The sequence below is a fragment of the Bradyrhizobium sp. JHI2711 genome (assembly GCF_056156565.1).
On record NZ_JBPZPT010000007.1, the window covers coordinates 57,672 to 115,342 of the forward strand.

The 57,671-nt window shown below is 57.3% G+C and carries 50 protein-coding genes; 23 read left to right on the forward strand and 27 right to left on the reverse strand.

Annotated features, from left to right (window positions below; translation table 11 throughout):
* Nucleotides 1-734: 734 nt before the first annotated feature.
* From ACTEK7_RS34085 to ACTEK7_RS34105, 5 genes are all read right to left on the reverse strand, one after another.
* Complete coding sequence (locus ACTEK7_RS34085) at nt 735-2,867, reverse strand: hypothetical protein (RefSeq protein ID WP_225148621.1); 2,133 nt, start codon at nt 2,865-2,867, stop codon at nt 735-737.
* 88 nt (nt 2,868-2,955) lie between these two features.
* A complete protein-coding gene (locus ACTEK7_RS34090) occupies nt 2,956-3,450 on the reverse strand; it encodes a hypothetical protein (RefSeq protein WP_225130057.1) in 495 nt (164 codons plus the stop codon).
* A 245-nt stretch (nt 3,451-3,695) separates the two neighbouring features.
* Nucleotides 3,696-3,959: a class I SAM-dependent methyltransferase gene (locus ACTEK7_RS34095; RefSeq protein ID WP_225130056.1), complete on the reverse strand. Its 264-nt coding sequence runs from the start codon at nt 3,957-3,959 to the stop codon at nt 3,696-3,698.
* A 57-nt stretch (nt 3,960-4,016) separates the two neighbouring features.
* Nucleotides 4,017-4,214: a hypothetical protein gene (locus ACTEK7_RS34100; protein ID WP_225130054.1), complete on the reverse strand. Its 198-nt coding sequence runs from the start codon at nt 4,212-4,214 to the stop codon at nt 4,017-4,019.
* Between the two features lie 416 nt (nt 4,215-4,630).
* A complete protein-coding gene (locus tag ACTEK7_RS34105; RefSeq protein WP_225130127.1) occupies nt 4,631-4,783 on the reverse strand; it encodes a Fic family protein in 153 nt (50 codons plus the stop codon).
* A gap of 249 nt (nt 4,784-5,032) precedes the next feature.
* Here ACTEK7_RS34105 and ACTEK7_RS34110 point away from each other — a divergent pair, with 249 nt between their 5' ends.
* A complete protein-coding gene (locus ACTEK7_RS34110) occupies nt 5,033-5,338 on the forward strand; it encodes a hypothetical protein (RefSeq protein ID WP_225130052.1) in 306 nt (101 codons plus the stop codon).
* Nucleotides 5,339-5,421: 83 nt separating this feature from the next.
* On the opposite strand, the gene ACTEK7_RS34115 is transcribed toward ACTEK7_RS34110, so the two are convergent.
* From ACTEK7_RS34115 to ACTEK7_RS34125, 3 genes are all read right to left on the reverse strand, one after another.
* A complete protein-coding gene (locus ACTEK7_RS34115) occupies nt 5,422-5,844 on the reverse strand; it encodes a hypothetical protein (protein ID WP_225130050.1) in 423 nt (140 codons plus the stop codon).
* Nucleotides 5,845-5,858: 14 nt separating this feature from the next.
* On the reverse strand, nt 5,859-6,080 hold the full coding sequence (locus ACTEK7_RS34120; protein WP_225130048.1) for a hypothetical protein: 222 nt from the start codon (nt 6,078-6,080) through the stop codon (nt 5,859-5,861).
* Nucleotides 6,081-6,142: 62 nt separating this feature from the next.
* The gene (locus ACTEK7_RS34125) at nt 6,143-6,388 is read right to left on the reverse strand and encodes a hypothetical protein (protein WP_225130046.1); all 246 of its coding nucleotides are present in this window, start codon (nt 6,386-6,388) and stop codon (nt 6,143-6,145) included.
* A 486-nt stretch (nt 6,389-6,874) separates the two neighbouring features.
* Between ACTEK7_RS34125 and ACTEK7_RS34130 the strand changes: the two genes are divergently transcribed.
* Nucleotides 6,875-7,351 carry a DUF3833 family protein gene (locus ACTEK7_RS34130; protein WP_225130044.1) on the forward strand — a complete coding sequence of 159 codons (477 nt, stop codon included), beginning with the start codon at nt 6,875-6,877 and terminating at the stop codon, nt 7,349-7,351.
* 97 nt (nt 7,352-7,448) lie between these two features.
* Nucleotides 7,449-7,751 carry a hypothetical protein gene (locus ACTEK7_RS34135; protein ID WP_225130043.1) on the forward strand — a complete coding sequence of 101 codons (303 nt, stop codon included), beginning with the start codon at nt 7,449-7,451 and terminating at the stop codon, nt 7,749-7,751.
* A gap of 1,577 nt (nt 7,752-9,328) precedes the next feature.
* Here the strand turns inward: ACTEK7_RS34135 and ACTEK7_RS34140 are convergent.
* The 6 genes from ACTEK7_RS34140 to ACTEK7_RS34165 form a co-directional block, all read right to left on the reverse strand.
* The gene (locus tag ACTEK7_RS34140; RefSeq protein WP_225130041.1) at nt 9,329-10,120 is read right to left on the reverse strand and encodes a hypothetical protein; all 792 of its coding nucleotides are present in this window, start codon (nt 10,118-10,120) and stop codon (nt 9,329-9,331) included.
* A 5-nt stretch (nt 10,121-10,125) separates the two neighbouring features.
* Entirely contained in the window at nt 10,126-11,214 is a 1,089-nt protein-coding gene (locus ACTEK7_RS34145) for an ABC transporter substrate-binding protein (protein WP_225130039.1), read from the reverse strand.
* A gap of 709 nt (nt 11,215-11,923) precedes the next feature.
* Nucleotides 11,924-12,922, reverse strand: a complete 999-nt coding sequence (locus ACTEK7_RS34150; RefSeq protein ID WP_225148622.1) for a hypothetical protein — start codon at nt 12,920-12,922, stop codon at nt 11,924-11,926.
* Nucleotides 12,923-13,159: 237 nt separating this feature from the next.
* Nucleotides 13,160-13,396, reverse strand: a complete 237-nt coding sequence (locus ACTEK7_RS34155) for a hypothetical protein (RefSeq protein ID WP_225130035.1) — start codon at nt 13,394-13,396, stop codon at nt 13,160-13,162.
* 79 nt (nt 13,397-13,475) lie between these two features.
* Nucleotides 13,476-14,483: a M12 family metallopeptidase gene (locus tag ACTEK7_RS34160; RefSeq protein ID WP_225130033.1), complete on the reverse strand. Its 1,008-nt coding sequence runs from the start codon at nt 14,481-14,483 to the stop codon at nt 13,476-13,478.
* The gene (locus ACTEK7_RS34165) at nt 14,473-16,434 is read right to left on the reverse strand and encodes a gluzincin family metallopeptidase (protein WP_225130031.1); all 1,962 of its coding nucleotides are present in this window, start codon (nt 16,432-16,434) and stop codon (nt 14,473-14,475) included. Before ACTEK7_RS34165 ends, ACTEK7_RS34160 begins: the two co-directional genes overlap by 11 nt.
* A 750-nt stretch (nt 16,435-17,184) precedes the next feature.
* Between ACTEK7_RS34165 and ACTEK7_RS34170 the strand changes: the two genes are divergently transcribed.
* The 5 genes from ACTEK7_RS34170 (at nt 17,185) to ACTEK7_RS34190 (ending at nt 24,128) form a co-directional block, all read left to right on the forward strand.
* Nucleotides 17,185-17,475: a hypothetical protein gene (locus ACTEK7_RS34170; protein ID WP_225130029.1), complete on the forward strand. Its 291-nt coding sequence runs from the start codon at nt 17,185-17,187 to the stop codon at nt 17,473-17,475.
* A gap of 36 nt (nt 17,476-17,511) precedes the next feature.
* Complete coding sequence (locus ACTEK7_RS34175) at nt 17,512-17,985, forward strand: helicase HerA domain-containing protein (RefSeq protein WP_225148625.1); 474 nt, start codon at nt 17,512-17,514, stop codon at nt 17,983-17,985.
* Nucleotides 17,986-18,533: 548 nt separating this feature from the next.
* On the forward strand, nt 18,534-20,600 hold the full coding sequence (locus ACTEK7_RS34180) for a tellurite resistance TerB family protein (RefSeq protein ID WP_225130027.1): 2,067 nt from the start codon (nt 18,534-18,536) through the stop codon (nt 20,598-20,600).
* The gene (locus tag ACTEK7_RS34185; protein ID WP_225130025.1) at nt 20,597-21,919 is read left to right on the forward strand and encodes an ATP-binding protein; all 1,323 of its coding nucleotides are present in this window, start codon (nt 20,597-20,599) and stop codon (nt 21,917-21,919) included. Before ACTEK7_RS34180 ends, ACTEK7_RS34185 begins: the two co-directional genes overlap by 4 nt.
* Nucleotides 21,888-24,128 carry a DEAD/DEAH box helicase gene (locus ACTEK7_RS34190; RefSeq protein WP_225130023.1) on the forward strand — a complete coding sequence of 747 codons (2,241 nt, stop codon included), beginning with the start codon at nt 21,888-21,890 and terminating at the stop codon, nt 24,126-24,128. Before ACTEK7_RS34185 ends, ACTEK7_RS34190 begins: the two co-directional genes overlap by 32 nt.
* A gap of 479 nt (nt 24,129-24,607) precedes the next feature.
* On the opposite strand, the gene ACTEK7_RS34195 is transcribed toward ACTEK7_RS34190, so the two are convergent.
* Nucleotides 24,608-24,853 (reverse strand): hypothetical protein, encoded by a 246-nt coding sequence (locus ACTEK7_RS34195; protein WP_225130133.1) that lies wholly within the window; start codon nt 24,851-24,853, stop codon nt 24,608-24,610.
* On the opposite strand from ACTEK7_RS34195, the gene ACTEK7_RS34200 reads away from it, so the two are divergent.
* Nucleotides 24,809-24,940, forward strand: coding sequence for a LuxR C-terminal-related transcriptional regulator (locus ACTEK7_RS34200; protein WP_463671683.1), 132 nt, complete (start codon nt 24,809-24,811; stop codon nt 24,938-24,940). The two genes, ACTEK7_RS34195 and ACTEK7_RS34200, sit on opposite strands and share 45 nt — an antisense overlap.
* A gap of 279 nt (nt 24,941-25,219) precedes the next feature.
* Here ACTEK7_RS34200 and ACTEK7_RS34205 read toward each other — a convergent pair whose 3' ends face one another.
* From ACTEK7_RS34205 to ACTEK7_RS34215, 3 genes are read right to left on the reverse strand one after another with little or no spacing between them, the layout of a single operon-like run.
* Nucleotides 25,220-26,596 (reverse strand): hypothetical protein, encoded by a 1,377-nt coding sequence (locus tag ACTEK7_RS34205; RefSeq protein ID WP_225130021.1) that lies wholly within the window; start codon nt 26,594-26,596, stop codon nt 25,220-25,222.
* On the reverse strand, nt 26,593-27,978 hold the full coding sequence (locus ACTEK7_RS34210; protein ID WP_225130019.1) for a caspase family protein: 1,386 nt from the start codon (nt 27,976-27,978) through the stop codon (nt 26,593-26,595). The genes ACTEK7_RS34205 and ACTEK7_RS34210 overlap by 4 nt, the downstream gene beginning before the upstream one ends.
* 13 nt (nt 27,979-27,991) lie before the next feature.
* Nucleotides 27,992-29,314: a hypothetical protein gene (locus ACTEK7_RS34215; RefSeq protein ID WP_225130017.1), complete on the reverse strand. Its 1,323-nt coding sequence runs from the start codon at nt 29,312-29,314 to the stop codon at nt 27,992-27,994.
* Between the two features lie 523 nt (nt 29,315-29,837).
* Here ACTEK7_RS34215 and ACTEK7_RS34220 point away from each other — a divergent pair.
* The 7 genes from ACTEK7_RS34220 to ACTEK7_RS34250 all read left to right on the forward strand — a co-directional run bounded on the left by ACTEK7_RS34220 (nt 29,838) and on the right by ACTEK7_RS34250 (nt 37,179).
* A complete protein-coding gene (locus tag ACTEK7_RS34220; RefSeq protein ID WP_225141984.1) occupies nt 29,838-31,655 on the forward strand; it encodes a phospholipase D-like domain-containing protein in 1,818 nt (605 codons plus the stop codon).
* Nucleotides 31,656-31,726: 71 nt separating this feature from the next.
* Complete coding sequence (locus tag ACTEK7_RS34225) at nt 31,727-31,915, forward strand: hypothetical protein (RefSeq protein ID WP_225130013.1); 189 nt, start codon at nt 31,727-31,729, stop codon at nt 31,913-31,915.
* 43 nt (nt 31,916-31,958) lie between these two features.
* Complete coding sequence (locus ACTEK7_RS34230) at nt 31,959-32,951, forward strand: DUF3616 domain-containing protein (protein WP_225130011.1); 993 nt, start codon at nt 31,959-31,961, stop codon at nt 32,949-32,951.
* 18 nt (nt 32,952-32,969) lie between these two features.
* The gene (locus ACTEK7_RS34235; protein WP_225130010.1) at nt 32,970-33,782 is read left to right on the forward strand and encodes a S1/P1 nuclease; all 813 of its coding nucleotides are present in this window, start codon (nt 32,970-32,972) and stop codon (nt 33,780-33,782) included.
* Nucleotides 33,783-34,586: 804 nt separating this feature from the next.
* On the forward strand, nt 34,587-35,870 hold the full coding sequence (locus tag ACTEK7_RS34240; protein ID WP_225130008.1) for a carbon-nitrogen hydrolase family protein: 1,284 nt from the start codon (nt 34,587-34,589) through the stop codon (nt 35,868-35,870).
* Between the two features lie 81 nt (nt 35,871-35,951).
* Nucleotides 35,952-36,665 (forward strand): hypothetical protein, encoded by a 714-nt coding sequence (locus tag ACTEK7_RS34245; protein WP_225130006.1) that lies wholly within the window; start codon nt 35,952-35,954, stop codon nt 36,663-36,665.
* Nucleotides 36,666-36,696: 31 nt separating this feature from the next.
* The gene (locus tag ACTEK7_RS34250; RefSeq protein ID WP_225130004.1) at nt 36,697-37,179 is read left to right on the forward strand and encodes a hypothetical protein; all 483 of its coding nucleotides are present in this window, start codon (nt 36,697-36,699) and stop codon (nt 37,177-37,179) included.
* A 340-nt stretch (nt 37,180-37,519) separates the two neighbouring features.
* On the opposite strand, the gene ACTEK7_RS34255 is transcribed toward ACTEK7_RS34250, so the two are convergent.
* Complete coding sequence (locus tag ACTEK7_RS34255) at nt 37,520-38,365, reverse strand: DUF3616 domain-containing protein (RefSeq protein WP_225130002.1); 846 nt, start codon at nt 38,363-38,365, stop codon at nt 37,520-37,522.
* A gap of 337 nt (nt 38,366-38,702) precedes the next feature.
* Here ACTEK7_RS34255 and ACTEK7_RS34260 point away from each other — a divergent pair, with 337 nt between their 5' ends.
* From ACTEK7_RS34260 to ACTEK7_RS34270, 3 genes are all read left to right on the forward strand, one after another.
* Nucleotides 38,703-38,969 (forward strand): DUF4160 domain-containing protein, encoded by a 267-nt coding sequence (locus tag ACTEK7_RS34260; protein WP_225130000.1) that lies wholly within the window; start codon nt 38,703-38,705, stop codon nt 38,967-38,969.
* On the forward strand, nt 38,966-39,493 hold the full coding sequence (locus ACTEK7_RS34265) for a hypothetical protein (RefSeq protein WP_225129998.1): 528 nt from the start codon (nt 38,966-38,968) through the stop codon (nt 39,491-39,493). The genes ACTEK7_RS34260 and ACTEK7_RS34265 overlap by 4 nt, the downstream gene beginning before the upstream one ends.
* Before the next feature lie 668 nt (nt 39,494-40,161).
* Nucleotides 40,162-40,569: a hypothetical protein gene (locus ACTEK7_RS34270; protein ID WP_225129996.1), complete on the forward strand. Its 408-nt coding sequence runs from the start codon at nt 40,162-40,164 to the stop codon at nt 40,567-40,569.
* Between the two features lie 890 nt (nt 40,570-41,459).
* On the opposite strand, the gene ACTEK7_RS34275 is transcribed toward ACTEK7_RS34270, so the two are convergent.
* From ACTEK7_RS34275 to ACTEK7_RS34305, 7 genes are all read right to left on the reverse strand, one after another.
* The gene (locus tag ACTEK7_RS34275) at nt 41,460-41,804 is read right to left on the reverse strand and encodes a hypothetical protein (protein WP_225129995.1); all 345 of its coding nucleotides are present in this window, start codon (nt 41,802-41,804) and stop codon (nt 41,460-41,462) included.
* Nucleotides 41,788-42,267, reverse strand: coding sequence for a DUF5681 domain-containing protein (locus ACTEK7_RS34280; RefSeq protein ID WP_225129993.1), 480 nt, complete (start codon nt 42,265-42,267; stop codon nt 41,788-41,790). The genes ACTEK7_RS34275 and ACTEK7_RS34280 overlap by 17 nt, the downstream gene beginning before the upstream one ends.
* 141 nt (nt 42,268-42,408) lie before the next feature.
* On the reverse strand, nt 42,409-42,708 hold the full coding sequence (locus ACTEK7_RS34285) for a hypothetical protein (RefSeq protein WP_225129992.1): 300 nt from the start codon (nt 42,706-42,708) through the stop codon (nt 42,409-42,411).
* A gap of 19 nt (nt 42,709-42,727) precedes the next feature.
* A complete protein-coding gene (locus ACTEK7_RS34290; protein ID WP_225129990.1) occupies nt 42,728-42,955 on the reverse strand; it encodes a hypothetical protein in 228 nt (75 codons plus the stop codon).
* 304 nt (nt 42,956-43,259) lie between these two features.
* Nucleotides 43,260-43,511 (reverse strand): hypothetical protein, encoded by a 252-nt coding sequence (locus tag ACTEK7_RS34295; protein WP_225129988.1) that lies wholly within the window; start codon nt 43,509-43,511, stop codon nt 43,260-43,262.
* Nucleotides 43,512-43,731: 220 nt separating this feature from the next.
* A complete protein-coding gene (locus tag ACTEK7_RS34300; protein WP_225129986.1) occupies nt 43,732-44,283 on the reverse strand; it encodes a hypothetical protein in 552 nt (183 codons plus the stop codon).
* A gap of 243 nt (nt 44,284-44,526) precedes the next feature.
* The gene (locus tag ACTEK7_RS34305) at nt 44,527-44,898 is read right to left on the reverse strand and encodes a hypothetical protein (protein WP_225129984.1); all 372 of its coding nucleotides are present in this window, start codon (nt 44,896-44,898) and stop codon (nt 44,527-44,529) included.
* Nucleotides 44,899-45,228: 330 nt separating this feature from the next.
* Between ACTEK7_RS34305 and ACTEK7_RS34310 the strand changes: the two genes are divergently transcribed.
* From ACTEK7_RS34310 to ACTEK7_RS34325, 4 genes are all read left to right on the forward strand, one after another.
* A complete protein-coding gene (locus tag ACTEK7_RS34310) occupies nt 45,229-48,426 on the forward strand; it encodes a hypothetical protein (protein ID WP_225148623.1) in 3,198 nt (1,065 codons plus the stop codon).
* 91 nt (nt 48,427-48,517) lie between these two features.
* Complete coding sequence (locus tag ACTEK7_RS34315) at nt 48,518-49,888, forward strand: hypothetical protein (RefSeq protein ID WP_225129980.1); 1,371 nt, start codon at nt 48,518-48,520, stop codon at nt 49,886-49,888.
* A gap of 68 nt (nt 49,889-49,956) precedes the next feature.
* On the forward strand, nt 49,957-52,203 hold the full coding sequence (locus tag ACTEK7_RS34320; protein ID WP_225129978.1) for a di-heme-cytochrome C peroxidase: 2,247 nt from the start codon (nt 49,957-49,959) through the stop codon (nt 52,201-52,203).
* A gap of 2,937 nt (nt 52,204-55,140) precedes the next feature.
* Nucleotides 55,141-56,028: a TauD/TfdA dioxygenase family protein gene (locus ACTEK7_RS34325; protein ID WP_225129976.1), complete on the forward strand. Its 888-nt coding sequence runs from the start codon at nt 55,141-55,143 to the stop codon at nt 56,026-56,028.
* Nucleotides 56,029-56,948: 920 nt separating this feature from the next.
* Here ACTEK7_RS34325 and ACTEK7_RS34330 read toward each other — a convergent pair.
* Nucleotides 56,949-57,230, reverse strand: coding sequence for a helix-turn-helix domain-containing protein (locus tag ACTEK7_RS34330; RefSeq protein WP_225129974.1), 282 nt, complete (start codon nt 57,228-57,230; stop codon nt 56,949-56,951).
* Nucleotides 57,231-57,671 lie beyond the last annotated feature (441 nt).

Here is a 57,671-nt window from a genome sequence, read left to right on the forward strand (position 1 = left end):
GGCTCCATTGGAGATCGAGACGTTTCGGGGACAGGCGCGCGCCTTACTCGCGCCGGAAAACGGCTCGGCTCCAGTTGTTCCCGGCGTAAAGCTGCATATTTGCGCGTATCAAAGGTTGTTAGCACGCATCGGCTGCGCTTGGATACGCTTCCACATTCGAAAGGGGCGGGCGAAATATGAAGTTGATTGCAATAGTTGCCGGTCTGTTGCTGCTCGGCGTGATCGGACAAGCAAACGCACGCGGAGGACATGGAGGGCGCGTCAGCTACGGCGGCGGACATCACACGACCAGTCATGGCGGCAGCTATTTGGGCGGATCCGGCTCATCACACCGTGGCGGGACTTATCTCAATTCGAGAACTGGCAACCGTTACGGCACTCATCGATAACGAGCTCCGCGCGTGGTCGCCGATGCAAAGCCGATTGGTGTTGTTGCCCAGCGTCGATGAGGTCACGGCCATGTTGCCCCAGTCCCGGGCCACGGCGTTGGCACCCGGAGCAGCGAGGCGGACACGACAACGCGCATGCCTGCAGCTTACGGAAGGGGCGGGCGCTTCGTCCCTCGTCTGTTCAACAAAGTGGCAGGAGTGTTGCGCGCAAGTGCTTCAGTATACGCCGGGAGCCGTACATTCTTGTCAGGGCGCCGCCACTCGACGAATGCGATCGCGGTCTATCCTCAATACTCGCGAGCCCGATCGCAGGCCGCTCTTGAGGTGAAAAGAACGCTGAAACAGCTACCGGAAACAGGGCAGCGTTATCGGAGTTCGCGTGACCGAGACGAGCACATTGTTCACGTAATGCTCTGTCACAAGCTCTGCGCGAATGCTGCAAGAAGTCGCTCCCATCGCCGCCATGAATCCGCTTCGAGCCCGCGCTGGAGAAGCCTTGCGACTTTCAGCAATGAAGCGAGCGGCTGCACCGGGAGTGCCGAGCGCGTCGGACCGGGCGTTTTGCAAGGCTGCCACTAGCTCATTCAGATCTTTGCCCTTGATCTTGGTATCGCCGACCATTGACGGAACCATGTCACGAAGACCTTTATCAGCAATCTCGCCAGCGAGTAGTCCGGGAAGCGCCTTGCGGAGAGACTGCTGAAAGGAAGCGGTGGTGCGCCCGGCGAGCTCCTCGCACCGGAGCATCGCTGAGATGTAGCTGAGGCGGGTTCTCTCCGCCGAGTCGAGCCAGACCTGCTCGCAATTGTAAAGCAGGGTCATTCGATCGACAGGTCCGAGCTTCTCGATTGCTTCACGAATTTCGCCAAGCACCTCTGCGGCTGGCTTGCGCAACTCGTCGGGAAGACGACCGGTCGCCTGCCCCCAGACGGCTGCGAGACCGGCCCACCGAGGCTCGAACTGCTGGATCGATAACGCCTGCATGTCGTTCGGAATCTTGGATTGAGCGTCAGCTATGCTTTTCTCCATGGCATCGATCTTGGCGACGACCGCTTCAGTGCGCGCGCGGAGCTTGCTCCCAAACCCCTTGGCTACAGCGGCGGCCACGTAGTCCGTGAATCCTGATACCGCTGCTGCGAGCTTGCTCGCGCCGGTCGCAAGCCGTGCGCTCTGCTTCTCGATGCCTCGTTCGATAGCGGTCTTTACTGATTCATTGAGGAAGGCTTCCACAAAGCCGGCCAGGAAACCTAGCGGCAGGCCGAGGTCCTCGTTGTTCTTCAGAACATCCATCACGGCGTCGACGCTTCCCTCGTAGGCGGCGCCAATTGCGCGTGATCCCGTGGAGGCGAGAAGTTCTTCCGGAACAGTTCGCTTTTCTGCCGAGGACGCCTTCAGCTCCTTTTCAATCGCTTCGGCCGTTTCGAGCGACCATTGCGGACGCGTTGCCTGCACATCCGGGAATGTTACGGCGACCGAAGTCGGTTTGAGGGGAAGAGCCTGGTCAAATGGCTGGATCCGCCCACGATACGCGTACGCGACCGACTGGAGAGCGAGCGGTGTAGCGGTGGGAGCATCCAGTTTCGCGGGCGCAACACGGCGCTCGCTCAGCGGCTGGGATGCCGGTTTCTCTTGCAGCTTCTCCAGAGGCGGAAGAGGCCTGACGATCGGCGGTTCGTCGACATTCAACGGGGACAAAGCGACCGAAGCGCTCGCCGGCGGAGGTCCTGGCGGAAGCACGGGTGATGGTGTTGGTCCGTTCGGGGCGCCGTGGGGCCCGTCCAGCAGAGAGGGATATTGTCCTGGCAGATCGCCAAGCGCCTTTCGGAGCTTGTCGGCCAGGAGAACGATGTGTGGCCATTGCTGGTCATCATCATCCCTCTTTTTCGTCTCGTAGGTCTTCACGAGACGAGGCATCAGCTCCGCGAGAAGGACGGCTTTCGTTTCCAGAAGGGCCTTTGCATATCGTTCATCAATCCGTTCGATGTGGTGCTCGATCGTCGCTATTCGTTCGGCGAGCAAGCCATCAGGACCTGCAACGATGCCGCCGAAGAAGGTAAGAGAGGTCAGCAGCGTCAGCCAGACGTAGGCGAAGCTTACCGATCGAAGATAGCCGCTGAAGACGCTAATTACGGTCCGATGGCTGGCCCAGAAGGGTGCCACAAACAGAAAAATCAAGGCCAGATAAATAGAGAATTCCAGCGCCGGAGAGGGTTTCAGAAAGGTGGCCACAGTCCGCAAACGGGCCAGTTCCGTCTCCAATTCCCGGATGGTCCGGCTGGCTCCTTCGAGGTCGTCGGTGAGGGAGAGCCATATCTGAAGGCCGGAAAAGATAATGCCGGCGATAGCGAACGGCAGGAAGAAACGATTGAGGTTGCGCAATACTGCGCGCCAGAGTGAGCCTTCCCTGGTCTTCGCGGCAACGTACCTTGTCAGGAGAAACCCGAACACGCCGCCTGCGGCTATCAAATAAGTAATCATGCTTGTCTCCTTAATGGGCCTCGAAGGCACCCACCGGATCGAGCAGTAAAATGAATTGGGAAAACCTAGGGTCGTATCGATGCTAACGTCAATGCCCAAGATGGGGAACTTTTGGTCTAGCTGCGGGCGGCCGGCGACCGATCGTGAAATGGTCGATGGGCTGTCGATGTAGCTCCTTGGGTTGATCTGCCGCGGCTCTCCCGCGCGCCGCCGGGCCACGGTGGTCTCGCGGCGGTCCGCCCTTGGCATCGCTCAACGAGCGGCCCGATCGGCCGCGTACGCTCTGAGCGGCTGGTCTTGCCGGCACGCTGACCTTGACGCTGCAGAACTTCTCCTGAAACTCCGCCACCTTCGAGAGGAAGGCGTCTATCTGTCCCGGTGCCAGGTTGTTGAGTCGCACCTTGTTGCTGCTCTGGTCGCCGTATCGAGTGTGTACGGAGACAGTATTGGCCCCGCTGCGGGCCAGGTAGACGATGCCGAAGTTGCCCGACATCGTCGGTGCCACCTCCAGCCGGTTGAGCTTGCTGAGGTCGGCGGTGGTGGTCTGGGCATCGCGCTTGCCGGCGTCCACCGTGAACCGCAACTGGCAGTGCTCTGGCTCCTGCAGCTCGTACCGTTTCGGCCCGCAAGAGACGCGAGGATATTGGTTTGCAGAATCTGTCGATGAGCGGTTGCAGCATCTTCGCGGATTTCTGCGTCGGATGCAGACGATTGCCGGTGCAGACCTAGTCGATGACATCGGCCGGCGGATTTTCCGGCAGGGGCACGTCACCCTTGGCAAGGAAAGGCCTGTTCGTGATGCTATTTCACGAACCCGGAGGACGAGGCCTACCGCTTCGGAAAGATGAGATGGCCGACAGGCCAGGAATCCTGCAGCTGCCAGCAGTCAAGGAAGACATCGGCTCGGCCCCAGCCGTAGAAGGTCAGGCACAGGCCGGGGTTCTTCACGACGCGCTGCATCTCGCGAAATGCCGGTCGGATCCACGACGTGTTGTCGTCATTGCGGATGGTCTGCCCGCTACTCGATTGTATCGGCAGACATACGGGGTCGGTCAGGATGAAGTCCACCGACCCGGTTGCCATCTGCCGCATGACCTGGATGCAGTGGCCCTAGATAACGCGGTTGCGAAGGGAGCTTGCCGGCGGTGCTCACTGGCGCACCTCCTGAACCAGCGGCCGGGCTTTCCAGCCGAGATCAAAGCCGTTCGCTACACCGAAATTGTCGGCCCGGTAGATCGCCTCGGCCTTGCGGATCGCATTGGCGGAGCTGCCGGCCTCGACGATGACCGTCCACTCTTCGTAGTCAAACGCCTTGACGACGAACCGGCGGAAGGTAGCGGCGCTCATCGCGCCGCCTCGTTCTTGGCATGGGCCTTGGCGGTGCGCACCACCAGGCGCCCGTTAAGCGGCAGGGCCGCCGTGAGCGAGATGTTGTAGCCGTCGCCGTCCTCGTGCGCCCAGGCGGCGCCGACCTTGGTCGTGAATCACCTTCGCCTTCGACCACGTAGACTGTGTGGGTCGGACGGCTTTGACTTCTGAAATGGCTCAAAAAATCAGGATGCTGCTGTCCTGAAAAGGCGGAGCTCGCGCGCATGCGCGAACGCGTCGCAGCCTTTTCGGCCGTGAGTTCGGATCTCCTAAAAAGAGATCGAGCGACGAACGAAGGAAGTCGCGTCTTGAGCAGCTGTCGATAGGGGCCTAGTAGGTGACCAGGTCGCTGATAACCACGGCGAGAGGTCCTTCGTCCCCCTTAAAACTAGCAATCATCGCATCCAGAAAGTATCCGGCTCAAGATCTTCGAGGTCGATGGGATGACCGGCATGATCGGCCAGAAGGAGGAAGAACGAAAGCTGCGTGCGACCATTGCCTTCGCGGAACGCGTGAATGACGTTGAGTTCGGAGAGGAAGTGGGCCAGCGGCCCCGCCCCGGCGGTGCACTTGAAGGGAGGAGGGTGAAGAGCCGGGGCCGCGTTCCGCTAAAGCGCGGACGGGCAGTGTGCCCAAGCTGCGCGCGGCTCGCATTAAAGCAGGTAAATGGAGGTTCGCTGCGCTGCAGAGCTCGAAGCTCACTCCGAGCGGCATTTAATTTTCTTGGTATTCGACACCCGGAGAAATGTATTATCCGTATTTGATTCGCTGATGATTATTTTCACAAGAGCATGTTCATGGCCCAGCGAGCAGTATCCCGTGAGGATGTCCAAAGCTTATTCGCCTTCTATGCATTTGTTGCCCGACACCACAACAAGCATGACGGCGCATCTCGGTGGCTGAAATTATTCACGTCGAGCCAAAACCTTTCCGATGAACGTCTGAACCAGTGGTCAGAGCGTGTTGATGCAGTCGGTCCGGAAATGGTCGGTCGCGTGCTCGATCCGCGCGCTCGCGCGGTCGTGGACGGTGATGCAAATTATGACCATGCGAGCGCGTTTCTCCACGCGCGACTCAAGGCATTGGATGAACCCCAGCACTAAACTCCGCCGGCCAGCTTCAGCAGCGAACCAACTTAGCAGGACGCCTGCGCCGCCACTCGCAAGCGCAATGATGCGACCGCCAGTCAGCCGAGCAGTCGGGCTTGCCTAAAATGAAAACGACTTGGAGTGAACCCCTTCGCCACGGCGCGCACGTGGGCTTCGCATGTCTCCAACGCAATCTTCTGGGCGAGCATCACGTCTCCTATCGGCAGAGAGCCCACCGGCATGAAACACAATCCCTCTTGCGGATGATCGCGCTCGTCCACCACGCAAACATTACCGGAAGTTCCGGCGTAGACCCTGTATTGGCTCCCACTCTCGTTTCCGATCACCTCGAAGTAACCTTTGCGGGCTAGCTGCTCGCGTTGCGCCTGCGAAAGCCACTCCCGCAAGCGCCGGAGCGAGCGGCCTTCCGGCGTGCTCTCGGCGCCGTGCTTGATGAAAAGGGCTCGTGTCGCTCTCATGCGAGAACGGCTGCCCATGGCCAACGATCGGAAGGCCAACATGGCTGGGGCTCCCACTAACCTCCAACGAGCCTCGGAAAAAAGATGGTCTCTTCCGCATTCCGGTCGAATGATTTGATTTGTGATAGCTGGTCCGTTCCGGTACGGACCGCAGCGGTGAAGCCAACCTTCGTCAGCTCATTGAAGCGCTGTTCGGCCCTGACCAATTCCTGTGCGTCGTGAAGATTGAAGAGATGACGGCTGTCGCCGGTGCGGTCCATGACGATCTGGATTGCCATAATTGCTCTCCTCGAGTTGCGGGTTTTATGGGCTGAACGCACGGATATTCAGAAGACGAACTTCAATCAGAACTTACCCGTGTTCTGCTGATGGTAGACGGCGGTACGCCCGGATCGGGAGGTGGCGCTTGCTTGCGATCGGCGGCATCGCCGAGGCTCAAAGTGAACTCGTGAACCGGCGCTGCTCGCCCCTTAGGTTGATACCGCTCCACCAGTTTCAGGAGGCGCCTTTTAACAAATGGGTCAGCCTGCTCTGCGAGTTCACGCAGTAACTTAGCGCGCTGTTCATTGAATTCGTGATCCAACATGTCTATCCCCTACACAACGCGCATGCGGTCATGCTCTGTAAGAAGACACTCAAAGCGGCTCATCACGTGAGCCAAACAATTTCGCGATCAAAAGGTCTGGATGCAGAAGATAGCGCCTGAGCGGATCAGTTGGCTACAAATTCGATCTCAGATTTGAAATAAACTGAAATCTAGTTGCCGAATGCCACTAACCAAAAGCTTCCAGGGCATCCTTTCTGTGACCGAGATGCAACGGGGCTCCACCTTCGGCTCGGAACTTTGCACGCCGGGCTGTTCACCCGCAGAGCTTAAATTATCACAGATGCCGCCGGAGCTGGGGTCAGCCGCCCTGGTTTTTAGCCCCGGTGGCCTCGGAATGTCCGAGCGGCCCTTTCCTTATTCGCGGGCCGCAATAACTTGAAGTACGGCGCTGCAAGGCGCGGCTAATCGGAACCCAATGGGTAACAAGGGACTTAGTACGGAGATTCCCTTGATTGGGTGCTACCGATGGCGATCGAGGATTTCAGAGAAACAAGGCCGATCTTTCTCCCGGAGCAATTCTTTGTGGGGCGGATCGAAGGCTGGGCGGTGCTGGAAAGCCTCGTTGGCGGATTGCTAAAGCGCGCGACGATTGCGGCGCACGGCGAATTCGAGACAGATACCCAAATCGTGATCTTCACCGAGACGTACACATTCGATGATGGCCATTGCGACACGATGCACTGGACCATACGAAAAGGTAACGAAGGCAAATACACCGGATTGGAAAACCGGCTGGAAGGTGAGGCTCTTGGAGAGCAAGCCGGCTGCGCCTTTCATTGGAAGTACACTCGCGACACGCCGCAACCAGGCGGTAAATCGATCAAATTGAATTTCGATGATTGGTTCTACGCAATAGATGATCGCGCCTGCATCGTGCGTGGGAGCGCCGGACGTGCGGGCATCCCGTTTGCGACGGCACACATTACCTATCGGAAGCTGTGATCCCAATGCCCGCGGATGTCGAGCGCTCTGGCGCAGCATTAAGATGAGATTGTAGGCGCAGGAACCGATCCTTCGACAAGGCGCGCCAAGCTCTTGCATGCCAAAGCCACCTGCAACCACCTCATCCGTTCGGCCGGACAGGTCGCTGCGATCGCCTTCTTCATTGCCAGCACGGCTTCAGCTTGATGGTCATGTTCTCGGTCTGGATGACGCGCACTCCTACTCCGCCGCCGAGCACGAAGGGTTCCGCAACGCTGTTCTCTCACTTTACGATTACATCTTCAGCGCGCTGTTGTCCGCCGAGATGACGAGCCGCCAAAATACGCTCTTTCACTTCACGATTGAGCTGTTGCTGACTATTCCATCTGCAACACTCGATACCCTGATTACTGGACAATGAGGTGTCGGTAGAGCGATCTGGCGCGAGCTTCCTAGAAAGCGGAAGTGCCGAGTTCTTTCATCGCACTGAACGGCTCTACGAGCTCGCGACAGCTATGTCCGCCGAAGCGCTCTCCGTCTACGACTGGCTTTGGGGATACGGCTAGTCCTGACAATCGTTCTCGCCTGAGCGGCTCGTAGGCGACGGCGGAGAGTCTGCAGTTCTCGAAATAGTGCGACCAGTCCCTCGACCCGCTCGCCCAGAATAGTCGAATAGTGAACCCGACCTCGATTACTCATTACTGGAAACCATAATTGTTAAAGGCAACAGGCGGTCGACAACGGAAAAAATATGCAATCCAAGGTAGGAAAATACAACCCATAAACTGCGGCGGTTAAAAAGGGCCACGCAAAAGCCCCGATACCAATGTCACAGCGCACTCCTTTCGCTTGTCTTTCGGGTCAGTTTCGTTCTGAAAGTTCGCCCAGTTCGGCAAAGCTAAGCCTGGTATCGCGGCATTCACGTGCGCCCGGTCTCTCGAGCTGGTAGTCCCATTCTGCCCTTTACTCGCGCAACGGCTGCCTAGCCCGGCGCGCTCCTTCTCGCGAAGGCAGCCCCTTCGCGCTCTACGACTTCTCTTTAGTCGTGCCGAGCGCACCGGCAGTTAAGAGTTAGTTTAGCTTCCGGCACGATCATTGGCGACCGCAGGGAGCCAAGCATGCAATTGCACCATGCGAATACCTTGGAAAGGATCACGATCGCCCCAGATCACGGCAGTGGCGAGCTCACGTGGCCCATCACTCGCGATCAATCGGATTTCTCGACCCCCAATCGAGCTCTTGGCGCTATTGGCGCCGGGCCGGCCTCCAAAACTGACTATTTGTCTCGTCGCGGCGGCCGCATTGGGGGCGGGCTTTGCGTTGGGTTGGGCTGGCGCTTGGTACGGTCCTGCAGCTATCTCGGCTCTCGACCCGACTGCTCAGGTAGAAACGGCTTCGCGCCGCATGCCAGACACAAGGGCAGGCGGTAAAGCCGAAGGCGTCCGAAAGATTGCATCGGGTTCGCGAACAGCGCCTGCTTTGGGGCAGCCCTCCACATTCATCGCGAGCGTTGCTCCGAAGCCTGGGACCAAAGCGCCAAATGCGGCGCAATCGGCGGATGCTCTCGAAGTGGACATGTCTGTGACGGGCTCGATCCAGCCTGCGGGGCCGCTCCTGTCGGTTCCCGAGACAAGACCAACGACCCTGGCAGGTTGGGCAGTGCTGGACGTTCGCGGCGGAACAGCGGTGCTCGAAGGGCCCGATGGGATTCGAATGGCAGCACGAGGTGATGTGGTCCCCGGCGTCGGGCGAATCGAATCTATCGTGCGCTGGGGCAACCGCTGGATAGTTGCAACGGCTCGTGGATTGATCTCGACGCCCTAGGCGTGAACGCTGGCGACGCAATCAATTTTCATCGTCAATGCTCAGTTGAGCACGTTTGAGTTTCATATAACGATGAAACCGTACAAATATACGTAAGAACACAGGCCGCTTGGTCGTCTTGAGAGACCTTGACGGCTCGTGCGAAAATGCTGCCAGCCGGCTGCCGAAGTCAGGCTATTTATCCGCCGTGCAGAGCTGGTACTTGTCTTGTTGTTCATGCTTTTCCACGTTCATTCGCGCCATGTATTTGTCTTTGACCTCCTCCGAAGGACAAAGACACGGCGGCTTGCTGCCGTAGTGGATCTTCCAACACTCGCTTGCGGTCGCATCAATGAGCTCCCAAGCAATGACATTTTCTGTCTGCACGAGAACGCCAGGGCCAGGAATTGCTGTCGTCTTTTTTCCGTCTACCTTGCACGCAGGAGATAGAAAGACCTGAGCGGGATCAAGTTCGGTCGGGTAAACGCGGATAAATCCCTCGACGGTCGCATAATCCTTTACGATCGCTCGTACCATCGCCTTCGTATAGACCAGCGTGTTGTTCTCACGAGCATCGATAGGACGCACAGCCACACAGGTGAAGCTCTTCTTTAGTACGTATAAAAGCGGGTGGTCTTGAGTTGTTTTGGTAAGCGACACGAAAGGTATCTTGTTCACCGCCGTGATTACCCAATCATCATCGTAGGCAACCGACACGAAAATTCCGAGAACCAGCGCGACTACATATGCCAGCACTATCTCCGCCGTTGCGACTGCTTGCGCTGGTTTCCGCTTCTTTGCGCGCCATTGCCGCATCGCGAGCGAGGCAATCCCAAAGGATGCGATGCTGATCGCAATCGAAATAAAGGCGTATGCAAGTTCACCGAACCGCAGATCGACCAAATAACTTGCGAGGCCCAGACCAATGAAGCCTGGCAGGAACGCGGCTACAAACTTGATAGCCTTCTTGGGATCATCGGAAATCATTGCCACTATTTGTTACAGCAGTCGTTGTTGCAAGAGCCGTCCTTGCACTTGCACGCGGAGCCATTACAGCCATCGTGAACGCCGCCACAGTCGGGACACAGCTGGAATGAGCCATTGTCGTTCATGACGTACACGGCGAGCTTAGGCTGACGACATTCGCCGCCGGCCATAAAGTTGAGTTGTCCAAGGACGGTATCGAACGAGTCGGCACGCATGCTCGCAGCAACTCGGTCAGGAGCAGGATCATTCCGCGCGGCGCGTGACAGGATTTGAAAGGCTGCGTAGCCATAGTAGGCATCCGCTCCCTTCATGTCCCTCAAGGAGTTGGGCAAGCTACGTGGCTCTCGAAGGCTGGGATCGTGCGGCGCGATAACCGCCACTTTGATCTGGTTTCCGAGGCGGCCGATCTCCAGGAGGCTGATGCCACCGATGAGAAGGCTGTTTGATGGGAGTTCGTCCAAACGAATGTTACGAGTATCCCCGCCAAACATGAACACAATCGCCGGCGAGCCAGCTGTGCCATTCCAATTTTGCAACGGCAGCTGGCTGACTTGGGCTTCACGGCTGAGCGCTTCGGCGAAAAACTGGCTTTCAAAAATGTAGCTCGTACGACGATCTTGATTGTCTTTCGCATACCGAACGGCGAGCTTTGCAAGCTGCTCGGCGCTATCGCCGATGTGGAATGAGTACTTTAGTCGCTGGTCCGAAAATGGCCCCTTAGATAGCCCGACCAAGACGGTTGGCGTCTGTTGCTGTTCGCTCACCCCGGACACGGCCAGCATTACAGATGCGCCGCCTTTTGCAATCAGGAAGTTGACGCGATCGACTTCAATAAGCTGGCGGGCCTTGTTGGCCGCGATGTCCGGCTTATTCTGATGATCATGGAAAATGACCTCCACCGGTCGGTTGGCTATTTGCCTCAGATCATTCTGAGCGGCGGATACTCCCGCCCGAAACTGCTGGCCTTCATTTGCCCCGAAACCGGTGAAGGTCGCCACTACACCGATACGAATTACTGGGTCTTGCGCCTCTGCCGGAAGGTGCATGACGAGTAAAGTTAAGACTACTGCAAAGATCGTTTTCCAGCGACCCATGTGAGCCTCCTATGGATACAGTATGGCAAGTACTGTCCAGATAGTTCTGGACGAGCAATAAAACGCGCGAAATGATTCAATTCCAAACTCTACCTTTGGTAGCTTTGAGGAACAAGAGGGCACCAGCTGGGACGTGCAAATTTGTGGTCGGCCGACGCGAACCGCTCGGTAATCCCCGTTTCCCTGCGGAGCACTTGCCACGATCTTGATCTTATCGGTGAAGTCAGTGAACAGAGATAACTCTGTGCCAATGGCATCACGGCATCTCTTGGCCGATAGCCCCCAATCGTAGAGCCATTTTTGAAAGAAGCGAATAAGCTCGTCTACGTGCGCTTGATCAAGCGATACTTCGGTAGTTCACGTGAATTTTGGATCTTGCAAGCCTGTTCTGCCCAGCCATTTATGGTGCCACAATAGGTAAAGGCATCATGATCAGGACAACTCCGCTCATACTCTCCTTCGCGAACCGAGAAACTAGTTGGTTGAGAAGAGGTTGGTGGTGTTCCGGAGCCGGCGAAACAACAAATGGGGCGATGATGCAGATTGAGGGGATAAGCTTTCCGAACATAACGTCTGGCTCCTTTCTTAGAGACGCCGCGATCGCTGTCAGGTAGCACCAACCGTAGAATATCAGGTTGCTGTCCACAAATCAGCGACGTGCCCGGATCTAAACGTAGAAACGACCGAGCAGGCGTGGGCGGAGCAGGAGTCAGGCCGGAAAAGCATCCGCCGCGTATTTCCCCGCCGTCATCGCAGGTGGCAACTTGGGGTTCGTACTGTGCCAAGTCGGTGGCCATTGGTTCGGCCTGTGTCCCCACATGTTGAGCTGTCCCAGGGCGTCGAAAAGCCCAAGGTATTGATAATAGCTGACGCCCTCGACATCCGTCGAAATCGGGCAGCCGAGCGTTACGACCCGGAGTTCGTGTGATCGGTCCGGTGGAAGGGATCTGATTGCATTGCCGATCTGCAGGGCGCCCTTGCTGTGTCCAACCAGAAGCTTGAATGCCGCGTCACGATGAAGGAGGAGTGCGTGAAGAACGTCTGAGGAGCCGTAGCCGTGGCGAAAGACTGGCGCGCCGTGCAGGGACTTTGCATCCGGCGTAGACGCGGGCAGTTGGCGGCCTATGCTCGCTGTCCTGGGCGCGGCATTGGCAAGAGCGTTCTGGATCAAGCTCTTTGCATGCAGATAGTCGTAAAGGCCGAAGCCGAACCAGCCCCCTAGCGCCTGCAGAATGACGTCGGCCATGCCGTATCCCGGGACGATGGCAAGCACAGGTTTTCCGAGTGCTATCGAGATGTCCCACGCCAGCGCGGCGCTGCCAAGGGCCGAACTACCGACCCCCGTGATTGTTACGATCTCGACAGCCCGCGTTTCCGGGTGAGGCGAAGTCAAGAAGACCTCCACATTGGTGTATCTGTGCACATATGGTGCGGTATTAGCGTCGATGAGCAGAAGCGAGCCTTCAGGGTCACTGAGTGCATCGAGCTGGACGATCCGGGAGGGAGGTTTCTCCTCCCGAGCTCGCACGGACGCGTCTTTTTCGGCCAGCTGCGCGGCCAACGTCGCTACATCGTAAAAGACGATATCCAGCGCCGTGTTGAATAGGCGGCAGGCGCGGACGGCGGGTTCAATTAACTGTGGCGGCGGCTCAAACAGATTGAGAAAGGATCGCTCAGATTGGGTCGGCAGATTGTCTCCGATTGGCATGTGAAATTCTCCTCGAGGCTCAATTGAGCATGCCACACTTCTGTGATGGCGTTGGAAGCATGCAATGCGCGCGGGTCGACGGGACGGGGCGAGTGTGGGGAGTAGAGAGGGACAATGACGCCCCCGGTTCATTTTTAAGTTCTTCAAGCCGCCGATTGCCCGGCCGTTTTTTAGTCGTGCTAACGGTCGACGAGACGTTCCGCTCAGACTTTCTAGGGGGCGGTCTTCGGTGCGCCGTCAGACGACGACAACAATCGCGATCTCGTGCCGTTGCGGGATAGCTTGCCATGGATCTCCCCTTATCACCTCGATGCGGGCCTGCCCCGATCGAAGCGCACGAAACAAGATGTTGGTTGGCGGTCCGAGTGGGCTTAGCACCCGGCCATCGTCCGAGAGTACGCCGGTCGAGAAGACACCTAACAGCTCGATCGCCGTCTCGCCTTCCAGAAGACGACCGCCGCTTGCTCCAAACATCAGTACGTCTCCCACCCGCACGTGCAGCACGGGTGGAAGGTCCTGGGAGGCCTGAATCTCGACGAGGCGCGGCAAAGCGTTACGGTACCAGTTCCTCGTCCACCTCCACATCTTCCGATGGCGACCATTCGTCGGCGAGGCCCATTTGAGCTTGGATCGACGGTGCACCCTCTGACGAAACCTTCGGGTAGATCTGTCCCGCGAAGGCATAGTCGGTGGCGTTGATGTCCGAACCTCCCCGGATCGGCTGACCGTCTTTGGTAATCGATCCCGGAAGTTGATAGCACATGATCGAATCTTGGTCAGGTGGGGTGGCCATTATCGAGTCCTGGCTGAGCGGTGTCAGCACCTGTTGGTCCACCATCTCACGAGACCATCCCTGTGTGCGCAGGAAGAACTCATAGGCCTTTTGTGGGTCTATGAGGTCAACCAGCTCCTCACGCATGTGTTCATGCGGGAAGCCGAGCGTGTGCCCAGCTTCATGACGCACGACGCGATGGAATTCGCTGTCCGCTGTGTTCATGGTGAAACCCTGGAGGTTCAACGTCGGCCGATTACTGGGAATGTGCAGGATGTCGGTCCCGAGATAAGACCAGTATCCTGCTTGATTTCGCGAGATGCGCACCTTACCCACACCACGGGTCTCCACGAATGAGATCCCTGCGGTTTGGTTCCAGGCATTCATGTGCTGAATGATCCGGCGGCGCAGATCACTTGGCCCGCCATCCAGGAAGCTGACCGTGAGCCGGCGCTGTTGCGGGCCCCAATACTTACCAACCAAAACTGCAATCGCTGCTGGCGAGAGTACCAGGCCGCGTGCCACGGAGCCAATGGCACCGAAGTTAACTCGGTTCATGGGATTGATGGTCGTTGCAGTCTTTGCCGCTTTTTCGGCTAGACGGCCGGGCAGTTGCTTAATTGAACAATGCGCGTTTTTTCCACCCGCGTGGTTATGGGGGCGCCGCGCAGCTTCGCCGCCATTCGGCTTATCGTCCTCGTCCACATACCGTCCGGTATCCGACGCTGCCTGAGCCACCTCTGCGATTCTCATTAATGCTTGGCGGAGTTTCTGTTCGCTATCGCTCATGTCGTTCTCCTCTTGCTGGTTGCTGGACACCGACTGTTCCACCAAAGAGATGGCATATACCGGATCGCGACAGTTGGTGGCGGCTGCCGCGCTTCGTCCATCTCTTCGAACCGCCTTTACCGTCAAGATGGTCTGCTTGCGCTCGTATTCGGCGTTGATCCGTCACGGACTTTCGGATTGCATAGCGAACTCGGCCGTCCGGGCCGAGGATGACGGTTGAGCCGCCGATGACTTCAGTGAACGTTCCCGATATCTGCTTGCACCAACGCCGCTGGGTGATCTCGGCGACCGTATCGAAGGTGACCTGCCGGTCCGGGCCGATGCGGCGAAGGGAGCGAATAGAACCAACAACTGCAGGATCGACGTGATCTCCGTTCAGTTGCACGTCGCCCGGTAAAGCGCAGCCGAACGCGCGTGCGTACCCCGGCCGCATGACGTAGGATCCGAGTGCTTCGGCCTGCCGGCGCAGTTCGGTCTCGTCGGCTGCTCGTCCCGGGTCGCCCGCGAAACGTAACCTCTTGAAGTGCAGGTCTTCGATCGGCTCCATTTGCTTGTCAGGTGGTCGCCATAGCAGAGTGTCCTCCGCGAGATCGGGCACGTCATCCGGGTAGATGCGCCGACGGGCGAAGGAATCGATGATGGCCTCGCGATAGCCGAAGGGGTCGTCCTGAACGAGATCGAAATCCGCAGTGATAACTGCTCGCAGATACTCGCCAAAACACAGGTCGAACGGCGGGCAGTAGTCGATGGCACGTATGCAAACCGAAAGGAACTGTGATGCCAGTGTGCTTGCTTGGTCGGCGAGAATTTCGCAAAGCTCAGAACCTGGAGCCTCACCGGGAGTTAGACGTGCCAGGCGAATGAATCGCTTTGTCTTCCGGCGAAGTATCGTCGCGAATGCTTCGAAAATGGCCGTTACTAGAAGCGAGCCACGCTCGTGCGGTTCGTCGCCAGCTTGATCATATCGTCGGACGCTGCGCTCCTCGTCTTGTCCAAGCCCCGCTGCATCGATGGCCGATCGCAACGGCCCGCCCGAACCCGTGGTATGTCCGAATTGGTTAGCGAGTGACAGAAGCAGCGCATCGGTCTCGAGTTTGCCGCCTGACCTCTCAATTGCGGCACGAACGACATCCGAATACGAGAAGTGCATGAGCATCGCCACGAGGTCGGCAAAACCCTCGTGAAAGGCCGCGACATCCGGGTGGGTCGGCAGCCGAAAGCGCGGCCGAAGACCGTCCAGCAACGCATGGGTCATCTCATGCACGATGATGTCGTGTGAGAGACTCGTGAACACCCGACCTCCGGGTCGATTTCGTCCCTGAACGCTACCATCGGCAGTGTAGTAGCCGAACTTGAGTTCCCCTGCTGATGAATCGTAATAGGCATTGCGGCCGCAGAAGGCCTGTGGACGAATTCTGAGCTTTGCATAAGCTTGACCAGGACGAGAGTGAAAGCCCCAGCACGGATCGCGTCCGAGCGCGCGTCTGAAGACATCGTACGTGGCCGCGCAGACCGCGTAGACCATCTGCTGCCGGAACATAGGGTCGGACGGCGAGGGGGGCCGTCCATTTTCTATCAGGATGCGAGGATCATCCAACTCGACCGGCTTGTTGAGCCGCCCCGTCGTCTCGTCCCAATCGACCACCTCCAGGATGCTGCCCGCGGGCCCCGAGCGCAATCGCTCGAATGGGACATTTAACACGGCCACAGCGCCATCCTGCCGACTCGCCGCTGGATCAAGCGTGTAGATCCTGAGCGGCCGATGGATCGGGTCCTGATGCGTTCGTTGATACGGTTGCAAAGAGGCGGTAGCTAGAAAGACCGGGTCCACTACAAAATAGTTGGCCGATGCAGTCGGCTCACGCTGTACCTTGCCGATCTTCGGGAAAGGTACACTCGATGCCCTTTCAGGCTTCACGTAAGGAAGGGGCGGGTGCGCCTGAATATCCATAAAACGACTCCCCAGCACAATTCAGCCAGCAGAGCGCGATCCTTTTGGCGTAGATTTCACCCGGGTCACCGAAACACTTTTTGTACGATGGCGACCCAAGTTTATCGACATCCCACGTCAAAAGCGGCACGCAGATATTGCAACGTCCTTGGCCGCCGGCGTGTGAGCTGGTTCACTCTACAAGCTTGAAAAAGCCACCCGGCATTTAGCGGTCTAACTTAGTTCAATTCTTGCCAAGAATGGCGGGTCCGCCAATGTGCCCGCGAAGAGTATTGCTAAAGGTAAAGTAACTCGCGCAGTCGACGCTTGCCGCGGCCACGGTTGTCGCGTTGCCTGCTGGGGTCTCGAAGGTCATGTATGCTGCCCGACGACAGATTCCGTAGTTTAGTCCAAATCTCAACCGTCAGGTAGTTTTTGTCTCTGGGACAACTTGTCGCGCAACCGCCGGCGCACTCATGAGACTCTCGCGGCTTCGAATCTAGAAGGTTCGATGCTGATGGCATCTTGTCTCGCGGCAGGGCCGTTTGGCACCGGGCATTGGCTTTCGGGAATTCGCATCGCGCGGACGGGCGGTTCGAACATTAGCCGACCCCTTCAAGCACACCGCGATCTTCTTGGATCTTATTAGACATTTCATCGTTCGGTGATGATGCGGCAGTCGATGGACTCGCGCACCACGCGACCTGCGCATAATCGGCCCTGGAGCTCTAAAACTATGTCCCGCATCTCTCGTATATCGGAAACCCGTTTGTGCCGTTGGTTGCCAGTTTTCCCGAGGATCGTTTTGAACGCACCGAAGCGATCCACGGTGCCGTTCGCGTCACGCATGATCTGAATATCAGCCTCAATCTCTTCAGATCTCTGACTTTCGCCGAAAATCCATTAATGTCTTGCACGACGATGAAATGCAACAATACGCATCACACCAAGTCACCTTCCTTGTCTCAAATTCGTGCACCACTTGGTGAAGGTAGCCGTCAGAATATTCAATTTCTTCAAGTATTCGTTTCCTTCGCGTTTCATCGAAGAGATCGCGCTTAGCAGATCTATGCTCCCAGCGGGTCAGCTCCAGTAGCCATCGGTAGCCATTCCGCTTCAGAGAGCTTGGAAGCCACGCTAGATCTGGATAAACTTGTTACGCGACATGCTGCAATCGTTGGATCGACCGGCGCAGGAAAATCGAACACCGTCGCAGCAATTTTGAAGGCCCTCAAAACACGATCCTTTCGCATAGCGAATACGGCGCCGCACGGTCAGACGAGTAGTCGGTGCGACGGTCTACGCTACGCTCTCGCCAGATCTGCCGTCAACGAGCCCCATTGTTCACGGTCGCGTTTATTGGGTCAGATAGGAAGCTTTGTACGAATTCCTCTCGGTTTTCTCAACGCATACGGGATCGTTTCGATGGTCGGCACGGTGGCAGTGCCAGGAGAGGATCCGCTCATGACGGCGCGATCAGCCGAGTATACCTTGGAGATTAAGCTCATAGGTGAGGCCTACCGCAATTCACCGTTTCAACGGGGACTAAGCGTTTATGCGATATCGCCTTAGGTGCCCGACAGGGCTTTTGCGATCCCATAGTGTGCTGCTCGCGCCTAGGGAAATCCCTAGGGTGTAGGGGCGCTGATGCGGCTACGCCGATTTCTTATGACGGCACGGAACCAGCTCTGTGGTCGAATAAGGGTGGCACAGAGCCTCGTTGAACGGCACTTTCCCTTCTTGTGACCGACTATCGCCACGCTGTTGCCGCGAGTGGTGCATCGTGCAAGAGTCGCGCGAAGGAAGGCTACAGGGCGCGGGCTAGAGACTACAATTCCATGGGGCGACGACGGGGTAAATCATCTGACGCCGGAACCATCTTTCTGATCCTGATCGGCGGATTGGTGGCAGCCGCTATGGCTATCTACCGGTTCGTTGTGGAACACGCAGCCGCAATAGGAGCGTTTGTCTTGGCGGCCGGGGTCGTTTGGCTCCTCTATCTCGCTCTGAGGGGCAGGTCGCAGAGCGTTTCTCCTTCCGACGGGCATTCCGAGCTTCCGAGTTCTGGTCAAAGCCCGCCACCAGCGATAAGCAAGCTTCGTTCGAGTGAGTCGCCGGCAGTGTGGTTGGCGGCGGGCGAAAGGGCAGTCTTCGGCAAGGCAGAAATTTCTGGGGGCATGTTCTACTACGGCGCCTTGATAGCTGGGCCGAACGGTGAGACCAGGCAGTATGCCATAAATCCCGCTCTGCCGGCGTACTCGCGGCAGCCCGATGTCGATGGTCAGTCGATGCCTTATTGGCCATCGTACGAGCAAATCTCGCCGGCCGCCCGACGTTCTTTTTTGGACTGGATGCGTACTGGACGGCGAGATCCCAGCTACGGCATTGGATATGTGTTTCTCTTCTTCTATGGCCTTGAGCACCGCGTGTTCATAGATCAAGGGTCAGATGTTCCCGCGGTTATTCAAGAAGTCGAAAGATTGCTTTCGATCTACGGTGCGAACAATTCCTTCCAGAACTACGCCACGAAATTCCTCAACGTTGTTCGGATATCGCGCGGCATCCGCTTGGCGTTGCCACCCCTTTCTGCCGAACGCAGCGTCGGTTCGGAGATGGAGCTCGCCACGCGTCTGTATCTGGCCGAGCGGCTCGCAGCGTCCCCGAGCGTTTCGGCTGACGACGCGCTCTATTGGGTTATGGCGATGCCGGACACCTATCTTAGAACCCCGGCCGTGAGGTGCTTCGAAGAATTTGTCGCATTGTGGAAGCTGCGTTTCGGCACACGCTTTCCCAAGGGTTTTGCCGTGAATTCCAAGGGCAACGTCTGGCTGCGGTATCGTGCTGCGAGCGGTGCGTTCGAAATCGACGTTCCAGGACAACATCAGCGCCAGCCTGATGCGAGCCTCCTCGTGCGAGACTTAGAGATTTTGAGGACTTTGCTAGACGATTGCACAAACGAGCTCGACAGCTTCAGCCGTCTGGTCGGTCGGAAACCGGCAGCAAGGCATTCGATGGCCGCGGCGGCGCTTCTTCCTATCGATCTTCAACGGGCGGCCAAAGTCGGTCCCGTGGAAGACTTCAGGCGCCAGATCGATTCCCTGGTAGGAAGCCAAGGCCGCGGCAGTACGACCGCACAGGTGCTCCTAGAGATGGCTGGGATCGAAATACCGGAAGGAGGCAAAATACCAAGTGCCGCTCTGGATACGCTGAGCGGCGCCTTGGATGTCGTTGGGATCGCAATAGAGCCCGATCGCCGATACGGGAGCGGCGCGCCTCGGGCGGACGACCAAGTGTTCGTGTTCCGGGCGGCTGACGGCGGCCCGGTGGATCCAGCCAGGGCGCCGTTTCGAGCGATGCGAGCGCAGATCGAAGTCGCTGTCCTGGCCGCTGCGGCCGACGGGGATGCATCGTACGAGGAATTACAGCGCACCATCGCAAGGATTAGGGCGGAAGGCGATCTATCGGGGGTAGAACAAGCCCGACTGATCGCGTTCGCCGTCATCACATTCAACAATCCGCCCAAGCGCGACAGGGTCATGCGCAAACTTGCAGAAACCAGTCAAAGCGAGCGGCAAGCAATAGCCGAGGCTGCGGTCGCGGTGATCGGCGCAAATCAGAATATCGATGCCGGAGAGGTCAAGTTCCTTGAGCGACTGCACAAGTCGCTAGGTCTGCCGACGGAGCGTGTGTATGCCGGTCTGCACCGCGCTGCCGCCGAGAAGGATGAGCCGGTAGCATTGACGGAGGAGGCTCGGGCGGCAGGCATCCCCATTCCAAAGCAGGCGCCCCCGGCTCCTCCCTCGGCGGGCATCAGAATCGATGCGGTCCGCTTGGAGAAGACCCGAAAGGATACGGAAGCTGTGTCCGCCTTGCTCGCCAACATCTTTACCGACGAAGGCCCGCCTCCTGTCCAAGCCTCTCCACTCCCAGCCGATCAATCCTTGGAAGGATTGGACGGTCCTCACGGCGAATTGGTCGAGTTACTTGAGCTTCGTGGATCAATGTCGCGTACGGAATTTGAGCGACATGCCAAGGAGGTCCGCCTGTTGCCGGACGGCGCAATTGAGCGCATCAATGACTGGTCGTTCGACCACTTCGACGAGCCGCTGATCGAAGAGGGAGACGAAATCGTGATAGCGGCGCACTTGAGAGAACGCATCGCCGAGATGAAGGCCAAGGCCGCATGAGCAAGCAAGTCAAGACGATCCGTCCACGCGAACGCGATACTATTATCCAGGCTCTTTCCGCCGGCGTTGTCCCACGCATCGGATTGCCTCACATCCAGGTCGGGCGGGCCAAGGAGATCGCCGCGATGCTTCGGGACATCGATCGCATTGCCGACGCGGGCGCCGCGATCAGGTTCGTTATCGGCGAATACGGGGCAGGGAAGACCTTCTTTGCCAGTGTAGTCAGGCTAATCGCGCTCGAGCGAAAATGCGTGACTATGCATGCCGACCTCTCGCCCAATCGGCGTATTCAGGCAAGTGGGGGGCAGGCCCGGGCACTCTATTCCGAGGCCGTCAACAATATGGCAACGCGCAACAAGCCTGAAGGGGGAGCTCTCCAAAGTGTCGTCGAGCGCCTGGTGACTGACGCCGCAAAGGAGGCGGCGGAGAAGAGCGTATCTGTCGAGAAGGTGATCGACGAAAAGCTCGGAGCGATTGCGCAATTAGCCGGTGGGTACGATTTTGCGACCGTGCTGAAGGCATTCTGGCGGGGCAGCGAGGAATCGAACGAGCTTCTCAAGCAAAACGCTATCCGATGGCTTCGTGGTGAGTATTCGACCCGTACCGATGCGAAGAGAGATCTCGGTGTGCGGACCATCATCGATGACGAGAACCTCTACGACAGCTTTAAATCGCTCGCATGCCTGGTAAGAGTCGCGGGCTACGCGGGACTGATCGTTATGATCGACGAGATGGCCAACATCTACAAGCTCCAGAGCGCTCAAGCGCGAAAGCAGAACTACGAGCAAGTACTCAACATTGTAAACGATGCGCTTCAGGGAAATACGTCAGGCATCGGTTTCGTCATGTGTGGTACGCCAGAGTTTCTTCTGGACACGCGCAGGGGCATGTTCAGTTACGAAGCTCTTCAGTCGCGGCTAGCCGAGAATTCCTTCGCTGCGGGCGGTCTCGTTGACATGTCGGGCCCCGTGATCAGGCTGCAGAGCCTGACGCCTGAGGATCTGCTTGTGCTCCTCGGAAACATCAGGATGGTCTTTGCGGGCGGGGATCCTACGAAGTATCTGGTTCCCGACGATGCGCTTACCGCCTTCATGGAGCACTGTGACCGAAAGATCGGGGCCGCATACTTCCGTACGCCGCGCTCGACGATAAGATCGTTCGTTCAAATGCTGTCGGTACTGGAGCAGAACCCGGACAGCCGGTGGCAGGATCTTCTTGAACGAGTGCCGATCGCTCCAGACGCACCCGACGACGTAGCGGAAGCGACGCCTAACAACGGGGACGACGATGAGCTCACCAGCCTCCGCCTCAAATCTTGAGGGGGCCTACGACAAGCTGCATCCGACGATCCGCCGGTGGATCTGGGATCAGGGATGGGACGAGCTCAGGGAAATACAGGCCCGTACCATCATCTCAGTCCTGGACGGCGACCGCGACATCTTGATCGCCGCCTCCACGGCAGCAGGGAAGACTGAAGCCGCGTTTCTGCCAGTTCTCACGAGCGTTGCCGATCGGGCGCTCGCTGGGTTCTCGGTCCTCTATATCAGCCCGTTGAAGGCATTAATCAACGATCAGTTCAAGCGGCTGGATGAACTCTGCGAAAACATGGCCATTCCGGTCGTGAAGTGGCATGGAGATGCCCCACAGACCGCGAAGAAACGGGCAATGGCCGACCCGCGAGGGATCTCGCTGATCACTCCCGAATCCATCGAGGCGATGTTCGTCCGCCGTCCGGGCGACGCGAAGCGGTTATTGTGCTCGGCGGACTTCATCGTCGTGGACGAGCTGCATTCCTTTCTTCAGGGGCCTCGCGGTCTCCATGTCGCTAGTCTGTTGCGGCGCATCGATGCCGTGTCGTCGCGGCCGGCGCGACGTATCGGGCTTTCCGCGACGATAGGCGACCTCGGTCAGGCCGCCGCTTGGCTTCGACCCACGATGCCTCAGCTTGTCGAAATCCTGGAAGCCAAGTCGGATTCACCCGAACTCAGACTTCAGGTTCGCGGCTATGTTGAGCCTCCGCAGCTGGACGACCCAGATCACGCTGAAGGCGCGAGCGGCATTCCCGAAGAGGCGGTAGTCCGGCGCGTAGCTCTGGACGATATTGCGGACCATCTCTATTCGACACTCAGAGGAACCAACAATCTTGTTTTCGGCGGTTCGCGTCGGACAGTGGAATCGACCGCGGATCGGCTCAGGAGGCGCTCTGAAAAGGCGAAAGTGCCCAACGAATTTTACCCCCATCACGGGAGTCTTTCAAAAACCATCCGCGAGGAGCTGGAGAACCGCCTCAAAGACGGAAAGTTACCGACGACCGGTATCTGTACGTCTACCCTCGAACTGGGGGTCGACATCGGATCGGTGAAGTCGGTTGCCCAAATAGGTGCGCCGAGATCACTCTCCTCTCTACGTCAACGCCTTGGGCGAACGGGACGCAGGAGGGGTACTCCGTCGGTCCTAAGAATCTACATTCGTGAACCAAACACCGATCAGGATACGGGTGTCATCGACCGACTACGCTCGAACACAATACGATCGGTGGCCGTCATCCGACTCCTGCTCGAGAAATTCGTCGAGCCGGCGGGGCAGGTACCCGAGGTTGCCTCCACGCTAGTCCACCAGATACTTTCGGTGATCGCCGAGCGCGGCGGAATACGGGCCCGCCCACTGTACGAGTTGCTGTGCGGTTCTGGTCCCTTCGCGATGATTTCTGCTGCAGAGTTCGCGCTTCTGTTGAAGCACTTGGGATCTGACGAGATCCGGTTTATAGAGCAATCACCCGACGGCACGATCATGCTGGCCAACGAAGGAGAGGCAGTCGTTCAATCGCGCAACTTCTTTGCCGTATTCGAGTCAGCGGAGGAGTGGCGGCTTACTGTGTCCGGGAGGACACTGGGGACATTGCCGATATCGTTCCCGGTCCATAAGGATAGCCTTGTCGTTTTTGCCGGGCAACGATGGATTGTGCAAGATCTCGACGAAAAGACCAACACACTTTTCGTGGCGCCTCACCCCGGCGGCGTCGTGCCACGGTTCGAGCGAGCGGATGGCGAGCGATTACACGATCGCTTAGCCGCAGAAATGAAGGCTGTCTATCTCGCGTCGGACGAACCCACTTATCTGGACCAAAGAGCGCGCGATTTGCTGGCGGAGGGCCGGGAGGCTTTCAGCGGTTTAGGTCTTGACACCACGAACGTGCTTCAGGAGGAGAAGGACGTTCACGTCTTTCTGTGGCGTGGATCGCAGGTGACGGCGGTTTTTGGAGCTGCCGCCGCTATGGTGGGTCTTCCCGGCCACGTGCATGATCTGGGATTGACCCTATCCGAAACGACCGTCGCGATGGCAAGATCTAAACTCGCAAGTCTGGCGGACTTCACTGCTGCAGACGTAGTTCGGGTTTCTTCGGCGGTCCAGAATATCACGGCTGGGAAGTTCAAAGATCAGGTCCCTGTCGAACTTGCAAGAACGCTGTGGGGCCGACAGAATACCTGCGAAATTGGTGCGATACCGGGCATAGCTCGGAGTATCTGATCCACAACGAGGCGTAGCGGAGGGGAAAAATGTATAAGCTCGCTGATTTAGCGCGCTCCCGCGATCGGCTCCGGTCCTGATCTGGGGAGCGATCTTCGAATTTCGTTAGCTAGCTCAATCTCCCGCTCAGCTTGACTCCCTCGGCCTCGGTCCCCGGCGCAAGCCATTCGGGCCGGCGGCTTCGCAATCGGCCGCCGACCAGCGCGGCGTGGTCGTTAGGGTTGGAGCTCGCCTTGAACCGGCCGAGACGCCGAGGCCTGCTTTTGGCTCACGGCAGCAGAAATTCATTGCGCCCGAAGGCGAACTCAATCTAAGCTTGCGCGCATATTTGACGCTTACATGGATTCCGAAGTTCTTTTGACCTATCGGCGGCATCGCCGAAAGAACGTGTGTCTTGCCGAATGTCCTCCAATCGATCTCACATATTGACCTCCGACGCTATCGAGTACCAAGGTCAGCGCTGCGTTGCGTCCCACCAATCAAACTTCGAAAAACATCGTATACATGCCGATGCGTTTGCCGCGCAGCTTGATGGAGAGTTGCTGCCCTGCGGCGACGGTGCAGATCCAGTCCCGACGCAGTCGTTCACTTGTGAAGTGCCCGGCGCCGACAATCCGCTCCTGACGCCGCAGGAAGTCGCCTGCCTCGAATGGTGCAAAGAGGGGAAAACGAACTGGGAGATCGGTGGGATTCTCCGGATTTCCGAGAAAACCGTCGAGTTTCATCTCGGCAACGTAAAGAGAAAGCTTGGGGCGACGAACAGGATCAGCGCGGTCGTTATCGGCCTCCGGTATGGGCTCATCTCGCTCTAAAAACTTCCGTCCCCCAACGGCAGTTGGGCTGCTCTGTGGGTCCGCGAGAGGTAGTGTCGGCAAACTGAGACACTGCCCGCGAGGGGGATGGGGGAGGCAGACTGCACTCGCCTATTCCAGCTCCGAATAGACCGGTGCGTGTTGCCGTTCATGGCTGCATTGCTATCGCGGCTGAAGGTGGCGCTGGCGCCTCTCTCCACATTGTCTGGTTGGGCTTTGGTTTGTCACCGAACGTGGTTCTCGCGGCATTGCGCGAGCTTATCAGGCCAAACCACATTTCTAGACAAACTCCGCCATAACGTCCGCGCCAAGCCGCAAGCAGGTCAACATGGATTCGAAATTGGCCGCCGAGGCCGCACTATGAGCTTTCCGCACATGATCGCCGAACCTTTTATCATCAGGGAAGAGGTCACGGCATAAGTTGGAGCTGTCGCGAAGCAGCCTGACCCCTTCAGTGTAGATCGGAATACCGCACTTGATTGCAGTTACGAGCTCGTCTGGCACACTATCTTGCTTACCGGTAGCTATCCATTGCGCACATTGCAGGACATGCACGTCGGGCAGGTCAGGATTCATTTCCCTCAGCCGCGGGATAAGTTCATCAGCGTAGGGGTGCCTTAGCTTGTAGAGAACGTAAGCTGCCAAAATGCTGGTGTTCGAACTCGGCATGTCTTGAGGATTTCGCAATCGCTCAATGAGATCATCAAGGAACAGGCGGGCACGCTCCATGGCGCCTTGACGTACGTATTCGTACAACGTCGTTGCAAGGGCATCTTCAGGAGAGGCCGGATATGCGGATAAAACGGATCCACTCCGATAGGCGGCGAGCTCGGAACTTGCCGCGAGCTTAACCGCCTCTCCTTTGGGCCCGGGCAGCCAAACGACTAGAGCAGCGTTGTGGCTAGATGGTTCGGAAATCTCAACATAGAAGCAGTTGGTCGGCGCGATCCCAGAAGGAACGGATATTTCTCCTTGAGCATCTACTTTACCGTCTCCACCTTTCCTCAAGACCAATGTTGAGTGCGTCCGGCCGGGGGTCCACTCAACGAACGTTCCCCAGCGGTAGGACAACTCAATCGGAGAGCCAGCATGCGCGTCGTGTGCAGTGCGGCGGTGTTCAGAGTTTTGAATGCGCGGCGATCCCGGATCTGCCGAACTGACGTCAGTAATGACGACCTGTCCGCGGAATCTGTCCAAGAGGCGGGTAAGCGCATTCCTGCCAAGTTCTGCGATGTTCTCAAGTGCGCGGTTTCCGAGCTCGCGGAGGCGCTCACCCAGCCAAGGCGGCATGGTCTCGCCGGGCTTACGGCTCGCTTGTATTGCGGTTGCGATTTTCATCAAGGACTCGGCTTCGCGCCAGAAGTCTGCAATCGCGTCAGTTTCCTTCATGTCCAGCACAGCTTCGCCGATAGCTAGTCCGTTGGTACCTGTTTCTGGGGTTGCGACGGTGATCGAAATAATGCGCCCGGAAGGAAGAGCGGTTCTCACCAGGTAGGAGCCTGGACCCGGCACGCCGACGTCTGTAGGACGGCCGGCAAGACGCAACGCCGCGCGCTCGGCCTTTCCGGCCTCGGAAAACACTTCCACGGCTATGGGCGCGCCGGCCAGGTCCGGTGGCACATTTTCAGCTGTGATCCGGACGATGTAGCTGGTCACGGCTTCGCCCCATCCGGTTTGCCTGTGTCGCGCCGCTTGATGTCTATGATGACTTCAGAAGCCGGAAGCTTCGGCTCGAACGGTTTAAGGCCGGTTTCATATTTATCGGTGTCAAAAGCCGCATTCGCCGTCCACTTTCCGATGGGGACGGGCGTGCACCACGGCCCGTCCCTCCGTTTTGCTCGGCTTAGGCGTCTTTCACCTGGCGCCTCTTCGGCGACGAACAGATCTGCGGCTGACATCGCTGTGCCAAGGCTACACCTTACCTTGACCAGGACTTCAGGGGGGCCGACAAGATCGCAGAGAACGCCTGTCGTGTTGACGACACCCGGCTTGCTTTCGGAGAAGATGATCCCGCTGTTATCTTCCGTCTCAGCGCGATGCAACGCCGCCGACTTTAGAGCAATTGCCAGTGATGACATAGTCACCGGGCATCCATCGACCGTTGGGTCACCAGCACGCTGCGTCAAGCAATGTATGAGTTCCTGCGTGAAAAAGGGCGCGTCTTTCGCGTCTCCGTAGGCCTTACCGCCTGCGTATGAGCCAAAGTAGATTGAGGCATCTCTTTCCGAGATGGCGGCACCGCTTACAGGCGTGCAGAGCGGGCGACCTATCACTTCGAGCTGGTTTGCGATCGCCTCGAAGTTATACTCGGAGCAAGCGTCGATGAAGAAGCATTGCACGCTGGGCTTCCGGTTTTGTAGGTAGGTCGCGCTCGCGATCGTCGCGATCAGGTTGCCTCCCTCTTTGTCGTTGGTAGGAAGCCGCGCGTCTTGGGCGAACAACGTCGGCTCGGACTTGAATATGCCGTGGCCGGCAAAGTACCAGATCGCGGCATTTTCCAGCATTGTACCGGAACGGTCCAACCATTCACCGAACCGCTTGCGGATATTCTCGAATGTAGCTGGTTCGGCTGGCATCGCAGGACAGGTAGTTGCAAACCCGAGCTTCGTGGCCGCGTCACCTTCCAGTTTCCACTCGCCCTGCTCTGGTGTTGCCGAACATAGGAATTCGACCGAGCCTAACGGGCGGTCAACCTTGGAGAATTTCGTCAGTGCCCACTCGGCGAATTTCCTGGCTCCGTTCACCGATGTAGTGACCGTCGGAATGATGTCCTTTGAATCGTATTCGCCGACGCCAACGATCATTACGTGAGTTCTAGGCTTGCCGTCACTCGCAGCCTTCTTCAGAGCTTCTTCTGCTTGTTTGACAAGCGTCGTATATCTTTCGACGGCATCCTCTTCGGCCTTGCTCGCGTCGAGAAATGGAATGCCGTCTGCGGCCTTTAGTTTACGGCGTCTAACTATGGCCTCGCTCATTTTCAGCCAAGCCGGAGCGAGGGCGTTTTCGCCTGTAAACCCTTCGGCCCAGATCAGGGCCATAAGCGCCTCCAAATCAAACTTGCGCTCCCTTTTCTTCAAACAACTCCTTTACTCTTTCACGCAGGCGGGCAAAGAAGCGGGGAGTGTCAAAATATGCGGCATGGGAAATGATTGGCAAAGCATCCGTCTCGAACTCAAAATCGAGTACGTCTTTGAAGACGCCCTTGGTCGCGAAACCAACGTAGTCGGTCAAATCATAGACGTTAATCCAGCGCGATACTGCGGCAGGAAGATCAGCAGGCTCGCCCTTTGCGAAAGGCTCCGCCAACTCGCTAGCCGCTGCTAGGCGCCCCATCTCCGCGAACAGTGCGACCTGAGAACCTACGGTCACAAAAAGGTCGCACCGCAGGTCCTTCGCAAAGTGGGTTAGAATGTCGTAGAGAATGATGCCACCGAAGCTATGGCCGACAAGATAGAGTTCTTCGTCGCCAGGGCGACGGGCCGCGTTTGCTTCCTTGATCGCGGCAATGACTCGTTCGACAATTGGTTGTCGGTTGTCCATGTAGGTGAACACGTCGCCCACGAAACGTCCGGCGAATGTGGAAGCGGAAGGACGGACGTATTCGGAGAGGCCGAGGAACGCTGCACGAGTTGCATCGACTGCAGCACCTCCCACGGCGTCTTTTACGTTCTTAGTCACTTCACTCACTGCATCCTTGATCGCGGTGGCGCCGGTCTTAAGCCAATTCAGAACAGAGTTTCCAATCGCCAACGTTTGGATTGTTCCATTGGCTCCTGTGGCCGCTTCGCTCGAAGTTGCAGAAAGTGCCGTTACCGAACGAAATAGCTCTTCCACAAACTCGCTGTCGTTCTTGACGGTCTGCAGCCAGGACGGATTGCGGTTGGCAGCCGCGTATGCCTCGGCTACCAGAGAGAACCGCGCCACGTCCGGCAACGCATTTGTCAGTGCCTGTGCTAATGGACCAGCCTTTGGAGCGTTCGAGGAGCCAGCGAATAGCAAGTCCACCGCCGCGGGCAACGATCGGGCCCTCGCAACGGTTAACAGTGGATCGCTGTTCAAGGTGGGTTTGTTGACGAGTTCGCCGTCCAACTTTGCTGCGGTAGAGGTCACCAAGTCCACACGCGCCGGCTGGCCAACCGCTAATGTTTGTGCGCCGGACGTGGGCAAGCTGGCGAAGTTGCGGGCAAACTTGACTCCGAGGTCTCCCCAGTAGGGCGCAAATGTTTTCAGTCCGTCGGCGGTCTTTACCCGATCGATAAAAGCAACATGCGCCAGCTGTTGCTGGAGCAATGTGCTTCGGTCATCGAAGACCCGCTGCTCTTGTGGGGTGTTGCCTCTGCGCGTATTCACGCCATGCACGAAAACAAGCGGCATTGTCGGGCCCTCGTATAGCTGGTCCATCTTAAATGGCTAGCGTAGCAATAGACAATCTGAAATGTAGCCCGGAAATTTGCTCAGCGGCGTATGCCTCGCCTGCGACCTAGGGAAATCCCTAGGATGCCACTGGCAACTAGAGGTTGGTTCGCTGGTATTGGAGGCGCCAGTTCGTTTGTCCCGCCCGGGGCGCTGCCTGCCCAGTATCCCGCCGACGCACAAGAGTAGTGTGCGTAAACGGCGCAGTTTCCAACGTCCGAACAACAAACGACGTTCGCATTGCGATGCTTCGATATTCAACAGCGCTCCACTCTCGACAAGTCAGCCAGTCGCGATAAGGTTGCACATTGGACAAACGGGGCAGGACGGCATGAGCAGAGAGCGAGCTACCGATGGTCCGCTGCGGGTACGGGCTATAGCCGGTACACACGTCGTACTGATGGCAATCGATATCGATCCCGAGCGACTGGAGGGCCTCAGGTGCTTCGCATTCCAGGCTAGGCACGGTCAGGAGACCCGGTGGTTGCAAGGAACCAAATATTTCGAAAAGCTGGTGCCCAAACCAGAAAAGAGTGCGAAGTATTCGACTTTGCAGCACCCGATCCAGAGCTTCCTTTGGTCAGACTACGAAGCTCGCCCTGACACAGAATATGAGTACACGATCGTTGCGATGTACGGTGAAATCGACGGGCTTGAGCGGAGGTATAGCGCAGCCGTCAGAATCAGGACAGAGAAGGAGAACGACGGAGAACACGGCGTTTGGTTCAATCGAGGGGTAGTCGCTAGCCGGGCGTACTCTGTGACTTTCCAAAACCGCACGCTGACGGAGGAGATGTACAACGCCGTTGATGATAAGAATCGCGTCTCTGAGGAAACCTCAGTCTGGCTTTCGCGGGGGCTTGAAGAAGCCTGTGTGACCTTCATCAACGAAGTCCCAGAAGGCGACAAGCTCCGTGTTTGTGCCTACGAATTTACGTACCTTCCGCTGCTGAAGGCCCTCAAGGCGGCGATCGCTCGGGGTGTCGACGTCAAGATCATCTACCACAAGACGAAGGCGAACGAAGATGCCATCGATGAGGTGAAACTTCCTGCGGGGAGGCTGATCGAGCGAACCCGCCCGCAAACGCCGCACAACAAATTCATCATTTGGCTCGATGACCAAGCAAGTCCGAAGGCAGTTTGGACCGGATCAGTCAACTTCACTCCGTCTGGTTTCCTGGGGCAGACCAATGTTGGTCATGTGGTGACTGACGCGAGCAACAAACCAACCGCGATCCCACGGAAGTACCACGAATATTGGAAGGTTCTTTCCAAGAACCCTACCGGAAAGCCGGCGCGCGAAGCGGCCATCGAACTCTCGCCGAACCCGCCGAATCTCATCCCGGAGCAACCAATCACAGCATTCTTTTCGCCCAGGATCGCGGATAACCTGCTCGACTGGTACGGAAAGAGGATCGAGAACGCGCAAACGTCTTGCATGTTTACGGCCGCCTTCACCGTCGACCCAATACTGCTGAGGTCCTTGGGCAAACAACAGAACTCAATGCGCTTCGTTCTCCTCGAGAAGCCCGCTACTGCGGATGCCCGCAAGGCGGAACGCAGTAGCCGCGGCCGCTTGGTCATGTCGAATGGCTCAGTGCTCGGAAAGGTGACGAAGCAGTCCTTCGAAAAGCAGGAAGGGGAGGGCGGTACAAAGCTGGTGCCAATCCCCAATTTCCCGCTCGAGAAGTGGTTCGTTGACGAAGAATTGGCTCGAAAGGACGGAAAAGGCTTCGTCTTTTTCGTGCACACAAAATTTCTCTTAATTGACCCGCTTTCGGACGACCCATTCGTTTGCACCGGTTCAGCGAACTTCTCGGGTAATTCCCTTACGGCCAATGACGAGAACATGCTTTTCATCCGGGGCAACACCCGTGTCGCTGACATCTACCTCACAGAGTTCGATCGTATTTTCCGTCACTTCTTCTTTCGAATGAGCGCCAACCGTGCGGCCATGGCTGATGAAGAAGAGGACGAAGCTGCTAAAAAGGCGGTGTTGCTGGATACAACGCCGACTTGGATGACGCCGTATTTTGAGGATGGCGACTACAAGTGCAGTCGTCGAATTATGTTTTTCGCTGACCCGCGGGCGAATTGGTCGACGGAAGCGGCGGAGGATACGAAAGACATATTTGCTGACGAAGTCGAGCGGGCCAAAGCCAAACGAACTAAGGCAAAAGAAGCAAGGGAAGCGAAAGCGGCTGCCGGACAAAAGTCTGCGGCGGCTGCAAAAAAGAAGCCCACTAAAACGGCTAAGGCAAAAGCGGGTAAAAAGAAGAAAGCAGCAAGACGGGGCGCGTGAAGAAGACCAAAGCGTCGAAATCGAAGCGAGCTAAGACACGCAAACAGAAGCCCCGGACAAGGATTAGGGTCGTGGCGAGCTATGTTCTCTACGTTCAGGATGACAGGGACAGCGCCTTCAAGCATTTCGGCGTTGTGATCCATGATGAGGCGGAAGCCATCGCCAATGCCACTGGACACCAGACCCTAATCTTCAAGGACGGAGAGCCATGGAAGCTCTTTGACGGATTTGGGACGTCCTACTCGATCGTGTTAGATTGAGGGATTCTCGGAGGGTATGAACGCCGTACGTCGGAGAAGTCCAATGAGTTTCATTGGAAGAGCGGGATTGCTCGCGCTACTTCTTGCCGCTTCTACCGGGCCTGCGCTGGCGGAGAAGCGCGACGCTTGGCACGTTGACGGCAGATTGCTCGGGAAGGACGGTGAGAAAGCCGAGGATGTAAGTGGGATGGCCTGCGCCACTGACCAGGGCTTTCCTCGTTTATGCGTCGTCATCGACGACAACGTACAGCATGCGCAGTTCGTGGAGGTTCACGATGGAGAGATCATTGTTGGCAAACCGGTCGACTTAATTGCTAACAGTTTTGAGGGGAAAGCGCTCGAGCTAGACGGCGAGGCCGTCGCATTCGCAGATGGTTTCTACTATGTGATCGGTTCGCACGGCCATCCGCGCGATAAGAAGGGAAAGCTGAAATCCAAGGCAAATGCTGCGGAGATCCGAGCGAGGATCGCTGCGAGCAGCCAAATCGTCAGATTTCGGGAGGATGGCGCGGGCGTCGATAGGTCCGCAAGGTTCCGGGATATTATCGCGGCCGATCGGACACTTCGCCCATTCATGGATAAGCGTCTGGAGAAGAACGGCCTCACCATCGAGGGCCTAGCGTTTGGGCCAGGTGGCAAGTTGTTCGTCGGCTTTCGAGGGCCCGTCCTAAGCGGGAATCGGGCGGTCGTGCTGTCGGTGGGGGCGAAAGCTTTATTTGAAGGGGGAGACGATCGGCATGAAACGTTTCGGCTTCGATTGGGGCCCGGCCGCGGTGTTCGCGACCTGACGAGCTTCGCTGGCAGCTTGCTGATCTTGGCAGGCCCGGCCGCGGACGAGCCTGGGTCTTATGCGCTCTATCTCTGGAACGGAAGAAGCGAAAAGGTTCGCCTCCTCGCCGAATTGCCGTTCAAAGGTAAGCGCAAACCGGAAGCCGTGCTTCCCCTAGATGTAACGAAGTCCAAATTGAGAGCCCTCGTCCTCTTCGACAGCGAGAAGGAAGGCTCGCCAACTCCTGTTGAAGTTCCCTTACCGTGAGCGTTGGGAGATTTAGTGATGCGCCGCATACCTTTAGCAATTATCGCTCTTCTTGCGTTTTGCACCAGCGCTTCGGCGTGGGGCGACGAGGGACACAAAATCGTCTGCGAGATCGCCTATCGACTGGCGCTGCCCGATACGCGTGCCGCGGTTCGCAAACTCATCCGAGCAGACACGGAGTTCGACACCTTTTCCGAGTCTTGTGTATTTCCCGACCATCCGCGCATTCGTACTCAAGACCACTTCGTCAACCTTCCACGAGACTCGCGTGGGCTCACGTCGGATGACTGCCCGTTGGCGCCAAGCTGCGTACTGAAAGCCATCCTGAACGATTCGAAATTAGTCAACTCGAGACACGAGAAAACGGTGGATAGGCTCATTGCGCTGAAGTCACTCGGTCACTGGGTGGGAGACATTCATCAGCCATTGCATGTGTCATTCGAGGACGATCGCGGCGGAAACAACATTCGTGTGCGAGGAGAATGTTCGGGTAATTTGCACAGTGCGTGGGATAATTGTCTAGTCGTGCAGGCAGTTGGATCCGATGTGTTCGACGCTGCATCGGAGCTCATCGACGAAATCACCCCGGAGATGAAACTGAAGTGGAGCTCGTCCGAACCTCGCGACTGGGCGAACGAGTCATTTGCCATCTCTGAGTCAGTCAAGACTGGTTATTGCGTTATGCATAGCTCGTCTTGCGACCTTCCGGAGGGTACGGTCGCCGTCAGTGAGGATTACCTTGCCGTCAATGTTCCTATTGTAAAGCAACAGCTTCAGAAGGCGGGATTCAGACTTAGTCGGCTCCTCGACAGCGTTTTTGCTGACCGGTAGGGCACCCGTCCCCGTACCTCGGGATTTCCCTAGGGCCGACGTGGCCCAGGCCTCGCTCGGGCGGGTGATCGGGCTTCCAAGTGCTGCACAGCCTGCAATGAATCGGGTACCCTTTTCATGCCGAAGAACTCCAAGTCGCGGTCAACGATCCCCAAACGCTTCCAGGCGCGCGAAAGGTGGAGATTCTCCGCTCGCTGTCTGACGATCGAGATGTAGAGGAGCTTCTCCGCAGGCGCTTATTGATATTTGCTGCGCGATACGGCGATCGTGATGCAATGTCCAGCTTGATCGACACGGCCGATGAAATGGAGGTCCAGGAATTAAGCGCTACACCTTGCAGGACCGGCAACATTTGCTCGACCTTTCGTTCCTGCAATTGGTCGTCTCTCGCTGCTCCTATAATGGGGCGTCCGGTTCGGTTGCGCATGATCGCGGCTCACGGGTCTCAACCGGCCCTAGATTCGCTACTGCTCATCTATGAAAATGCCGCGCATCGGGACCTCAGGGAGGTGGTTTTGGGTGTGCTTGAGCCCCTGGCAGGGAGGCTAGGAGTGCGGATTCGCGAAGTCGACGACCGATTGGGCGCGGTCGCGATTGGCTAAGCTCTGGCTCCGATAACGGCTTGCAGTCATATCGGGGCAGCGTTGACCGTCTTCGGCCTAACGCTCGACTCGAACTTAGCCTCCGAAGCGAGCCCCCGTCACGTTCAGGTTGTCCACCGCCTAGGGAAATTACTAGGGCGGCGGAGCTTGCGCGAAGCGAAAAGCCCTAGCATTGTCGCAAGGGGGGGTGACCAGTCGGCGCATGAATTTTCAGGAATGGATTGATAAGGCACGCAATCTCGAGGCGGAAATTGCTGCTGCACCTTCGATAGAAAAGAAGCCGCTTACCACGGTATTGTGCCGACTGCATTTGCTTGCGTGTGAGGCGCCAATCCCTGTTCTCGCGGCCTACGAGCGACTTTCAGAAGCGACCCTAAAACATTTGACTGGCCGGCGGATCGAGACGATGACGCGCGGCACTCATCGCTGGACGCCGCGCTCGCTATCCCCAGAGGACTGGATGCTTTCTCTGGGGAGCCAGATTAGAGCAGTCGATGAATACCTGTACACGACCTCCGGGACGGATTTTGGGGACCCTGATTCGGAGCTAGATGAGTGGCGTTGTCCTTCGACCAACATGCTCGTCGTGCCTCGCCCGCGAAACTTGCAGGACTCTCGGCTCGCTGGGCGACCTTATCTCAAACGCGGAATACTGAGGCATCGCCTACTTCCCTCCGAGGTAGGTGGTCTCGAAGTCGTCCCCATCCGCATAGACCTACGGGAAGCTGGCGAGAAGTCGGGAGTTGCGGCCTCGCTGTTCTCCAACCTTCAGCTTTTCACTCGCGAAACTCGCGAAGGCAACTTCATCGCCGAAAACGTCACGTTCGACGATATCGATGAAACCCTGGACAATCAGATCGACCAATCGATGTCGAATGGGTGTGCAGGCATCGTCTGGCCGGAATTGACAATCGATCAATCCACGCGACTTAAGATCTGCGACCTCTTACGGAAGCGCACCATTGCCAGTGATGATGAATTCCCTCTTCACTGGCTGCTCGCCGGAAGCTGGCATGAAGAGACTGATGTAGGCTATTTCAACCGAGCGACGGTCTTGGACGGATACGGACGTGTGATCCGCTCATTCGATAAAATTGTTCCGGCTCGGGATGAAAAGGGCCGTCTGGAGGATATCAGATCGGGGGAATGTATCCCCGTCCTTATTACCGACAGCCAACTGATCGGCTTGGCCATCTGCCGAGATTTCTGCGATCGGGCCTCGATGACATCGCCTTACCTTACCTTGCCCGTAGATTTTTTCGCTGTGCCATCTATGGGGGAGGAGTCCACTATGGTCGCTCACCTCAACGTCGCGGCGGAGGTGCAGGCAAAAACGGGTGCCCGCGCTCTCGTGGTGCAGCAAACGGACGCCCGCTTGGCGTCACAGAAGGAGCTTGGCTACGTCCTGCCCCTGCCGCCGTCTCCCGCCTCCATTTCCGTCAATTCCTTGAAATCACTTACGAAATGGCAGTTTGTTTCAGAATGAAACATGGGGTTACTTCGGGACCAAATCGGGTGTAAAACGTTGTAAAACGATCTCTTAAACCTTAGATGGGATAACGGTTCCATGTTGGCTTTCGACGATATCGCTTTAGGCGATGCCTCTCCCGAGGAAGCGCGGCACATCATTCGTGCTGCCCTAACCGACGGCGGCGCCCGTGCGGCTGAAAGCATCTACCGAGCCCTCCGCGCCTGGACTTGGAAGTGCTTGTCCGACGGCCGGCGAGACGAAGAATTGCGGCGCTGGCACGAGATTATGGCGCGAACTGGGGCTTATCTGGAGGTCGATCACAAGACCTTTGCAGACAAGATCAGTGTGCTGAAGGAGTTGGTCTCTGAATCCATTACTGCGGGCGAGCGTCTGTCATCCGCGGATGTGTTACAGCGTGAGCATGTCCGCGACATCCTCATGGAGATTTTCCGTGAGCCGCATCGTCGAATCTACAGGGCAGCACTGCTGCGCCATTTTGGTCTTGGACAGGCAAATCTCTCACGAGTGCTGAATATGATGACGGTTGCCGGTCTTATCCGGCGTACCAGTTTCGGTAAGCACGCGGCTTTCAGTCTAACCTCGGTCGGCTTGCGAGCCGCCAAGCTAATCGCCGAAAGAGAAACACCAGCACACAATCACAAGCGAGTCGGAGTGCCGACGACAGTGACCTCGCATCCAATCAAACACGGGGGAGCGAAGCAGGTCCAAAACGCCAAGGAGCTGCTTCATCCAACCAGAAGCGCAAACCAATACGAACCCGCTGCATTCAGCAAGGCCGTGGCTGTTTGAGGGGATGTAAGTTCGGATCGGAGAATTTCAGATGGCGAGTAGCCGGGCCGTAGACGCCGCTTCGGAAAGCGAAGAGCGGACTCCTGACGCAATCCGCATGTACGGGGATTTCCTCGACAATGTGAGCGTCGTGAAAAATTCGCTTATGTCCTTGCTCCTTTCGGTCGGTGATATCGAGGCCGCAGGAGACGAGAGCAAAGTCGCTTCCGGTGAGGAAACTGCGCCGGGTCGGACAGTACTCGTGCCGTTCGTCGAGATGAAGCTGGAGGGCGAGCAAGAGCCGTATTTCGCCAATGTGCTTACCCTGGATAACGTCGCCTATCTGATCTACGATCTCGCGCAGGACTTTGAGGTGGTCTGCCAACAGCTTTTGACTGTCTCGAACGGAGGAGTGCCGCCCGAGGCCCGGCGCATTGAACAATCCGCAGAATGGATGAAGCGGGCCCGTGAACACGCTGGCCGCGCATTTCAGTATCTGGAAAAGATTTCGGACCGCATAGAGTCGGTCGGTTAGGATGAGCCTATAATGGGTTGAGGGCTCTTGAACATGCCAAGCTTAACGGCTCGCGACAGCGCCTGAATGGCTAACTATTTCAGCTTGCCGTTCGGCAAACATGCGATAGGCACTTTCTGCACTGAAACGCGGGTGACTGGAATAAATTGTGCCACGCCAGTCACAGCCGCGTCCTCCAGGTGATGCTAACTGGCATTTTCGTCGCGTCGGCCTTGGACGGATTGCCAAATCTGATGCCGCGACCCCGCGGCGTCCTCTCGATAGGACAACGTGATCAAAGCGTCGGAATCTTGGCGTCGATCCCAGCTCTTGGCATTTCCCTTACAGTCGAGAACGGAGTTTAGTGCGGCTTTCGTGGGATCACGAATTTCAAAGGTCCGCCGTCGCACATACCATCCGCCAAGATTACCAGCTCATATTCGTCGCTGACGTCTCGCAACACCGCCAACGCCTCCGGCTTGAGCTCATCGTCGCACTTGCGGAGCTTGACATCATCGAGTCCAAGGCCGGTAACGTTTTTCAGTTTCGCCACGTCGGCGTGAACGCCATCCCACAGGCCCAGGATCCAACCGGCCTTCTCATTGGCGACATCGTCGTCGGGGCCAGCGAGGACCAGTACGCCGTCATTCACTTGAACCAGATCCCTTATACCGCGGCCTTCGCCGACTTCGACCAACGTGGCGTCCGCCTTCGGTGTGTCGGATTCGAATAGTGCGACGGCATCTACCGAGAGGATCGGCGCTCTTGCATCTTTCGCCGGTCCGCGAAAGCCGAAGTGCAAAGTCCCGTTCCGTATTGCGACGCCTTCGATGTTGACGCCTCGTTGCCCTTTGAGGTTGGGAGCCTTCTCGGGCGGCTCGGTTCTCAGGCATTTCTGCTCGCCGATGCTGTCCGACAATGCGGGTAGGGAGCTCATTAAACGCCAGAGGGCGTCGGTATCCTTGTAGTCGGCGAAGTGCTGCGAGGTATCCAGTTTTGCCCTTCCGCTCGTGGGGTCGATAGCGAACCGGATAACATGCCGGCTCCCCGGATTGCTCTCGCAGGTCTTGCGTTTTGCCGAATGGGAGCCCGTAACGTAGAAATATTTGCCGTCGGTGGTCGCCCCTTCTGCGTCCAGTTCCTCGTCCGAGGATCGGAGCGGTACAGCCGCATTGTCGATCACATAGCCCGAGGACGAGACGACCACGTAGTGCGCCAGCGTACCCTCGTCGAAAACGACTAGGCAGGGGCTGCCGGCCCCTGTATTGCAGGCTATTCCGCTGAGCGACTTCCGTGCTTTGTTGGCATGCGACGGGAAGATGAATTGTCCGGCTTCCCACGGGCCCGCGACAGGCTTTACTGTCGGGACGGTTTGAGCGTGGACGTCTGCGGCAATGCTTGAGTGAAGTCTAATGAGGAAACGGAGTTCCCAATGAAAGCCTCGAGCACGTTGCTCGCATATTGGCACCATTTGACCATTTCACTGGGAATCAGCCCTTTCTGTCGAACGATGTGACAACAGATGTAATTCCGTTCTTCTCATAGTGAGCCACTTGACCACGAAAGAGGGCGTTGCCAGGCAGGTCGGCCAAAGCTCGACGAAGTTCAGCGGTAAGATATACATTTATCCGGGAGACCATAACCCGCCTCATTTCCACATCAAAGGGCCGAATTCGAACGCACTTATCGATTTGGTGACGCTAAGTGTCATTAGGGAAGGCATCGAAGAAGGATCTAGACGAAGTAATCGCCTGCGCAAAGAAGGCGGAAAATCGAGCGTTTCTGGCAGCAGAGTGGAGAAGGCTAAATGAGCGAGAATGAGACTATCGATAGCGGAATTCCGCTTCCTCGCATGGCATCGATTAAGCCCTTCGCTCCCTACACCATCGCCGTGAAGTCGGCGGATGGTCCACGCGCCGGGCGGGAGGATGCTATTGATATCAGTCCAATAATCTTCAGTTACAAAATCTACAAACCGCTTCGTGAGGAAGGCCGGTTTTTGACGGCGCGCCTTGTCGACAACGATGGGGACGCGGTCATTTGGGATGGTGGCGATGATCTCACGATGTCGGCGGATATGATCTATGCGCTAGCTGAGCAGATCATTACGCCCAAGGAGTTTGCAACTTTTCTCGCGCGCAACAACCTGACTCAAGAGGCGGCTGCGGCCCATCTTGGACGCAGTCGACGCCAGATTGCGACCTACGCAACAACCGGCCCTATCCCCCGGATCGTGGCTTGGGCTTGCTATGGTTTCGACGCGTATCGACGGGCCAAAGCTATGGCTGAGAAGGTTGAAAAGGATGAGCATGCTAAAAACAACAAGACGGCTTAAATTCTATTGATCTGCCACAGCATGTGCTGCTCCGGACTTGTTCGTATCCGAGCCCGTTTTTCGTAGGAAGCAGCGCCAGGATTATTGGAAGAATCGCGTTCGCCCGTTCTGGCAAGAGGTCTGGCCCAAGTCCCGAAACCTTGCTTCAAATAGCATCGCGGACTCGCTGGCTGTCCTGAGCATCGCGGGTTTGCTTCAACCTTAGGCGCGGTTCTGGACTGGCTGCAGCCCCTGGAGCATCCCCACCATGTTGTGCACGAGCTGGATGAGTCAGGACTGTGCGCCCGATTTCCCAAAGCCGCATTGCGTTTGCTCGACGCTATCATCAGTGATCAGCCTTGGGCTCCCAGAGAACTTGTGAAGTGCCTGGAGGCTATCGTGCAAGCGATACCGGGGTTGCGAAAAGACAATCGATATCAGCGCTTGGCTGAGTATGCGCGAAAACACAGGGTCTGACGTTGACACTTAAATCCGCAAAAAATTGAGATGGTGCATGAATACGCAAGGCATCTCGCAGGGAGTCTGCCCGCCAAGGATCGGACGATGCACCTCAACCAGTGCGACGGTCTCGTTTCGGTTCTTTGGCGTCACGGACGACGGTCACAATCTCAAAATATGAAACACTCGCAAGCCGGAATACCGCGCGACAGATCCTGCTGAGGTCCTGAATGCCGCTTTTGACGAACGATCCCCTTACGCAACTCGCGTTCTCCATCTACGAGAGCAAGGGCGTGTTTGCGCTCCTGTTGGGGGCCGGCCTCTCCCGTGCCGCCGACATTCCGACCGGATGGGAAATCACGCTCGACGGAGACTATAACGACGCCCGAATCTTAAACACGGAATCCGAGCTGAGCGGCTACCCGGCGCAATACGACACCTGTGCGGTTGGTCTGGAGAATGGGATCATGCCCTTCGTGCGGCGTTTCTTCGCGCGCCGAACCCCGGCGATACTCGATGTTCTGGGCTGCGCGCGGTACACTTGGCGACGGCCGCAGCAGTTGATCGAACATCGGAAGGCTCGGACAATTCCGATCATCGATGCGAATAAACGCATGATGGGACGGGTGCGCTGGTAAGTCGTGGCACGCGTTTGTTGCAATAGAGAAGGAGCTGCCAGATGAAACGGCCGACCCCAGGAACCCAGCGTGCGAATTTCAATGCTCTGGCGAATTTCAGGCGTTTTTGGCGAGACTGCGATGGTTGGCAATCGAACCAAGCGGCCGGGTTCGCCTCATTTCCCGCGTCGATAGAGTACCGATGGAGGGGTAACACACGGCTATTTCGCTCTGACGTAACAATCATATCTCACAGCGGCCCGGACGATGGGAGAGTCGATATTGAGGAAGCACATAGGGTACATGTTGACGACTTCCACCTTCGCTTCGAAGCGCGTTGGCAACAGTACACATTCGACGAAGATTCTGGCTCGCTCACCATTACGGGATCGTCAGACAAAATGGGAGGACCGTATATTGTGAACGTCATGCCGATCTTGGTGAGAGAGGACCAAGGCGAACCTCGCGAAGGCGATTGAGCGCAACATTCAGTACGGCTGATGGTGGGGCTTTGTTGTACTCGGTGCCTTTTGACCTTTCCGGGGTAACCTAACTGGCAACCACCTATCGCTTCGACCACCACGCGCGTTCTTGGGCCAGCGCGTCCGGAGGCGTCGCAGGATGAACCCGGCCGGGAAAGTAGGGCGCCGAATGACTGTAAGCGTCAGCCCGCTGGTGCCGCTAATCCGGACGCCCGTCGGCCCGCCAACCACCGAGCCGCCGTAATCTCGCCCGAGCCGGGCGAAGATCAGAGCGAGGATCTGCTCCGGATCCTTCTGAAGGGTTACCGGCTGGTAATCGGCCTCGACGATTGGGGGGCCGGATCCTTGAAGGTGCGACTGTAGGCATAACCCGCCTTCGCGAGCCGGCGTTCGTTCACCGGCCGACTCCAAATTGCGATTGCCGCGGCGCTAACCGCGGCGCCTCTTGCGGTGGCACGTCGCTGTAGTGCGGAGCAATCGTCTGCCACCAATCATCGAAGCTTCCGAAGTCCGCTCGTCACCTCTCGGTAGTCCGCCCACGGTCAAGGCCGTCTCTCCGGCGACATAGGCCGCATCAGCGGCCCGCTTGGCGAATTCCTCCAGATTCTCGTTCGCTTCGCGCTTCCACCTCAGAGTGCCGGCGTAGGCCCAACTGATCGGCCCTGGTGGACCGCCTTCTACGAACAAGATCCGGAAAGCCTTGTCGGTCGGGTGGCGCTTCGCGTTGAGCTTGCGCTCGATCGCGGCGAGCCGAGCTTCAATCTTCTTCGTCATTGGTTCCGGTCCTTTGTTCGAGTTGCGCGAGGCGCGCTTCGATGTCGGCGGTCTCGATCGCGCGGCGTTGCATCTCGATGGCGGCAGAAACCTCCATGGCCTCGGCCGGCGATAGCTCACCGTCCGCCTTGGCTGCCGTGACAGCATCCAAAGCGGCCACAACGTCGCCCGTAGTTTTCATCCGCGGCAGCGGAAACCGCACGGGGCGGCCCCGGCGCCGCGGCATGACCCGGTCCAAGATCAATCGAGCTGCGCCCATGTCGCCGCCCTTCGCTTTTCTGACGACCCTAGCGACCACGGCTTCGAGGTCAGCCGACATCAGCGCCTCGGCCAGGACTGTCGTCGCGTGACGAGTCCCTGGCCGTTTGCCTGCCGGATTTCCAGAACGACCCTTCGGAAAGGGCCGGCCGCGGACTCGCTGCTTTGGCGCTGCATTTGCTGCAGCTGAACGTTCCGTCGTCACGGCTTCAGTTGCGGGTTCCGATGAAGGCGACGTGCCGAACCGGACGCGACATCTGCTTGAAGATGGTACCGTTGCCGAGGAAGCGCGTCGCCTGGTGACCACCCGGCAGCGTCTCGCGGATCATGCGGTGCTCGAACGGTTTCAGGTCTGGCGGGTTGAGACCATACTCAACCGCTCGGCGCGCATCTGGTCGCACACCGTGTTGAGCGTGGAGCTATCCCGCGCGATCACTGCAAGCTCCGTGTCTTTCCACTTTTGGAATGCCGCTGCAGCGCGGTTAAGCCTGACCTGATAATCGAGAATGCTTCCGTTCATCATCGGAAGCGAAGCGCGCTCGCCGAGCGCGACGTACGCGACGTCGGCCCTGGCCCGCAAATCGGCAAATGCATTGCGGGTAGCCGGCGTCTGATGGACTGGTTGGCGAAGCTGCAGCTCGCGCACGTGCGAGAAGAGTTCGATTTCAGAGCGCGAGACGGAGCCGGCCGCAGTGCGCTGTGCTTTCGTCCGGATCGTTGCCCATCGGATCGCCGTCGTCCTCGTCCTTCTTCTTAGCGTCGGACTTGAACTGCTTCAGCTCACCATCGAGCGCGTCGTATTTCGCGTTCATCTGCTCGCCGACCTTCGCTACGTCGGCGCGCGAGCTTTCGGCGATCGCATTACTCGCAGGAAGAAGTGCTTCGGGATTCACTCGTGGATCTCCTGGGAGTGCGTGTGTGAGTGCGTCCCTGCGTCGATTGAACCTACTGCAAATCCCGCGCGCTCGCGAATAAGGGTAACAAGCGCGCAAGTTGATCTGTCAGCACACATCCTGCATGATCATTCGCGCTGATCCGGATCTCCTCTTTCCAGCCCAACCGCTCCGTCGTGCTGACGTGCCGGCAACGGCGGGGCGGTTTTTTAGAGACCCGACTTAGCGCGGACGTACCGCCGATCGTTCTCGTTGGCCCCGGCGTGAGTGGTCGCGCGCCGGGGCCATTAAATCCGCGAGAGTCTTACGCTCTTCCCGGAGCTCCGCCGCCGCTCAATTGTTTGAGCTGTTGGCTAATCTCAGCGAGGAAGTAATTGCGCAGCTTTTCCAAAGCCAATGTCGATACCTCCGGCGAGCCATCGCGCACCACTTGCTCGAATGCGCTCACGATCCGCTCGAGCTGAACGATTATCCGATCATCGGGCAGGCCCGCGAGCCTTATGACGGCGGCGTCGACCATCTGCTTGAATGTCGCGGCATCTTTCTCGTCTGGCATGTACTAGTGCCTCTAAGAGTTGCTTCCCTTCCGGGCAGCCCCGCCGCGCTCCCTGTGCTGTCGGCGCCTGGGATTTTCGGACAACTGAGCGACCGATGTACTCGATCAGCCGCGGCCGGTGCGTCATGTGTCCATGCGTCGCGGAGTGCGTAACGACAAACAGCGGCCGCGCAGCACTTCGACGAGAAGACGATGCTCTCATTTGAGGCAGCGATGACCGTCATCGACGCGCGGCTTGAAGGGGTTTGGCACTCAGTTGAGATTCAAGTTCTCGGATCGCTTCATCGGCCTTGGTCACAATGTCTGTGAGCGTGTTTATAAGGTCATTTCTCGTGTGGGCTTCAGCCTTCGTGAAATCAAACTCGATATGTCTGCCGATTGCTGGCTTGTCGGGCTGATCTTTGGCGATCCGGGCGACATATCCCGCGCTCTCCTGGTACTGATAATATGCTTCTGTAATTTTCTGAACCTCGATTGGTGTAAGCAATCCTAAGTTCTGGATGTTGGCAATATATACCTTGAAGCTGTCGACCAGAGGAATCCAGGTGAAGTCGTTGCGCTCAACATAAGCGATCTCTGATCTCATCAAGTTCGCCAGACTGGTGAGTTCGGCCTTGAGCGAGGTGCGTAGTACGGTCCGTGTGTTCTCGCGCAAGCGACGCTCCGTTCTTGGCGTTTGAAGCGCATTCCATCCAAGGCCCGCCAATACTCCGACGAAACCAAACACGCCGGATACGATAGAAGGCAAGATGCTGATGCTTTCTGCTGCCATCGCGGATCCTCAAGTGATCCTACACATTCTACACGCCAAGGCTTTACCGAAAAAGGTTGCATTTTGGCGCACTCCGACTCCTTACTCCCAGAGATAGGTGCGCCGCCATGCTCATGGCTCCCGGATGATAGGGAGCACCTTGGTTGGTGCCCTTGCGGCTTCCGCGCATTTTGATGCTTTCAATCGCGAGCGCTATGTGCTCTGCGCTGTTTTCGGGAAGGCGTTGAACTTGGTCACCCAGCTCTAACCGTCCAGCTGCCTATCATTGCCCAAGTGGTGCATCGACGACAAAAGGAAGGTGCCTTGCTGCGCAGCACTCTGGTAGATCAACGACGACATGGTCTGCTGCGAGTTCGTAATCAGCGTCTTTGGCATCCGGATTTCATCGCCGATTTTCAAGTCCGCGCGCATCACGGTTTTGAAGGCGATCGACGGTGCCTGAATCCATGTGGGCTGACCGATCAGATCATTGGAAGCGATCTGCTTTGCGCCGGACTGGGCGCCGCCGAGTAAGTAGCGGATTGCCTGACGCGGTCCGCGCGTCCGTAAGCATTGAAGCCCACGTCCGGTAATGACGACCTGCCATCGACCGATCACGGGAGTGAGGTGGGGCATGCGGCTTTATTGCGTTCTAAACAAACGAGTGAAGAAAAAATGCGCAAGGTGGCGGATCGACAGCGCGAAACATCGACATCACGGGTTTTGATCCTCAGCATCGAAAATCTCTTGACGATTCAAGAGAATATTCGATAAATCGCGCCACTACTGTAGGTTATGTTCTCAATTTTCGGGTCGGTGTCCGATAGGAGATCTCCGCTCAATTTGTTGCGGGCCGCCCGCTATCTACCGCGCAGGCCCTCGACGAGGGCTGGTACGAATTTCTAAAATCCAAGCCTATTTGCTCGCTCAGGACTATCTCCGATGACAGTATGGGAAATTGACGGGATGACTGTGCGCGAGCAGCTCTTTACATTACTGCGCAACCTGCGGTGGATTGCTGTCTTCTCGGTCCTCATTTCAATATTGCTGTACTTGCCAGATCAGATTCAAGAGCTCTACCGGATAGCCGCTGACGATATTGGGTGGGTAACGCTCAAGGAGTTCGTCGCCGTGGGCGTGATTGCGCTTACGATCTGGGCGGCCGCTTTTCAGCTTAGCGCCGCAACCCTGCCTCATATCCCGCCCGCTAGGGGGACCGTGGCGCTTTGTATCAAAGTTGCACCCATTGTACTCGGAGCGTTGCCGATCATCGCCGCGACGGCAGGTCAACTCGCCTCGCGGCCAGCTGAAAAGATCGGAGAGGTCGAGGAGGTCGGGAGTATCTTCCGCATTCAGGACCAAGCGCTCGCCTTCGAGCGGAACATGCTACTCATCCTTGCGCTTGCCATGTTGATCCTGCTCGCCTCGTTTGTCGTATTCGCTTGGCAGATGGGATCAAAACATCGCTCGGCGGCACTCGCGAACCGGGCGAACATCGCCTATTTCATCCGCTATAGATTTCTCGCGCTCACGATCGGCGGCATCGCCCTGTTGACGACCGGGTTCGTTTTGTTTCCGGACAGACTTGCACAATTCGTCGGATCGTTCGGCGTAATCGCTCTCTTTGCGATGTGCGTGGCCGGTCTCACCACCCACTTTGCACTACTGACGATCAGGTTCAATTTTCCTTTTATACCGGTTGTGTTTGGCGGCTTGTTCGTGGTTGCCTCATTGTTCGGAGGCGATGACCACGGGCTACGCAGCGTGGCCGGAGCAACCGGCCCATCAGAAGACATGCGCACTTCTGCAGTCGAAGCATTTCGGGATTGGCTTCGGCAAAAACCGCGCCTGGCCGAGGCCGAGAGGCTCGGAGAATATCCGGTGTTCATTGTGGCTGCCCAGGGCGGAGGCATCTACGCAGCCAACAATGCGGCGCGCTTTCTTGCCAGGATGCAGGATCTCTGTCCGGCATTTCGGCAGCATCTGTTTGCGATAAGCGGCGTCTCCGGGGGGAGTGTCGGCTCGGCAATCTTTGCAGCTGCGCTTCATGCCGACAAGGCGCCACTTGATACGGTCGCTCCCGACGCAAAGACATGCCCGAAGATCGCCGACTTTCTGGCCGGCGTCGGCCGGGCCGAGGATGTCGATGCCCCCGGGCAGGTGGAACAGCGCGTTGCAAGCATCTTGGAGACTGATTTTCTCTCGCCCTTGGTTGCCGGTTTTCTATTTACCGACTTCACCCAGCTGTTTTCTCCGTTCGCTATCCCAAGTTTTGATCGCGCGCGTTTTCTGGAGTACACGCTGGAGAATGCTGCAGACAGAATGCTCAAGAACCAAAAGGGTGTTGGCGACCAATCCAATCTGCTAAAGGCCGATTTTCAGTCACATTGGACACCTTCCAACAATATGCCGGCGCTGTTGTTGAACACGACGGATGCCGGTAGCGGCAAGCGCGTTGTGATCTCGCCATTCGATATCGACCCGCTCCACGTGAAAGACAAAGACCTCTGTATTCTCTCGATGCTTGATCGTGCCGGCACAGGAGCCGATCAAAGTGTCAAGAGCCACTCGCTGCGGATTCCGCTTAGTGCCGCGGCCTTTACCAGCGCTCGGTTTCCATGGGTGACGCCGGCAGCGACGGTCTCCTTGCGGAACGATTGTATTACCGCCAATCCGCAGGCCCGCCTCGTGGACGGCGGATATGTCGAGAATTCCGGAATAGAGACCGCGCTCGATTTGATTGAGCGGCTCAAGAGCATCAAGGGCACCTCTGACGCGCCAAAATTCCGGATTTATCTGCTGTCGCTGGTGAGCGGTCAGTTTGGAGACCACGGCTCTTTCAAGTTCGGTGAGCTCATGGAGCCGGTGCGCGCGCTCTTGAGCACGCGAACCTCTCGAACCTATGTTGCGCTCGACCACGCGAACAATATCGATCGTCGGCCAACGAGCGATGTAACGCCTAGCGTGCAACGCTTTCCAACGTTCGGTCGAATAGACATCACAGGCTCGTTTTACAACCTGCCGCTTGGTTGGACGCTATCTGAGAAAACCGAAGATATCATTTCGCTAAGCAGCGGCCGCTTTTGGGATTGTGTGCCGAAGGATGACTTCGATCAATCCCGCAAGAAGCAGAGCAACGCGGATTGCTTGCAAGTGAAATTATTTCATCTCTTGAACGGATCCGTCGCATCTGCATTTGAGGCACTTAGGGATGCCAAGCTTGCAAAGGCTGCTTACGCCGATGAGTTGGAGAAGGAATACAGGCCCGCTTCAAAGATCAAGCCGCAGCCGTTACTTGCTTGCTATGAGAGCAAGTGGTTGCAGGAGCGTGGCTATCAGAAATACCAGGATAAAGTCTCTGCGTACGAGCATGAACTGGCGGAATCGATCAAGAATCATGCGCCAGTTCCTGCACCCGTGCCGCCATATCGAAAGAGCTATATGGCGTATTTCCAGGCCGAGCAGGTTAAGGCTTTGCTGCAGGAATGGGACCGCATCGACGAGCGCGATCCACGGATCCTGGCCTATATCCTGGGGGCAATCTCCTACGACAGCGCCGATTTTACACGAAGCAGCGAAGACTTCTCTTACAGCGCGGTCTCTCAACTGCCGCGTAAATGGCGCGACCGAATAGAAAAGAACAATGCCGAGCTTGCGGCCGCGAACAAATCGCCCGTCGGCATGGAGGCGTTGCTCAACCATCCGAAGGAATTGGCCAACTTTGTTCTTGGTTACGAGGGCAACCCGTTCGGAAACCAGGTGGGGACGGACGACGGTTGGCTGTTTCGTCCACGAGGAATGTATCAATTGGTGGGACGCGAGCAATATCAGGAAGCGCAGAACCAAATGCAAGAGATCGGAGAACTGGCCGGGCTTGATCTCCTCACGCTTCCCGATGCACTGCGCGATGCGAAGATCTCAGCCAAGGTCGCCTTCGCTCACTTTCGGCTTCATCCCTATCGGAACCGAACGTTGTTTGAGTTGCTCAAGGATCCCTCGAAGGACTGGATCGCCGTGCGCGCGCTGCAAACCGACATGGAGCATGGCCCAACCGATAGGGAGCGTGTCTATGCAAGAAGCCAGATGTTTCTCGGCTGCATTGAAGAGGCGTTACATCCTACCCAACTCAAGACATTGCAGAGTAAATTTTACGGCAGCGAGTAAACATCCTGATACCGGGCCGCGGGCGGGATGTGACTGAAAGCGTTGTAGATCGGACTTTCGATTGTTTAGTCTTACAGGGGAATTGCTGACGATGGCAAAGGGTGAAATCCGCCGGTCAAAACTTGGTCGGCTGTTTACAAGTCTGTCCGCAGCGGGGCTGATCGTCGCCGTTGCCTTGGGAGCAGGAACAGCCAGGGCCGAGACGCCATCGAAGCCGCTTTCGGCCAACGACGTGTCCATCCTGTTTCCTCCACCGAAAGCGCCAGCAGACCTCGTCAATCTGATCGCGATGTCCGACCTCGCCGGCCCCACTGGGGCTCCGCAGCGGCTTTTGTCCGATGAGGATTTTTCGCGTTTCATTGCAAACGCCGAAAATCCAGAACGCGAAGGCGTGCCGGACTCGGGCACACGCCGCATTCAGCTGCCTGATATCGTGAAAAAGATCGATGCCTGGTTCGTTGCGGGCATCCGGATCGATCCGGGAGCCCCGGGATTATCTACTGATGTCATCGCCCAGTTTGGCCGGCAACCGCAAATCCGCCTGATCATTCAGCCGGTGACCAATGGACCCCAGGGATTGAAGGTCCATGACACTGCCGGTCATCTTATCTTCAGTTTCAACCTCGAGCCTGATTCACCTCTTGATGGTTGTGGGCCATTCCCGCGATTTAAACCTGACGATCAAGCTTTCAAGGCAATCGTTCGTGACGTTGCATCATTGCGTGATCAACTTGCGGCGGGAAAGTTCGGCAATGTCAAGGTCTCGACTACCGGTGACATGAACGTGCACCCGGGCCTTATCGGTGCATCCGCAAAACCGTTTCGTGATGCCCTCAAAGCTTTGCTGGAAAAGCATCTCTCGCCGCAGCGCCTCAACACCATGGCTGTCATGGGGATTTCGCCGCCCGAACCCTGGGTTTTCGTCTCGATGCTGAGGGTCCCGCAGGCCGGGTTGATACCAGTGCCTGGCCCGACGCTCGACGGCCTTCATGCCGCGCAGATGTTTAGCATCGTAGGCCAGACGCACGTGGTCCCGCGGCCTGTCACGAATAACCAGAATCCAACGACGTGTCGCCACGCGGCGCTACAGAATCCTCCTCTGCCGCTTGCCAATCGTAAGGGTGTTTCGACAGCCGATTTCATCGATGCCAAGGTGCCAAATAGCCGCGTACTCGAGATCGTCAATGTCATTGCCGACACGAAGAAGAGTCATTTCTTCAATACGGACTGCGTGAGCTGTCACACCGAAACCGCCCAGTCGCTGGCCAGGAACGTGCAAGGCTTCGCGGTGTCAGGCGTGAACCGAGCCGTTCTACCGAAAGAAGACTGGAATGTTCGCAATTTCGGTTGGTTCCCCTCATTCCTGCATGGTGGCCCAGCGGCCGCGACCATAACGCGACGCGCGGCAGCCGAGACCACCGACGTCGTCACCTTCATCAATAGCCAATTGCTGAACAAGTAATAAGCGCCATCGCTGGCCGGCGCGCTCGCGCGGCGGCAGGCGCATCTGAGATTAAGGAGAATTTTGGGATGGGGGCACGTTCGTTCAACCTTTGGGTGGGTGGCGTGGTGAGGCGGTGGCCTCATGTCGTCGGTCTCTTGTTCGCGATTGTGTTCGTCGTGGCGGCGTCAATAGGGATGGCGTATTTCGTACCGGAGAAGCTTCGCGATGCGGCGCTCAAGGTCAAGAATGACGCAAATCTGGTTGCCCAATTGCTGCCCGCGACGCTGCCCGCCCCATCGAAGATCGATAGCGCATACTGGCTGCCGCAGAACTGGAGTGCGCGGCAGCGTTACTGGTTCCACCACACGTCCCAAGGCACGGCGACTATTCCTGTGCCCTATAGATGGTTCCTGGCTCTAGAACGTCCTGAGTTGTCGGTCCGCTACACGAGCCTGACGGACAACGAGTATCTGCGTCGCCTTGGTTTCATCCCAAGTCCGAGCTCAAAGGACTTTGACGCTAGCTCACCCGCGTACGGCTACCAGGAGGACGCCAAGGGCGCTAGCTCCACTTGGACAGCGAGCATGCCTGACAATGCAAATGGTTTGCCTGTGGGGTTCGCGATCCTGAAAGGGGGCGTCGACCCGACAACGGGAGATTTCTACGAAGATCAGATCGGACTAACCTGCGCCGCCTGTCATACAGGTCATCTCGAGTACAAGAATGTCAGCATTCGCTACGATGGTGGGCCCGCGATGGTCAATCTTGGCGAGGTTGAACGGGTCATTGGGTTATCGATCGGCTATACGCTGATGTTGCCGTGGCGGTTTGAGCGCTTCGCCGACCGGCTGGAAAGCATTGAAGCTCGAAGCGTCGACCGCAAGAAGCTTCGAGGTGATCTGGAGCGCGCACTTCAAAAGATCAAGAAGCAAAAGGCCGCAAACGATAGCCTTTTGACGAGGCAGGGAGTGACGAACCTCGACGAGGGTTTCGGTCGGCTTGATGCCTTGAACCGGATCGGCAACCAGGTCTTCTACACGAATTTTCTCGATCCAGCGAGCGGAGAACTCCCAGATCCGCTCCTGAAGGGCAACTTCGCGCGCAACGACGCTCCTGTGAGTTTTCCGCCAATCTGGGACACGCCGTACTTCCTTTGGGCGCAGTATGACGCCTCTGTTCTCAACGAGCTTGTTCGCAATTCAGGCGAAGCGCTCGGCGTCAGCGCGAAAATCAATATGAGGGCGCCGGCGCCGGGACGGCCGCTATTTGAATCATCCATCCATCTAGCGGACATTGCGCGTTTTGAGGAGCTTTTGCGCGGTACCGATCCCTTCTCGTCGGCTGAGGCAAGCGGCAGGAAATTTAACGGGCTTGTCGCGCCACGATGGAAGGATGCGCAGGACAGGTTCCGAGGCGACCCGGCCTGGGCCATTGACGAGAAACTCGTTGAGAAAGGTCGCGATCTTTATCGCTCGCACTGCTTTGAATGCCACCGAGGGCCCGTCAACGATCCCGCATTCGAAGCAAAGTGGCCGGAAGATTCGTTCTGGAAGCCGGAGAACCCAGATCGCTCTGTCAAGGGCGAGAAGAATTGGGTGGAGATCGGCGGACGCCACTATTTCAACGTCGCTCAGCTGCCGGTGAACGCGATCGGCACTGATCGCCAACAATCCAATGTCCTGACAACTCGGCGTGTTCACTTACCTGCCTCACTCGGCCTCAATCCGATCGATGACCTGAACAAAGCCTGGGGATGCGGCCTTCCGGCCGATGCGGCGCCAAACCCCTTATTTGTGCTCGCGCTGATGGATGTCGTGGGCAAGACGATCGATCAATGGAACCTCGCGAACAACTCCTCCGAAAACACCAAGCAGCAGATGTGGGGGCCGAGGAAGAATTGCCAAAACCCGCGAGCATACGTTGGGGCGCGGGTGCGCCGTAACAGCAAGGACGAAGATGTCCTTGCCCTTGAACCTCAATACCGGGCGCGTCCGTTGGACGGCGTCTGGGCAACGGCTCCGTATCTGCACAACGGATCCGTGCCGACGCTGAAGGACATGTTATTGCCGCAGGGTCGGCGGCCGAGCTCTTTCTGCGTGGGCAGCCGCAAATTCGATCCTGTTGACGTCGGGCTCGTTGCGAAAGTACGAGCGAACGACGCCTGCGCGGCCGGGCTGACGGACTTCAACGTATCTTTGCTTGGGAATAGCAATCGCGGGCATTCTTTTGAGGGCAAGGAAACGGACGTAACGAAGCTGCCGCCTGGGGTCATCGGGCCAGAATTAACCGACGCCGAACGGCGGGCGCTTCTAGAGTATTTGAAGACGCTATAAGGAGGCCGTCACGCTGGAAGCTCGGCGCTCGTCGCCCTACGGCAGAACCAAGTCGATTTTCTTGGGAACGCTTCGTAAACTTATCCTTGAGGACATGTCACTCAAGGTCCTGCGGGGGAGTTGCCGGAATTCCCTTCGAGGATCGGATGACGGCGGCGGTCCTTGATTCGATTGCGCGTCATGCCGGGGCGCGCCGGGCTTGGCTGATCAATTCGATCAGAAGGCTGAACTCTGGCCAGGATTAGAGCCTTAATCAGGAGTAGAGCCGTGATCTTCTTCGGTGCTGCTAACTGAGGAGGCGCTCCCGCGCTCGAGCTGGGTGCAGAGTGCGCAGAAATCTACTCAGAACGTGAACTGGATGGCGCGCGCGGACTAGTCTAGCGTCATCGACAGAGCTTGTCGGGTTCACGGCATCGAATAAGTCGCCGATCATTGATGATGCGCCACGAGCTGACATGTTCAACCACGAGGCCCAGCTTAGCGCGGACAAGACCATCAGGCTATCGAACGACTTACCCGAGTATGTCGGTAATCTTCGCTAAAGACACCGGACTTGATGACGCGCGACGTTCTTCATTGTATGATCATGCAACCTTAAGTGAAGATGTTTAAGAGCCATTTCCATCGCCGTTCACATTGGCAGTTGATAGTATTTATGTCGTGAAATTCGCCGTGCTGTGCAGTCATTGCACCGCTCCATTGGAGGAGACCTTCTATGCTCAACTCCGAAACCACCGCCTGTCTCCGTCGAATTCTGGATGAAGTGTGCAAGGGGCTGTCGCGTGAGGAGACCGGCATCCGAGCGCACGTCGCTTCCAAAATTCTAGAAGCCGCCTCTCGCGGCGAGACGTCCGTCGAAGTTCTCAGGCAAGTTGGGCAGAACGCCTTGACCAGTGCTCCCTCGATGTGGCTACAGCAAGGCTCTCGTCGATCTTCATCCGAAAGTAGCGGTGCCGGCGAACCTACCGGCCCAACCAAACAGGATTAAGCACGCCGATCCGAATCCATCAGCAAAGCGCCCGCGAACTGAAACCATTCAGGGAGCGCGCTGTCGTGGAAGCTGACCCGGAACGGCTAAGCGCGCGAAACGGCATTTGTCGTAAACGGAATCAATTCAGGGTTGGCCAGCGGATCTCGCGAAGCGGGATCATAGTGGCATCCGGCGATTGACCAAGCACCCGCAAAGAACCTGGGCGATTTGGTGGGCAGAGACGGCGACCAGCGCAAGTTCGAGTAAACTATTCTAGCTGGTGGGACGAAAGCGCGCCGGAGGCTCAAGGAAAAAATATCAAGCCTTGCGATGTCGCGTTGACGGATTAGAACCATTGAGCAACTGTCGCGAACTGTCACTCCGGCCGGTCGAGATCCTCCGGCTGCTACATGCCGCGCGGTGCTGACTTCGGATCGGATCGCGCGGAGAGTGCTGGAAACTCGCTGGATCTTCGGGAGCGGGCCCTGCACGAAGGCTCGTTGTGATCGGGCGCAAGGGGGCGACGTGATAAAACACGTTGCGCCTGACCTGATCGGCGAGCCAACCCGGAGCAAGCGAACGGAAAGGGCGAGAAGACCGGCAAAGCGTCGGCTGCTTGCATCGCAGATCCTGCTGGGCGCCGGCGATCAAGTTCAGACTTCGCTCTTCGTTTGTCGCATAGCTTGCGCCATCTAGCAGCTCTTACAAGCGGCTTCTCTACACAAGCAAGCAAGCTTAACGGAGTTTACTGCGGCCTGTGACGAATCTCAGGTTCTTGAAAAGTATCTTTGTTGCGGCGATGCGCATCTTGCATGATGGCTCGTTCGCGTTGGCGCGTTGTTGCGCAGCTGGTGCATTCTTTCATCGTCTTCTCTGAAATCCCGCATTTTTGGTGCGTGTGTGATCATGTTCACGCGCCTTAAGGCCATTAGACGAAAGCAGGGCGATCTTAGGAAGTTGGATCCTGGCTCATGATCTTAGATCAGGCGCTGCCTTCAGCCTCGTGCTGCCGATAGGGGCAAAAATAGCCTGACAGTACTTGCGGCTGGCAATGTGAGAGCGCGAAGTCGCTGCATTGTCTCGGCGGCGCACGGTATTCCTCCGGGGGCCGCGCTCTGTCTCTATTTTGTGCGGTCAACTGCCAGGAAGCTAAAACAAGCTGCGCGCCGTAAGGAAAATCTACGCCTCCGGACAGAGCCAGGTACGTAGGTCACAGCCCTGACGACCTGCATTCGGTGACACGCGCAGATTTCGCAAATCGAGGGATTGAGTCCGTTGTTTAGCTGCAATGGGAGTTGCAGCGTTCACATTTTGCGCGACTTTCCTGCTCGGCAAGAAGAACAACCCAATCAACCAGCCGATGAAAAGACGACGCGCATTGGACAACTCCAAGTCGCGAGGAAGTGATTGCGGACTCGTTGGGGTTGTTGTAGATATAATATACGCCTTAAGATAGAATTAGCTTACCGAGGCGAGGCGTCCTGTCGTATCCGCTTCGCGAGCGCAGGCCGCGAACGAGTTCAATTCTTGGCGGATGAGGCCATGCCGGTCGCGTGAGGTGACGACGCAATTGTCCTTCGCAGATTTTTCAAGCACGAGTTCTGAGACGAGGCGAACGTTACGCAAGCTCGAAAAGAAAGCTGGTTTCGTTTCATGGACTGGACATGGATTGCGTCTATGATCTGCACTGTTGATCAGGCAGCAAATCGATCTGGTGGCCCGATATGCGAGTGTCCTTCGATGGGAACGGCACTGGACGCATCGGCGCGCAGAGGGAGTGAGATCCTAAGATGCTGGTGGTGTGTATCAAAAATCAGCCGCCTAATTGTGGGGAGTGATGACCCACGCTCAGACAATTCGGATCCGTGTCCTCAAGACCGCCTTGGCGGGATTGTCGCCAGGCACGACCACCAAACACGGGGCTTGTTTAGACATCCACGGAGAGAGGCGCCGACATGTGTGGCACAATGACTGTTGATAACGTCATCCCGCGAGCAGACATCGTCAAGCACGCGGACCGGCTTGGTGCCGAAATCAAGAATAGTACGCTGTCGGAGGATTTGCCAGACGAGGTCATCGTAGCCTTCTACCGGCTGCTGCTAGAGCATAAGGTCATCTTCTTCCGTGATCAGGGAGATTTCGATGATGCCCAGCAACAGCGTTTTTTGCTTCGGCTCGGCTCACTGATACCGAATCCCGCCATGGTGGACACAAGGGGAGGTTTAATAGTTGGGAAGACGGTGCCTGATCGCGCCCGCAGTCATATCGACCAGGTGAAGGATGAGGTCGTCTTCAGTGCCGGCCGCGCAACAACTTCAGTGCTGCGGGATGCATCGATCCTGCCTTTTCGCGGGGACATCGCTTGGTCGAGCACGGCGGCAGCTTATCTTGATCTTCCCGATCCCCTGCGGATGCTTGCAGATAACCTCTGGGCTGTGAGCTTCGTCGCATCCGATCTCACTCCGACAGAGGGGGCCACCGAATCCAACAAGCGGCCATGGGGCGGCGTATCCACCGGAACGATCTACGAAACGACACATCCGGTCGTTCGTGTTCATCCCGAGACCGGCGAACGTATGCTCTGGCTCGGACGCTCCGTGCAGAACTTCGTCGGTCTGCAGCGCTATCCTAGTCAAAGACTGTTTGAGCGGCTGCAGTCGTATCTTGTCGCGCCGCGGAATACGGTGCGCTGGAACGGGAAATCAGGCGACATCGTAATCTGGGACAATCGCGCGACTGAGCCGTACCTCGCCAACAAAATCGGCAGTCCTCATTGGGCGATGGAGCAGCGTGCGATTGACGCCGGCGTACCGCACGTGAAGCGGCCGAAATCAAGGGCTGCAAAGGCTGCCTGAGATTGTCTGCACCTCCGGATGTCGTAAGACGCCTGGTGACCCAAGACCAAGTTGCGGCGCTGCGACGTCGAGCGGAGCCCCGCTTCTTATTTCCCCGGGACCGGCTAACGGGCGCAGCTGCCGCCTCCTCGACTTCTTCCAGGCCCAACTGCATTTCATCTTCAGGCATCGCTCTCTCTCCGGCCAAACCGATGCCGCTGCATTTTTGATGATCTGATACAGCCGTTGGCTCTTGCTTACCGAGCGGCATCGCCCTCATCGTCTCGGAAAGTAAGTCCGGGTGTTGCTCACTACCAATTCAGCATATTCGCCCATCCGGCGACGCATCCGATGATTTTGATTCACATCGCGCAGGGCCGGCAGAAACTATCCCGGTCGCGTTCGTGCCGGCGTCTTACGTGTCTCCAAGAACAAGCTGCCAGTCGAGATTCTCAGCAGCGTCTACAATTACCTCTCGGCAAGCGCATCGCACCATGCTCGACCTTCGGCCAGCGGAAGATACCATCCTCGAGCACCAGCTTGATCCTCCGCCCGACAGCTCTGGAGAACGGGTCTGCTCCCATGCTCTTGCGCAACAGGCCAGGGTAGCAAGTCCTTCATTGCGGAAGTCTCTTTGTTGGGCCTTGCGATCCCGAACCGCACCCGACACTCCGACCACAATTCCAAACAGACTCTTCGGAAACCTCAGGCTTGAGCGGTTGTCCGTAGGTTTACGCGAGCGGCGCAAGCGTTCATTTTTCGAGGATACTCACATTATATAATACGCCGCTCCGGGGGGAGCGGGGCGCTAAGCGGAACCGTGCTGGCGCGGCATCGGCTGGGGCGGGCGATGGCAATTGGCGGCCCTAGATCGAAGGGAGCACGTGGCCGCTCCGTTTCGCCTGCTCCCGTCTTTAGCTGAAACATGGCTCTCTCGACAATTACGTCCTGTTCCGGCGAAGCCGTGCCGGCTTGCGTCCTCTGGACATCGGCTTGGGGGGCATTGCACCCTTGGGCGGCTCAGTGAACAATTCGGACAAGTGAATACCCAACGTCGCGGCGATACGGTCCAGGAGATCAACAGTCGGGTTCTCTTTTTTCTGCTCAATGCGCCCCATATATGAGCGGTCGATGCCGGCATCATAGGCCAACTGCTCCTGCGGAATGCCGCGCTCTACGCGGATCCGGCGCACATTCCAAGCCACAAGCGCACGAGCGTTCATGCGCAAAGGCAGCCATTCCGATGATTATGAAACCACTGGTTATAGCCAGACTATTACGATAAGCTCGCACCCAAACGGTGGCGGTTCTCCCGAATCGCTTCGAGGAATCAGGTAACGGTGAGATGCAGACGCCGTTAGCGCGTGCGTCTTCTCGTCGACCATCAAAAGCGTTCTCGAGGGCCAATAGCTTGCCAGAGGAGGAAGTCGGGCTCAGAGGTTACCTGCGGCGTTTTCCCCAGGACCGCGACTAGACAGGACGAGCGTTCAGCCGGGGCACGAAAAGGTAACAGATATTCTCCAGTTGACACGTTCTGGCCATGCCTTTCACGAGTGCGAGCGGGCCACTCACCATGGGCCGCCAAGCCATTCCGCCAGGAGCAGCAAGGACAACCTAGTTACAGGGCAAAACTGCAGTCACTTCGAGTATGGACTGCGATGAGG

Bases quoted from the DNA above. Each gene is read 5' to 3' on its own strand.
- ACTEK7_RS34085 (WP_225148621.1), bottom strand. From the start codon at position 2,867: ATGATTACTTATTTGATAGCCGCAGGCGGCGTGTTCGGGTTTCTCCTG.
- ACTEK7_RS34095 (WP_225130056.1), bottom strand. From the start codon at position 3,959: ATGCGGCAGATGGCAACCGGGTCGGTGGACTTCATCCTGACCGACCCC.
- ACTEK7_RS34100 (WP_225130054.1), bottom strand. From the start codon at position 4,214: ATGAGCGCCGCTACCTTCCGCCGGTTCGTCGTCAAGGCGTTTGACTAC.
- ACTEK7_RS34110 (WP_225130052.1), top strand. From the start codon at position 5,033: ATGGCCCAGCGAGCAGTATCCCGTGAGGATGTCCAAAGCTTATTCGCC.
- ACTEK7_RS34115 (WP_225130050.1), bottom strand. From the start codon at position 5,844: ATGTTGGCCTTCCGATCGTTGGCCATGGGCAGCCGTTCTCGCATGAGA.
- ACTEK7_RS34120 (WP_225130048.1), bottom strand. From the start codon at position 6,080: ATGGCAATCCAGATCGTCATGGACCGCACCGGCGACAGCCGTCATCTC.
- ACTEK7_RS34125 (WP_225130046.1), bottom strand. From the start codon at position 6,388: ATGTTGGATCACGAATTCAATGAACAGCGCGCTAAGTTACTGCGTGAA.
- ACTEK7_RS34130 (WP_225130044.1), top strand. From the start codon at position 6,875: ATGGCGATCGAGGATTTCAGAGAAACAAGGCCGATCTTTCTCCCGGAG.
- ACTEK7_RS34135 (WP_225130043.1), top strand. From the start codon at position 7,449: ATGCCAAAGCCACCTGCAACCACCTCATCCGTTCGGCCGGACAGGTCG.
- ACTEK7_RS34140 (WP_225130041.1), bottom strand. From the start codon at position 10,120: ATGATTTCCGATGATCCCAAGAAGGCTATCAAGTTTGTAGCCGCGTTC.
- ACTEK7_RS34145 (WP_225130039.1), bottom strand. From the start codon at position 11,214: ATGGGTCGCTGGAAAACGATCTTTGCAGTAGTCTTAACTTTACTCGTC.
- ACTEK7_RS34150 (WP_225148622.1), bottom strand. From the start codon at position 12,922: ATGCCAATCGGAGACAATCTGCCGACCCAATCTGAGCGATCCTTTCTC.
- ACTEK7_RS34155 (WP_225130035.1), bottom strand. From the start codon at position 13,396: ATGTTTGGAGCAAGCGGCGGTCGTCTTCTGGAAGGCGAGACGGCGATC.
- ACTEK7_RS34160 (WP_225130033.1), bottom strand. From the start codon at position 14,483: ATGAGCGATAGCGAACAGAAACTCCGCCAAGCATTAATGAGAATCGCA.
- ACTEK7_RS34165 (WP_225130031.1), bottom strand. From the start codon at position 16,434: ATGGATATTCAGGCGCACCCGCCCCTTCCTTACGTGAAGCCTGAAAGG.
- ACTEK7_RS34185 (WP_225130025.1), top strand. From the start codon at position 20,597: ATGAGCAAGCAAGTCAAGACGATCCGTCCACGCGAACGCGATACTATT.
- ACTEK7_RS34190 (WP_225130023.1), top strand. From the start codon at position 21,888: ATGAGCTCACCAGCCTCCGCCTCAAATCTTGAGGGGGCCTACGACAAG.
- ACTEK7_RS34195 (WP_225130133.1), bottom strand. From the start codon at position 24,853: ATGAAACTCGACGGTTTTCTCGGAAATCCGGAGAATCCCACCGATCTC.
- ACTEK7_RS34210 (WP_225130019.1), bottom strand. From the start codon at position 27,978: ATGGCCCTGATCTGGGCCGAAGGGTTTACAGGCGAAAACGCCCTCGCT.
- ACTEK7_RS34215 (WP_225130017.1), bottom strand. From the start codon at position 29,314: ATGCCGCTTGTTTTCGTGCATGGCGTGAATACGCGCAGAGGCAACACC.
- ACTEK7_RS34230 (WP_225130011.1), top strand. From the start codon at position 31,959: ATGAGTTTCATTGGAAGAGCGGGATTGCTCGCGCTACTTCTTGCCGCT.
- ACTEK7_RS34235 (WP_225130010.1), top strand. From the start codon at position 32,970: ATGCGCCGCATACCTTTAGCAATTATCGCTCTTCTTGCGTTTTGCACC.
- ACTEK7_RS34240 (WP_225130008.1), top strand. From the start codon at position 34,587: ATGAATTTTCAGGAATGGATTGATAAGGCACGCAATCTCGAGGCGGAA.
- ACTEK7_RS34245 (WP_225130006.1), top strand. From the start codon at position 35,952: ATGTTGGCTTTCGACGATATCGCTTTAGGCGATGCCTCTCCCGAGGAA.
- ACTEK7_RS34250 (WP_225130004.1), top strand. From the start codon at position 36,697: ATGGCGAGTAGCCGGGCCGTAGACGCCGCTTCGGAAAGCGAAGAGCGG.
- ACTEK7_RS34265 (WP_225129998.1), top strand. From the start codon at position 38,966: ATGAGCGAGAATGAGACTATCGATAGCGGAATTCCGCTTCCTCGCATG.
- ACTEK7_RS34270 (WP_225129996.1), top strand. From the start codon at position 40,162: ATGCCGCTTTTGACGAACGATCCCCTTACGCAACTCGCGTTCTCCATC.
- ACTEK7_RS34275 (WP_225129995.1), bottom strand. From the start codon at position 41,804: ATGACGAAGAAGATTGAAGCTCGGCTCGCCGCGATCGAGCGCAAGCTC.
- ACTEK7_RS34295 (WP_225129988.1), bottom strand. From the start codon at position 43,511: ATGCCAGACGAGAAAGATGCCGCGACATTCAAGCAGATGGTCGACGCC.
- ACTEK7_RS34300 (WP_225129986.1), bottom strand. From the start codon at position 44,283: ATGGCAGCAGAAAGCATCAGCATCTTGCCTTCTATCGTATCCGGCGTG.
- ACTEK7_RS34305 (WP_225129984.1), bottom strand. From the start codon at position 44,898: ATGCCCCACCTCACTCCCGTGATCGGTCGATGGCAGGTCGTCATTACC.
- ACTEK7_RS34310 (WP_225148623.1), top strand. From the start codon at position 45,229: ATGACTGTGCGCGAGCAGCTCTTTACATTACTGCGCAACCTGCGGTGG.
- ACTEK7_RS34315 (WP_225129980.1), top strand. From the start codon at position 48,518: ATGGCAAAGGGTGAAATCCGCCGGTCAAAACTTGGTCGGCTGTTTACA.
- ACTEK7_RS34320 (WP_225129978.1), top strand. From the start codon at position 49,957: ATGGGGGCACGTTCGTTCAACCTTTGGGTGGGTGGCGTGGTGAGGCGG.
- ACTEK7_RS34325 (WP_225129976.1), top strand. From the start codon at position 55,141: ATGACTGTTGATAACGTCATCCCGCGAGCAGACATCGTCAAGCACGCG.
- ACTEK7_RS34330 (WP_225129974.1), bottom strand. From the start codon at position 57,230: ATGAACGCTCGTGCGCTTGTGGCTTGGAATGTGCGCCGGATCCGCGTA.